The organism is Paracidovorax citrulli (genome assembly GCF_900100305.1).
GTDB classification, from domain to species: domain Bacteria; phylum Pseudomonadota; class Gammaproteobacteria; order Burkholderiales; family Burkholderiaceae_C; genus Paracidovorax; species Paracidovorax citrulli.
This window is the reverse complement of the sequence record NZ_FNEY01000004.1, coordinates 1-57119: the sequence shown is the minus strand read 5'-3', so window position 1 is coordinate 57119 and position 57119 is coordinate 1. Positions and strand designations below refer to the sequence as shown.

General features: G+C 69.8%; 48 protein-coding genes (1 of these 48 running past the window's edge). 26 read left to right on the top strand and 22 right to left on the bottom strand.

The features are described from left to right. A protein-coding gene (locus tag BLR99_RS03765) for a hypothetical protein (RefSeq protein ID WP_139160134.1) crosses the window boundary here: on the top strand, nucleotides 1-27 show its 3' end. Its footprint begins 507 nt before the window's first position; only the last 27 of its 534 coding nucleotides appear in the window; its start codon lies beyond the left edge, outside the window; its stop codon occupies nucleotides 25-27. Further along, nucleotides 24-890 carry an alpha/beta hydrolase family protein gene (locus tag BLR99_RS03760; protein WP_138919909.1) on the top strand — a complete coding sequence of 289 codons (867 nt, stop codon included), beginning with the start codon at nucleotides 24-26 and terminating at the stop codon, nucleotides 888-890. The genes BLR99_RS03765 and BLR99_RS03760 overlap by 4 nt, the downstream gene beginning before the upstream one ends. 7 nt (nucleotides 891-897) lie before the next feature. On the opposite strand, the gene BLR99_RS03755 is transcribed toward BLR99_RS03760, so the two are convergent. The 5 genes from BLR99_RS03755 to BLR99_RS03735 form a co-directional block, all read right to left on the bottom strand. Next, nucleotides 898-2310: a phospholipase D-like domain-containing protein gene (locus tag BLR99_RS03755; protein ID WP_011796992.1), complete on the bottom strand. Its 1413-nt coding sequence runs from the start codon at nucleotides 2308-2310 to the stop codon at nucleotides 898-900. Beyond that, nucleotides 2307-3836: an ATP-binding protein gene (locus BLR99_RS03750; RefSeq protein WP_377703594.1), complete on the bottom strand. Its 1530-nt coding sequence runs from the start codon at nucleotides 3834-3836 to the stop codon at nucleotides 2307-2309. Before BLR99_RS03750 ends, BLR99_RS03755 begins: the two co-directional genes overlap by 4 nt. Then, nucleotides 3833-4492, bottom strand: coding sequence for a response regulator transcription factor (locus BLR99_RS03745; protein ID WP_011796994.1), 660 nt, complete (start codon nucleotides 4490-4492; stop codon nucleotides 3833-3835). Before BLR99_RS03745 ends, BLR99_RS03750 begins: the two co-directional genes overlap by 4 nt. Nucleotides 4493-4688: 196 nt before the next feature. Next, nucleotides 4689-6233 carry a DegQ family serine endoprotease gene (locus BLR99_RS03740; protein WP_011796995.1) on the bottom strand — a complete coding sequence of 515 codons (1545 nt, stop codon included), beginning with the start codon at nucleotides 6231-6233 and terminating at the stop codon, nucleotides 4689-4691. Nucleotides 6234-6485: 252 nt separating this feature from the next. Further along, nucleotides 6486-6974, bottom strand: a complete 489-nt coding sequence (locus BLR99_RS03735; RefSeq protein WP_011796996.1) for a cupin domain-containing protein — start codon at nucleotides 6972-6974, stop codon at nucleotides 6486-6488. 308 nt (nucleotides 6975-7282) lie between these two features. On the opposite strand from BLR99_RS03735, the gene BLR99_RS03730 reads away from it, so the two are divergent. Next, entirely contained in the window at nucleotides 7283-7636 is a 354-nt protein-coding gene (locus tag BLR99_RS03730; RefSeq protein ID WP_011796997.1) for a nuclear transport factor 2-like protein, read from the top strand. 112 nt (nucleotides 7637-7748) lie between these two features. Further along, nucleotides 7749-8141: a VOC family protein gene (locus tag BLR99_RS03725; RefSeq protein ID WP_017438714.1), complete on the top strand. Its 393-nt coding sequence runs from the start codon at nucleotides 7749-7751 to the stop codon at nucleotides 8139-8141. On the opposite strand, the gene BLR99_RS03720 is transcribed toward BLR99_RS03725, so the two are convergent. Beyond that, nucleotides 8124-9116: a helix-turn-helix domain-containing protein gene (locus BLR99_RS03720; protein ID WP_074686895.1), complete on the bottom strand. Its 993-nt coding sequence runs from the start codon at nucleotides 9114-9116 to the stop codon at nucleotides 8124-8126. The genes BLR99_RS03725 and BLR99_RS03720 overlap by 18 nt on opposite strands. A gap of 235 nt (nucleotides 9117-9351) precedes the next feature. Here BLR99_RS03720 and BLR99_RS03715 point away from each other — a divergent pair, with 235 nt between their 5' ends. From BLR99_RS03715 to BLR99_RS03705, 3 genes are read left to right on the top strand one after another with little or no spacing between them, the layout of a single operon-like run. After that, nucleotides 9352-11853, top strand: coding sequence for a CRISPR-associated endonuclease Cas3'' (locus BLR99_RS03715; protein ID WP_041827571.1), 2502 nt, complete (start codon nucleotides 9352-9354; stop codon nucleotides 11851-11853). 48 nt (nucleotides 11854-11901) lie between these two features. Next, nucleotides 11902-12138: a CRISPR-associated protein Cas5 gene (gene cas5 / locus BLR99_RS23740; RefSeq protein WP_074686876.1), complete on the top strand. Its 237-nt coding sequence runs from the start codon at nucleotides 11902-11904 to the stop codon at nucleotides 12136-12138. Further along, nucleotides 12090-12551: a DUF4174 domain-containing protein gene (locus tag BLR99_RS03705; protein ID WP_011797001.1), complete on the top strand. Its 462-nt coding sequence runs from the start codon at nucleotides 12090-12092 to the stop codon at nucleotides 12549-12551. The genes cas5 and BLR99_RS03705 overlap by 49 nt, the downstream gene beginning before the upstream one ends. 57 nt (nucleotides 12552-12608) lie before the next feature. On the opposite strand, the gene BLR99_RS03700 is transcribed toward BLR99_RS03705, so the two are convergent. Continuing rightward, complete coding sequence (locus BLR99_RS03700; RefSeq protein ID WP_011797002.1) at nucleotides 12609-13106, bottom strand: CZB domain-containing protein; 498 nt, start codon at nucleotides 13104-13106, stop codon at nucleotides 12609-12611. A gap of 202 nt (nucleotides 13107-13308) precedes the next feature. Here BLR99_RS03700 and BLR99_RS03695 point away from each other — a divergent pair, with 202 nt between their 5' ends. The 4 genes from BLR99_RS03695 to BLR99_RS03680 all read left to right on the top strand — a co-directional run bounded on the left by BLR99_RS03695 (nucleotide 13309) and on the right by BLR99_RS03680 (nucleotide 17089). Next, nucleotides 13309-14352: an LLM class flavin-dependent oxidoreductase gene (locus BLR99_RS03695; RefSeq protein WP_046060804.1), complete on the top strand. Its 1044-nt coding sequence runs from the start codon at nucleotides 13309-13311 to the stop codon at nucleotides 14350-14352. A gap of 106 nt (nucleotides 14353-14458) precedes the next feature. Next, on the top strand, nucleotides 14459-15694 hold the full coding sequence (gene gspF / locus BLR99_RS03690) for a type II secretion system inner membrane protein GspF (protein ID WP_011797004.1): 1236 nt from the start codon (nucleotides 14459-14461) through the stop codon (nucleotides 15692-15694). Nucleotides 15695-15701: 7 nt separating this feature from the next. Further along, nucleotides 15702-16643, top strand: a complete 942-nt coding sequence (locus BLR99_RS03685; protein ID WP_074686874.1) for a 5'-nucleotidase — start codon at nucleotides 15702-15704, stop codon at nucleotides 16641-16643. Continuing rightward, the gene (locus BLR99_RS03680; protein ID WP_011797006.1) at nucleotides 16640-17089 is read left to right on the top strand and encodes an EF-hand domain-containing protein; all 450 of its coding nucleotides are present in this window, start codon (nucleotides 16640-16642) and stop codon (nucleotides 17087-17089) included. The genes BLR99_RS03685 and BLR99_RS03680 overlap by 4 nt, the downstream gene beginning before the upstream one ends. 27 nt (nucleotides 17090-17116) lie before the next feature. Here BLR99_RS03680 and BLR99_RS03675 read toward each other — a convergent pair whose 3' ends face one another. The 3 genes from BLR99_RS03675 to BLR99_RS03665 form a co-directional block, all read right to left on the bottom strand. After that, nucleotides 17117-17554 carry a hypothetical protein gene (locus BLR99_RS03675; protein WP_011797007.1) on the bottom strand — a complete coding sequence of 146 codons (438 nt, stop codon included), beginning with the start codon at nucleotides 17552-17554 and terminating at the stop codon, nucleotides 17117-17119. A 161-nt stretch (nucleotides 17555-17715) separates the two neighbouring features. Beyond that, nucleotides 17716-18201, bottom strand: coding sequence for a cyanophycin metabolism-associated DUF1854 family protein (locus tag BLR99_RS03670; RefSeq protein ID WP_041827573.1), 486 nt, complete (start codon nucleotides 18199-18201; stop codon nucleotides 17716-17718). 41 nt (nucleotides 18202-18242) lie between these two features. Continuing rightward, the gene (locus BLR99_RS03665) at nucleotides 18243-20564 is read right to left on the bottom strand and encodes a cyanophycin metabolism-associated ABC transporter (protein WP_011797009.1); all 2322 of its coding nucleotides are present in this window, start codon (nucleotides 20562-20564) and stop codon (nucleotides 18243-18245) included. A 225-nt stretch (nucleotides 20565-20789) separates the two neighbouring features. Here BLR99_RS03665 and BLR99_RS03660 point away from each other — a divergent pair, with 225 nt between their 5' ends. The 4 genes from BLR99_RS03660 to xopD all read left to right on the top strand — a co-directional run bounded on the left by BLR99_RS03660 (nucleotide 20790) and on the right by xopD (nucleotide 29013). Then, nucleotides 20790-22961, top strand: coding sequence for a cyanophycin synthetase (locus tag BLR99_RS03660; RefSeq protein WP_046060751.1), 2172 nt, complete (start codon nucleotides 20790-20792; stop codon nucleotides 22959-22961). A 76-nt stretch (nucleotides 22962-23037) separates the two neighbouring features. Then, a complete protein-coding gene (cphA, locus tag BLR99_RS03655) occupies nucleotides 23038-25623 on the top strand; it encodes a cyanophycin synthetase (RefSeq protein ID WP_048857637.1) in 2586 nt (861 codons plus the stop codon). After that, nucleotides 25620-26126: a CreA family protein gene (locus tag BLR99_RS03650; RefSeq protein ID WP_048857638.1), complete on the top strand. Its 507-nt coding sequence runs from the start codon at nucleotides 25620-25622 to the stop codon at nucleotides 26124-26126. Before cphA ends, BLR99_RS03650 begins: the two co-directional genes overlap by 4 nt. 538 nt (nucleotides 26127-26664) lie before the next feature. Beyond that, nucleotides 26665-29013 (top strand): Ulp1 family type III secretion system effector isopeptidase XopD, encoded by a 2349-nt coding sequence (xopD, locus tag BLR99_RS22210; RefSeq protein WP_083369968.1) that lies wholly within the window; start codon nucleotides 26665-26667, stop codon nucleotides 29011-29013. Between the two features lie 16 nt (nucleotides 29014-29029). On the opposite strand, the gene BLR99_RS03640 is transcribed toward xopD, so the two are convergent. Continuing rightward, nucleotides 29030-29713, bottom strand: a complete 684-nt coding sequence (locus tag BLR99_RS03640) for a DsbA family oxidoreductase (RefSeq protein ID WP_048857639.1) — start codon at nucleotides 29711-29713, stop codon at nucleotides 29030-29032. Between the two features lie 97 nt (nucleotides 29714-29810). On the opposite strand from BLR99_RS03640, the gene alkB reads away from it, so the two are divergent. Next, complete coding sequence (gene alkB / locus BLR99_RS03635; RefSeq protein ID WP_048857693.1) at nucleotides 29811-30500, top strand: DNA oxidative demethylase AlkB; 690 nt, start codon at nucleotides 29811-29813, stop codon at nucleotides 30498-30500. On the opposite strand, the gene BLR99_RS03630 is transcribed toward alkB, so the two are convergent. Both BLR99_RS03630 and BLR99_RS03625 read right to left on the bottom strand, forming a co-directional pair. Then, nucleotides 30497-31450 carry a hypothetical protein gene (locus BLR99_RS03630; RefSeq protein ID WP_048857640.1) on the bottom strand — a complete coding sequence of 318 codons (954 nt, stop codon included), beginning with the start codon at nucleotides 31448-31450 and terminating at the stop codon, nucleotides 30497-30499. The two genes, alkB and BLR99_RS03630, sit on opposite strands and share 4 nt — an antisense overlap. Before the next feature lie 206 nt (nucleotides 31451-31656). Then, nucleotides 31657-32622, bottom strand: a complete 966-nt coding sequence (locus BLR99_RS03625; protein ID WP_011797019.1) for a transglutaminase-like domain-containing protein — start codon at nucleotides 32620-32622, stop codon at nucleotides 31657-31659. 258 nt (nucleotides 32623-32880) lie between these two features. Here BLR99_RS03625 and BLR99_RS03620 point away from each other — a divergent pair, with 258 nt between their 5' ends. Both BLR99_RS03620 and BLR99_RS03615 read left to right on the top strand, forming a co-directional pair. Beyond that, entirely contained in the window at nucleotides 32881-35022 is a 2142-nt protein-coding gene (locus tag BLR99_RS03620; protein WP_048857694.1) for a catalase, read from the top strand. An 88-nt stretch (nucleotides 35023-35110) separates the two neighbouring features. Continuing rightward, entirely contained in the window at nucleotides 35111-35479 is a 369-nt protein-coding gene (locus tag BLR99_RS03615) for a response regulator (protein ID WP_041828186.1), read from the top strand. 43 nt (nucleotides 35480-35522) lie between these two features. Here the strand turns inward: BLR99_RS03615 and BLR99_RS03610 are convergent, their stop codons facing one another. The 5 genes from BLR99_RS03610 to BLR99_RS03590 form a co-directional block, all read right to left on the bottom strand. Then, the gene (locus BLR99_RS03610) at nucleotides 35523-36695 is read right to left on the bottom strand and encodes a hybrid sensor histidine kinase/response regulator (protein WP_048857641.1); all 1173 of its coding nucleotides are present in this window, start codon (nucleotides 36693-36695) and stop codon (nucleotides 35523-35525) included. Then, entirely contained in the window at nucleotides 36692-37303 is a 612-nt protein-coding gene (locus BLR99_RS03605; protein WP_011797023.1) for a chemotaxis protein CheB, read from the bottom strand. The genes BLR99_RS03610 and BLR99_RS03605 overlap by 4 nt, the downstream gene beginning before the upstream one ends. Continuing rightward, entirely contained in the window at nucleotides 37300-38157 is an 858-nt protein-coding gene (locus BLR99_RS03600; protein ID WP_048857642.1) for a CheR family methyltransferase, read from the bottom strand. Before BLR99_RS03600 ends, BLR99_RS03605 begins: the two co-directional genes overlap by 4 nt. Continuing rightward, entirely contained in the window at nucleotides 38154-41633 is a 3480-nt protein-coding gene (locus BLR99_RS03595) for a response regulator (RefSeq protein WP_170838018.1), read from the bottom strand. The genes BLR99_RS03600 and BLR99_RS03595 overlap by 4 nt, the downstream gene beginning before the upstream one ends. 101 nt (nucleotides 41634-41734) lie before the next feature. Then, a complete protein-coding gene (locus BLR99_RS03590; RefSeq protein ID WP_041827575.1) occupies nucleotides 41735-42619 on the bottom strand; it encodes a hypothetical protein in 885 nt (294 codons plus the stop codon). 110 nt (nucleotides 42620-42729) lie between these two features. Between BLR99_RS03590 and BLR99_RS03585 the strand changes: the two genes are divergently transcribed. From BLR99_RS03585 to BLR99_RS03550, 8 genes are all read left to right on the top strand, one after another. Further along, a complete protein-coding gene (locus BLR99_RS03585) occupies nucleotides 42730-44439 on the top strand; it encodes a sensor domain-containing diguanylate cyclase (protein ID WP_041827576.1) in 1710 nt (569 codons plus the stop codon). Nucleotides 44440-44612: 173 nt separating this feature from the next. Next, the gene (locus BLR99_RS03580; protein ID WP_041827577.1) at nucleotides 44613-45047 is read left to right on the top strand and encodes a hypothetical protein; all 435 of its coding nucleotides are present in this window, start codon (nucleotides 44613-44615) and stop codon (nucleotides 45045-45047) included. A gap of 163 nt (nucleotides 45048-45210) precedes the next feature. Next, nucleotides 45211-47379 (top strand): TonB-dependent siderophore receptor, encoded by a 2169-nt coding sequence (locus tag BLR99_RS03575; RefSeq protein ID WP_046060806.1) that lies wholly within the window; start codon nucleotides 45211-45213, stop codon nucleotides 47377-47379. 13 nt (nucleotides 47380-47392) lie between these two features. Beyond that, nucleotides 47393-48985 (top strand): ABC transporter substrate-binding protein, encoded by a 1593-nt coding sequence (locus BLR99_RS03570; RefSeq protein WP_228193962.1) that lies wholly within the window; start codon nucleotides 47393-47395, stop codon nucleotides 48983-48985. Then, nucleotides 48982-49992 (top strand): ABC transporter permease, encoded by a 1011-nt coding sequence (locus BLR99_RS03565; protein ID WP_082081995.1) that lies wholly within the window; start codon nucleotides 48982-48984, stop codon nucleotides 49990-49992. The genes BLR99_RS03570 and BLR99_RS03565 overlap by 4 nt, the downstream gene beginning before the upstream one ends. Beyond that, nucleotides 49989-50849, top strand: a complete 861-nt coding sequence (locus BLR99_RS03560) for an ABC transporter permease (protein ID WP_048857643.1) — start codon at nucleotides 49989-49991, stop codon at nucleotides 50847-50849. Before BLR99_RS03565 ends, BLR99_RS03560 begins: the two co-directional genes overlap by 4 nt. Further along, complete coding sequence (locus BLR99_RS03555; protein ID WP_061855815.1) at nucleotides 50846-52306, top strand: ABC transporter ATP-binding protein; 1461 nt, start codon at nucleotides 50846-50848, stop codon at nucleotides 52304-52306. Before BLR99_RS03560 ends, BLR99_RS03555 begins: the two co-directional genes overlap by 4 nt. Nucleotides 52307-52424: 118 nt before the next feature. Then, nucleotides 52425-54317: a RecQ family ATP-dependent DNA helicase gene (locus BLR99_RS03550; RefSeq protein ID WP_048857653.1), complete on the top strand. Its 1893-nt coding sequence runs from the start codon at nucleotides 52425-52427 to the stop codon at nucleotides 54315-54317. A 99-nt stretch (nucleotides 54318-54416) separates the two neighbouring features. On the opposite strand, the gene BLR99_RS03545 is transcribed toward BLR99_RS03550, so the two are convergent. The 4 genes from BLR99_RS03545 to BLR99_RS23235 form a co-directional block, all read right to left on the bottom strand. Beyond that, entirely contained in the window at nucleotides 54417-55049 is a 633-nt protein-coding gene (locus BLR99_RS03545; RefSeq protein WP_017438960.1) for an AP2/ERF family transcription factor, read from the bottom strand. Further along, nucleotides 55025-55786: a hypothetical protein gene (locus BLR99_RS03540; RefSeq protein ID WP_011797035.1), complete on the bottom strand. Its 762-nt coding sequence runs from the start codon at nucleotides 55784-55786 to the stop codon at nucleotides 55025-55027. Before BLR99_RS03540 ends, BLR99_RS03545 begins: the two co-directional genes overlap by 25 nt. A 325-nt stretch (nucleotides 55787-56111) precedes the next feature. Then, nucleotides 56112-56495, bottom strand: a complete 384-nt coding sequence (locus BLR99_RS22410; protein WP_133246125.1) for a hypothetical protein — start codon at nucleotides 56493-56495, stop codon at nucleotides 56112-56114. A gap of 220 nt (nucleotides 56496-56715) precedes the next feature. Continuing rightward, nucleotides 56716-57119: hypothetical protein (locus tag BLR99_RS23235; protein WP_211481574.1), on the bottom strand; the 404-nt coding region annotated here is incomplete at its 5' end.

Below are 57119 nucleotides of genomic sequence, written 5' to 3'. Positions count from 1 at the left end.
TCAGGGACTATTCCCATGCCAGCGTGAACTCCCTGCCAGAACCAGTGCTGCAAAGCCTGGGAACCGCCCTCGGCCTGCCGGGCAGCACCGGCTATCTACCGGCTCCAGCGCTTGCCGAAGGCATTCGCCAAAGCCTGGCAGCACTGGACATGGGCGTGTTCTCGGTCTATGACAATATGCACATCGTCAACATGGACCGCGACACGCCGTTGCGGTGCAACCTCGACTCCAGCGACCGCCACAGGCTCGCCAACGTAGCGACCAAGACCCACATGACGATCCGCCAGACACCCGTTACGCCGGCCGTACCGGGCGGTCCGTCCTGGCGCGTCAGCATCTATTTCGACGGCATGCCGGATGGAAGCACGCAGCAGAACGGCACCACCCTGAAGGGGGGCGTGGGACGGGTCTACCGCATGGCCTGCGAGGCGGCGCAACTTGTCGCCAAGGCACTGCAGGCCGATCCGACGGTTCAGGTGTCGCACATCTGCGGCTTGTCCATGGGTGGGGGCAGTGCGCAGATGTTCGCAGCGGTGCTGCAAGGCCACCTGCCGTGGGCCCCACCCCCGGCAGTGGTGCTGCTCGATCCGATGCTGCTCAACCCGAAGCAGAAGGCGCACGCTTTGGCGCAGAGCCCCCATGGCTACGATTTCACCCAGCCACGCGGCATCGCGCTGACCCTGGACTACGCGGCCAATCCCCGCAAATGCCTCATGGACCGCCAGCACGCCATCGGTCGATCGTCCGAGGGACTGGTCCGGTTGAGGTTGGGGCTGACCGACCGTGACGGGTTGGGCGGCACGCCTCCGAAGCCCTACGGGCCGCCGGGCACGGGCTACCACGGGAACCGCCACCACTACGAGGCCGCGCTGGCGCGCTTCACACGCTGAATCCAGGCTACAGCTGGAACCCGACCGCCCGGATCACGCCTTCGGCGATGTCCCGCGGCCACGACGGCGGGCGGGCATGCAGGCGCCGGGCCCGGTCGAACTGCTCTTCGCACCAGCCCGCCAGCCACCCTACTTCCTCCGGCCCGTAGAAGGCCGTCATCGCCTCGTAGTTGAGGAACAGGCTGCGCGCGTCGAGGTTGAGCGAGCCCGACAGCGCGAGGTCGTTGTCGATCACCACGGCCTTGGCATGCACCATGCCGGGCGCGAGCCAGACCTCCGCGCCGGCCTGGGCCAGCTCGCGCAGGGCGCGGGCGCGTGCCCAGTCGGCCAGCCGGTGGTTGGAGCGCTCGGGCACCAGCAGGCGCACCTGCACGCCGCGGCGGCAGGCCAGGCACCAGGCATCGAGCAGCGCATCGTCCGGCACGAAATACGGCGTCACCGCCACGATGCGTTCCCGCGCGTGGTAGGCGCCGGCCACCAGCAGCGCATGCACCGTGTCGTCCGCATGGTCGGGGCCGCTGGGCACCCACTGCGCGGGCACGCCCTCCGGCGGGCCGGGGGGCAGCGGCCGCGGCAGCACCGCGCGGGCCATGCGCCCGCTCGCCGCCTGCCAGTCGGCCGCGAACTGGGCGGCGGCCTGCAGCGCGATCGGCCCGTCGATCTCGTAGCTCAGGTCGATCCAGGCCGGCAGCCGAGGCCGGTCCAGGAAGTACTCGCAGGCCAGGTTGCGGCCACCGCTCCAGAGCCGCTCGCCATCGGCCACCACCATCTTGCGGTGGTTGCGCAGGTTGGTATGGCCGCGCATCGGGTTGTGCAGCAGCGGCATGAAGCGGCGCACCTGCACCCCGCCCTGCTTCAACGTGGCCGAGAGCTCCGGCGGCATGCCCAGGCTGCCCACCGCGTCCAGCAGCAGCCGCACCGCCACGCCCCGGCCAGCGGCCTCCTGCAGCGCCGCGGCCACGCGCCGGCCCACCTCGTCGTCGCCGAAGACGAAGGTGCAGACGTCCAGGCTGTGCCGCGCCGAATCCACCGTGGCCAGCAGCGCCTCCAGCGCCTGCGCGCCCTGCCCGTGGAACGCGATGCGCGCATTGCGCACCGGCGGCGCCAGTTCCAGCCCCGCCAGCAGTTGCGTGGCCCAGGCAGGCCCGGGCGCCGGCAGCGGACCGGCGACCAGCGATGCCGGCCCGGCCGCCAGCATGGGGGCGGCGCGCCGCTGCGGACGCACGAACTTGCGCGAGCCGAACATCAGGAAGAGCGGCACCGCCGCATACGGGAAGGCCACGATCGCCAGCACCCAGCCCATGGCCGCCGAGGGGTGGCGGCGCTGGCGGCCGATGCGCGTGGCCATCACGTAGATCAGCAGGCCCACGGCCACGAAAACCGCATGCCCCAGGCCCGAAAGCAGCGCGAAGCGCGTCAAGCGCCGCCCCCCGGGCCCCCCGTGCCCCCGCCCGGCAGCGCCGGAACGCCGGCCGCCACCGCGAAGCGCACCGCCACGCGCAGCCCGCCCAGGCGCGGCGAGGCGTCCAGCGCTACCGCAGCGCCATGCAGCCGCGCGATCGACTCCACGATCGCCAGGCCCAGCCCGCTGCCCCCCACCGGCGCGCTGCCGGCCGCCGCGGGCGCGCGGTAGAAGCGCCCCAGCACGCGCTCGCGGTCGTCCTCGGCGATCCCGGGGCCGCTGTCTTCCACCACCAGCTCCACGCCGGCAGGCCCCGGACCTGCGGTCACTTCGCGCACGTGTACGTCCACCACGCCGCCGTCGGGCGTGTACTTCACGGCGTTGTCCACCAGGTTGCGCAGCAGGATGCGCAGCGCATCCGCATACCCCAGCACCGCCACCGCGTCGCCGGTCACCAGGCCCAGGTCGATGTTCTTGTGCTGCGCGGCCGGCGTGGCATCGGCCACGGCCTGCCGGGCGAGGCCGGCCAGGGGCACGGGCTCGGGCGGCGTGCCGGCGGCGGCGCTGGCCTCCTGCCGCGCCAGGGCCAGCAACTGCTCCACGAGGCGCGTGGCACGGTCGATGCCGGCCGCGAGCCGCCCCGCCGCCACCGCGCGCGCCTCTTCGCTGCCCGCGCGCTGCAGGCCCTGCAGCTGCAGCTTGAGCGCCGCCAGCGGCGAGCGCAGCTCGTGCGCCGCATCCGCCACGAAATGCTGCTGCGCCTCGAAGGCCCGGCGCACGCGCTCGAACAGCAGGTTCAGCTCGTCCACCATCGGCCGCACCTCGTCCGGCAGCGCGCCCGCATGCACGGGCGACAGGTCGTCCGCCTGCCGCTTCGCCAGTTGCCGCCGCACCCGCTCCACCGGCGCGAGCGAGCCGCTCACCGCCCACCACACGGCCAGCGCCAGCAGGGGCGCCAGCAGCGCGATCGGCCCCGCCGTGCGCCAGGCCAGGTCGCGCGCCATCTCGCGGCGCGCGGCCATGTCCTGCGCCACCTGGATCACCTGCGAGCGCGTCTGCACAGAGAACACGCGGTAGGTGGTGCCGTGCGCGCGCACGTTCGAGAAACCCAGCACCGCGCGCTGCGGCAGCGCCGCGCCCACGGACGATTCGAACACCCGCAACCCGTCGGACGACCAGATCTGCACCACGAACTCGGTACTCTCCTCCTCCTCCTCCTCCTGCTCCAGCGGCTCCGGCGTGCCCTCCGCCATGGCCGGCACGCCGGGGCGCAGCGCCATCGCCGTCTGCTGCATGTGGTAGTCGAAAATCTGGTCCGCCTCGGCCAGCGCCGAGCGGTAGGCGAGCGCGAACTGCAGCAGCGCCGCGCAGACGATCGCCACGAACAGGAAGCACAGCAGCCGCGCCCGCAGCGAATGCGGCGCGCGCGCGGACAGGGCGTCCATCCAGCGGTCGCGGCGGCGCGCGCGGGCGGCCGGCGTGGAGGCACCGGCCGACGCCTCGCCGTGCCCCTCGCCCGGGCCGCTGTCCACCGCTCCGCTCATACCTTCGGCACCATGTAGCCCACGCCGCGCACGTTCAGCACCAGGTCCGCGCCGAGCTTCTTGCGCAGCCCGTGGATATAGACCTCGACCGCATTGCTGCTGATCTCGTCCTTCCAGCTGTAGAGCTTTTCCTCGAGCTGCGCGCGCGAGAGCACGCGCCCCGGGCGGGCGATGAGCGGCTCCAGCACCGCCCATTCGCGCCCGGACAACACCACCGGCTCGCCGTTCACGGTGACCTCGCGCGTGGCCGGATCGATGCTCACGCCCTTGTGCTCATAGACCGGCTCGGCCCGCCCTGCCGCGCGCCGCGCCAGTGCCCGGATGCGCGCCAGCAGTTCGTCCAGTTCATAGGGCTTGAGCACGTAGTCGTCGGCGCCCGCGTCCAGGCCCTGCACGCGCTGGGCCACCGCGTCGCGCGCCGTGGCCACCAGCACCGGCGTGCGGTCCTTGCGCGCGCGCAGATCGCGCAGCACCTGCAGGCCGTCGCGGCGCGGCAGGCCCAGGTCCAGCAGCACCACGTCGTAGGTCTGCGTGCGCAGCGCCGTATCGGCCATCTCGCCGTCGCGCACCCAGTCCACCGCGTGCTGCTCCGCGCGCAGCAGGTCATACACGGCTTCGCCGATCATCGTGTCGTCTTCCACCAGCAGAAGGCGCATGGCAGGTGTCCTCGAAAGGTAGGTTCGTTCTCGCGCCGGCCGGGAGCAGGCCGGGGCCCGGCGCCATCCGCCAAGGATAGCGGCAGGCCCCGCCGCGCCGCGTAGGAACCGGCCGGGCCGCAGGGACATGGGCCCGCCCAATGCGGGCCGAGCCCCTGGGCTCCGCCGGCGGCAACCGGCCTCCGCCCGGGAGGGGTCAGCCCAGGGGCACGGGCACGAAGATCTTGTCGCCGTCGCGCTGGATCAGCAGCGCCACCGACTTGCCCGCCTTGGCCATCGCGGCGCGCACCTGCTCGATGCTCTGCGCCGGCGTGCCGTTGATGGACAGCAGCACATCGCCGGGGGCCACGCCCGCCAGGGCGGCCGGGCCGCGCGCTTCTTCCACCACCAGCCCGCCGCTCACGCCGGCCTCGCGGCGCTCCTGCGGCTGCAGCGGCCGCAGCGACAGGCCCAGCTGGCCCTTGCCCACCGCCTTGTCGGCGCTGGCCAGCTTGGCCGGCTTGTCGCTCGCATCGCCCAGGGTGGCGGTGATCTCTTCCTGCTTGCCGTGGCGCCACACCTGCATGCGCGCGGTGGAGCCGGGCGCCGACTGGCCCACGAAGGCCGGCAGGTCGCCGGACGCCACGATGGGCTGGCCGTTGATGCGCAGGATCACGTCGCCCGACTTCAGGCCGGCCTTGTCCGCCGGGCCGCCGGGCTCCACGCCCGCCACCAGCGCGCCCTCGGGCTTGTCGAGCTGGAAGGAATCGGCGAACGCCTGGTTCACCTCCTGCACCGACACGCCCAGGCGCGCATGGCTGGCCTTGCCCGTGGCCAGGATCTGCTCCTTCACCCGCTCCGCCACTTCGATCGGGATCGCGAATGACACGCCCTGGTAGCCGCCCGAGCGGCTGTAGATCTGCGAGTTGATGCCCACCACCTCGCCGCGCGAGTTGAACAGCGGGCCGCCGGAGTTGCCGGGGTTCACCGCCACGTCCGTCTGGATGAAGGGCACGAAGCTGTCGTCCGGCAGCGCGCGGCCCTTGGCGCTCACCACGCCCGCCGTCACGCTGTTCTCGAAACCGAAGGGCGAGCCGATGGCCAGCACCCATTCGCCCACCGCGAGCTTTTTCGTATCGCCCAGGTGCACCACGGGCAGGTCTTTCGCGTCGATTTTCAGGACGGCGATGTCGGTCTTGGGATCGGAGCCCAGCACCTTGGCGCGGAATTCGCGCCGGTCGGTGAGCTTCACCGTGACCGTGCTGGCGCCCTTGACCACATGGGCATTGGTCAGTATGACGCCGTCCGGGCTCACGATGAAACCCGAGCCCTCGCCGCGCATCGGCACCTCGCGCTGCGGCATGCGGCCGCCGCCCATGCCGGGCATGCCGAAGCGGCGGAAGAATTCGAAGAACGGATCGTCCGGATCCATGCCCTGCCCGCCGCGGGGCTGCTGGTGCTGGGCAGAGGGCGTCTCATCGTCGTCGTCGTCATCCCCGCCGTTGTATGAGGTCTTGGTCGTGCCCGTCACGCTGATGTTCACCACCGCCGGGCCGTTGAGCGCCGTGATCTGCGCGAAATCCGGGGCGGACACGCCGGAATACGCGGCCGGCGCCGCAGCCACCGGACCCGTGGCCGCGGGAGGCACCGCGGCATGGCTGGAATGCAGGTTGGTGACGAGCCCCGCGCCCGTCGCCCCCATGGCCCCGGCGACCACCAGGGCGAGGGTCAGGCGGCGGGGGGTGGAGAGGATCGTGTTCATGGCAAACCTTTCAGGTGGGTTGTGGCATGAACGGGAGTGTGCGCAGCGAGGCTTAGAGCGGGCTTAGAGGAAGGTTAGGGGAGGCTTAGGGCGGTGTCGGGAAGGCGCCGGACCCGGGGCCGGACACCCTCCCCGACCGCCGGGGCCATGAGCGCAGCGACGTCACCGCGCCTGGCGGCATCGCATGGGCCTTCCTCGGCCATGCGCGTCGCAATGACCCGCCCGGAGCCCGTGCTCGCGCCGTGGAGACGATCACTCGTCCTTCAAGGTGGTTCTCTTCGCCTGCGCCTGGTGCGTGTCGGCGAACGCGTTCCACGCACCTTGCGCCTCCTCCCAGCCGATATTGGCGATCACCGACGCGTCGGGATGGATGAAGGCGAGCGGACCGGAAAACGTCATGTAGAAGGCACTCTCCACCGGGAAGTAGGTCTGGTCATGGCGTGCGCCCGACGACTCGAATCCGTACCCCGGAGCAACGGCAGTGTCGCCGCCGAACTCCTTGCCACCGCGCACGTCCATCCGGCCCTTGTAGAGGAAGTATTCGCCGGGTCCGGTATGGAAATGCGAGTTGAACGAGGAGCCGGCGGGGCATTCGAACGCGGCGGTCCAGGTGCCGGCCTCGGGCGACACGTGGAGCAGGCGCCAGGTGATGCCACCTTTTGAAAAAGCATCCGGGAACGGCGCCCAGGGCATGTCGTCCATCTGAACGTACTCTTCGCGGGATTTTTGCTTGGCAAGCATGTGATGTCTCCAGTATGGGTCGATTTCCGGTACGCATGGGAAGCGCCCGTCAATCCACTTTAGGCCGGGCTCGTCCGCGCCGATTGCCCGTGGGCGCAGAACGAATCCTCTTTCCGCGCACGCCGACTGGCGCGGCGTTCCAGCAATTGCCTTGAGTGCGCTGCGGATAAAAACACCGTGCACGTACAAGCAAGCTGGGCTTTGCGGCCATCGATATCGTGTGATCGCGCCGCGCCGATCGCGTGATGCGCTCCGACCGAGCTGCCCGATGGAGGTCGCTCCTGCAACACAGTTTGGAGACACACCCCATGTCTGAAATCAAACCCGGCACCCGTGCAACCCAGTCCGTTCTTGACCACCACCTGAACGCATTCCCCCAGGGAATAGAGGAACTACTGAAGGACTACGACGAGAGCTCGGCGCTTGTCACGCCGGACAAGACGTTCAAGGGACGCAAGGAGATAGAAGGATTCTTCCAGGCGTTCCTGGATGGGGCAGACCCGGCGTTCTGGCCGGCTTTCCGGATCACCAGCATGAGCACAGTCGGGGAAGTGGCCTATCTCGTCTGGGAGGCCAAGCCGTTCGTCCCGATGGCGACGGACACTCTCTACGTGCGGGACGGAAAGATCGCAGTCCAGACCTTCACCGCGTTCTCGGCGTAGCGGGACAGTCGCGGAAGACATCCTCCAGTTCACCGTCGACGGGTCCTCACCGCCGTTGACGATCTGCCAGCGTGACTCCCAGTCGAGCCGGCCCCCTTGTCGGATCCTAGAAATGGCCAAGATCATCCACACCATGGTGCGCGTGCACGACCTCGAAAAGTCGCTGCAGTTCTACATGGCGGCACTCCGCCTCACCACGAGCCATCGGCTCGATTTCGATGATTTTTCTCTGGTGTACCTGCGAAATCCGGAGAACGATGTCGAGATCGAGCTGACGTGGAACAAGGGGCGGGAGCCCTACACCCACGGCGACGGCTACGGGCATATCGCTGTCGCAGTCGAAAACCTGGAAGCCGAGCACGAGCGGATGACCGGCGCCGGCATGCACCCGACGCCGGTGAAGGAGTTCAAGCGAGGCCAGGACATACTGGCCCGCTTTTTCTTCATTCAGGACCCCGACGGGTACAAGATCGAAGTGCTCGAACGCTCAGGACACTACGTCTGAACTGCGACGCCGTGTATAGGCCCCCGCGGCCTCCCGTCGAACCTCGCCGGGGGAGCTGCCGTACTTCTCCTTGAAGGTACGGCAAAAATGGCTCATCGAGTTGAAGCCCCACCGGTAGGCGATCTCGGATATCTGCAACCGCGCAAACGCCGGATCGCTCAGGGCCTGCTTGCAGGCGCGCAGCCGGTTGTTGAGTATGAAGCTCGAAACGGTCATATCGTTTCGCTGGAACAGCATGTGCAGGTAGCGGAGCGAGATGCGGTTCGCCAGCGCAATCCGGCTCGGGTTCAGATCTTCTTCGTGGAGGTGCTGCAGGATGTAGCCCTGAACGCGATACCTCATTGCGCCGCTCGCATCAAAGCTGCCGGCAGGCTGCTGGTCCGAGAGGGCAATGCCGATCAACTCGAGCGTCGACCGGCTGACGGAGCCATGCACCCGCTCGTCAAGACCGCCGATTTCATGGGATAGCGCAAGCAGGTGAACGGCAAGCAGCGACCCGACACCCGTTCGGCTCTCGATCTTGCCACCGACGGGCGGTTGCCTGCGCTCCGGCAGACGCTCCCTCATCTGCGCCCAGGGGATCATCAGCGTGACCTTGTGCAGGCGTTCCATGACCTCGAACTCGACTGCCTGGCCAGTGGTCCACACCACCAGATCCCCTGAAGCCACGTCTACGACTGCGTCGCCGATCCTGAATCGCTCACGCCCGGCGGTTGTGAGCTGGATGCCTACGTAGAGTTCGTCGTCTTGCTTCACATGGCTCTGTGTGCGTCTTCCTGCACAGGGATCACACACGGTTTCGACAATTCCGGCTCCCGCAAAATCGTGCTTGCGCACGTGGGCGAAGAACGTCGCCGGCAATCGCCGGGGGACCTGCCACCGCCGATAGCTATCGCTCAGTACATCCTCCCAAGCATCGGTCCGCTCACCGAGGGGAATCTGTTCGCTGCTCCATCGGGTGGATGTGCTCTGCATCGTGGTCTCCTGCTCGGTCGCTGTCGCTCGACTCTGAAATTCCGCTCTGCTGCGGCCGCTTTCCGTGTACGCCGTCCGCCAAACCAACACATTTTGTTGACCGGACTCCCGGCGTGCGTTGAACCACAGTGCACTCCGAATTGCCTCGCCATGCAAGCGGGGCCCTCGAGACAGCGCCCAAGCGCTTGGCGCGCGCTGCAGCCACATCTTCCACCAGCGCGCCAGGCAGGCCGGCATGACCTGGGTCAGGGAATTCCCGCAGAAGCACAGGCTGCGGATGACAGGGGCTCATCCATTGCGCACAATGACCCCAGAAGCTCCGCACCCGGCTCCGGGCAGAACGGAGCCCCGACAAGCCATGGAGAGGGAATTCCTGTTGAAAAACGACACGCAGGGGAGCAGCCACGCCCCCGCTCCTGCCGACGCCGCCGCGCCCCACGCCCCGCCGGGCGCGCCATCCACCACCCCCGCGTTCCACGCCCATTCCGTCGAAGGCCAGCCGGAAAGCCGCTGGCAGACGCTGCCCGAGCACCTGCACGCCGTGGGCCGCATGGCCGGCGAATTCGCCGCCGTGTTCAATGCGCAGGAGCTCGCCCAGGTCATGGGCTGGCTGCACGACCTGGGCAAGTACACCCTGCCCTTCCAGGCCCGGCTGCGCGGCAGCCCCCTGCGCGTGGACCATTCCACCTGGGGCGCGCGCATCGCCCAGCAGCGCCTGGGCGTGATGGGGCAATTGATGGCGTATGGCATCGCGGGCCACCACGCGGGCCTGGCCAACGGCCAGGGCGAAGGGGAGCGCACGGCACTGGCGGACCGGCTCACGGCCGCCGACCTGCCCGCGCTGCACCCCGCCTGGGAAAAAGACATCCCCCTGCCCGCCCGGCTGGCGCTCCCCGCCGGCCTCAAGCTCTACGGCCAGGACCGGCAGCAGGCCCTGGCGCGGCAGCCCTTCCAGATGGCCTTCCTGGCGCGCATGCTGTTTTCCTGCCTGGTGGACGCGGACTTCATCGACACCGAGCGCTTCTACCTCCAGGCCAGGGGCGGACCGGACCACCGCTCCGCCGGCCCGGCCTGGCCGGCCCTGCCGGCATTGCGCGCCCAGCTCGACACCCACCTGCGCACGCTCACGGCGCAATGCGATCCGGCCCGCGAGGTCAACCGCCTGCGGGCGGACATCCTGCGCCAGGTCCGCGAGCGCGCCGAGTGCACCCCGGGTCTCTTCTCGCTCACGGTGCCCACGGGCGGCGGCAAGACCCTGGCCTCGCTGGCCTTCGCGCTGGACCACGCCGTCCGCCACGGGCTGCGGCGCGTGATCTTCGTCATTCCGTTCACCAGCATCGTCGAGCAGAACGCCGCCGTGTTCCGCAAGGCCCTCGGCCCGCTGGGCGATACGGCCGTGCTGGAACACCACAGCGCATTCACCGAGCGCCAGCCGCCCCATGACGACCCGGAGAAATACCAATCCGCCGAGAAGCTGCGCCTGGCCATGGAGAACTGGGACGCGCCCATCGTCGTCACCACGGCCGTGCAGTTCTTCGAAAGCCTCTTCGCCGCGCGGCCCTCGCAGTGCCGCAAGCTGCACCACATCGCCGGCAGCGTGGTGGTGCTGGACGAGGCGCAGACCATGCCGCTCAAGCTGCTCAAGCCCTGCGTCGCCGCCATCGACGAACTGGCGCGCAACTACCGCACCAGCATCGTGCTCTGCACCGCCACGCAGCCCGTGCTGGAGGCACCCGCGTTCGACGGCGGGCTGACGGGCGTGCGCGAGCTGGCGCCCGAGCCCACGCGGCTCTTCCAGCAACTGGAGCGGGTGCGCGTGCGCCACGTGGGCACGCTGGACGACGCGGCCCTGGCCGGCCACCTGCGGGCGCGCGAGCAGGTGCTGTGCATCGTCAACAACCGCCGCCACGCGCGGGCCGTGTACGAAGCCATGGCCGACCTGCCCGGCGCGCGGCACCTGACCACGCTGATGTGCGCCAGGCACCGCAGCGAGGTGCTGGACGAAGTGCGGCAGATGCTGGAGGCCGGCGAGCCCTGCCGCGTCGTCAGCACCAGCCTGATCGAGGCGGACGTGGATGTGGACTTCCCCACGGTGCTGCGCGCCGAGGCGGGCCTGGATTCCATCGCCCAGGCGGCCGGCCGCTGCAACCGCGAAGGCGGCAGGCCCATCGACGCCAGCGAGGTGCTGGTGTTCTCCCCCGCCAACGAGGACTGGGCGCCGCCCCCCGAATTGAAGCAATACGCCCAGGCGGCCCGCGAGGTGTTGCGCCAGTGCGCGGACGACCCGCTGTCGCCCGGGGCCATCGCCCGCTATTTCGCGCTGTTGTACTGGCAAAAGGGCGGCGACCAGCTCGACGTGCCCGACCTCATGGGCCTGCTCAAGACCCGCCGCCCGGACAGCCTGCCGATGGAAACCCTGGCGACCCGGTTCCGCATGATCGACAGCGTGCAGATGCCGGTCATCGTGCCGTATGACGACACGGCCCGGGAAACGCTGGAGCAGCTGCGGTTTGCCGAAGGCAGCGTGGGGCTGGCGCGCAAGCTGCAGCCTTATGTGGTGCAGTTGCCGAGGCAGGGATTCGATGCGCTGTACCAGGCGGGGGCGATCGCGCCGGTGCGGCCGGATAGATGGGGTGAGCAGTTCATGCAACTGGTGCATCCGGACATCTACAGCCAGCGCTCCGGACTGCATTGGGACGATCCCACCTTCATCCGCAGCGAACGCCTCCACTGGTGAGCCTGCCGTGGGGCCAAAGATGAACACAAGCCGATCAAGGGAGGGGCCATGGCTTATGGAGTGAGATTACGCATCTGGGGTGAGCGCGCCTGCTTCACGCGCCCGGAAATGAAAGTGAAGCGCGTCTCTCATTCACCGGACTACCCAGCCACCGCTTCCGCCGACCCATGTGCCCTGCCCTCCCTATCGCCCCCGTCCGACACCGGCCCCCGCCTGCCTCCCAGGACACTCTCCCCATGCGCCCGCACCGCCGCTCCCTCTACCGCGCCGCTGCCCTCGCCCTGAGCCTGGCCGTGCCGCTCCACGCTGCATTGGCCAGCGAAAGCGGTAACGCCAACCCCCTCACCGCCGAGCGCTGGCAAACCCGCCCCGTCGTGGTGGTCGTCCCGCGGGAGAACGATCCCCTGCTCGCCAAGGTGCGCGCCGCCCTGCGGGAACCGGCCATGCGGGAAGGATTCCGCGAGCGCGACATGGCGCTGTTCACGGTGGTGGACGGCCAGGGCAGCCGCAATGGGGAGCCGCTGGGCACCGCGCGTACCGCGGCACTGCTGAAGGCGCTGGATGTGGACGCGCGGGGGCCGGCCACGTTCATCCTCGTGGGCAAGGATGGCGGCGTGAAGATGAAGGAAGGCGCGGACGTCGATCTGCAGGCCGTGTTCGCCGAGATCGACCGCATGCCCATGCGCCAGCGGCGCTGAACCGCGGCCGCGGCACGCCGGGATTGGCCCGTCGGCCTTCCGACCGTCCGGCGGCTTCTAGCGCGCCGCCCGGGCCAGGCCCCGTTTCAGTTCCTGCAGCAGCATCACCACCTGCCGCGACGCATGGCGACAGCCCTTGAAGGCCTGTTGGGCCTGGCGCCCGTCGCCGGCCTCGGCATGCAGCACCACGTCGGCGGCCTGCTGGTGGAAGTAGCGGTGGCGGCGGGCCATCATGTGGAAGGCCGGGAAATGCCCCAGGGCGATGCGGCCGGGGCCGCGCAGCCACTGGCCGAGTTCGGAGCAGGTGTCGTCGCGGATGGCCTCGGGGCGCAGGCGTTCGTCGCTTGCGCCGCGCAGCAGTACCTGCTCCAGCCAGGGCACCCAGCGCTCCTGGGCGGCGATGGCGGCGTCGATGTCGATCTCGGCCAGCAGCTTGGCGGCCTCGTCGCCCATCAGCACCAGTTCGCTGGCCTGGCTGTCGGGCAGCGAGGTCCAGTCATCGGGCACGGGACGGCCGTCTGCCCGGGGCGGGAACAGTCGGCTGAAGAATCCCATGGTGTGTGAGCGCGATCGGAGCGGCGGAAGAAGGAAAAGAGCGAACGGGTATTTTATTTGAACAATTGAATTTCTCTAAACGATAAATTCAAGCAATCAACCTGCCATCGACGGCCCGGGTTGCCCGCGTGGCCACAGCGGTTTTGAGGGCCGCCGCACAATGGTCGGCATGACGACCACGATGCCCTCCACCTCTTCCGCCATGGCCCCGTCTTCCGCCACCCCAGGGGGCGGCCATCGCCCCGCGCTCTCGATGCTGGACCTCGTGTGGGTGCGCGAGGGCGGCAGCGTGGCCGATGCGCTGGCCCTGGCGCTGCGCACCGCGCAGCATGCGGAATCGCTGGGTTTCCGGCGCTACTGGCTGGCGGAGCACCACAACATGCCGGGCATCGCCAGCTCCGCCACGGCGGTGCTGGTGGGCCACATCGCGGGCGGCACGCGCTCGATCCGCGTGGGCTCGGGCGGCATCATGCTGCCCAACCATGCGCCGCTGGTGGTGGCCGAGGCCTTCGGCACGCTGGCCGAGCTGTACCCCGGCCGCATCGACCTGGGCCTGGGCCGCGCACCGGGCACCGACGGGCCGACGATGCGCGCGCTGCGCCGCGACCGTGTCGAGACCGAGGAAGACTTCCCGCGCGACGTGGCCGAGCTGCAGCGCCTGCTGGGCCCCGCCCAGCCGGGCCAGCGCATCATGGCCGTTCCCGGAGCGGGCACGCAGGTGCCCATCTGGCTGCTGGGCTCCAGCCTGTTCTCGGCGCAGCTCGCGGCCGAGCGGGGGCTGCCATACGCCTTCGCCTCGCATTTCGCGCCGCGGCTGCTGCACCAGGCACTGGACCTGTACCGCCGGCTGTTCCGCCCCTCCGCCACGCTGGACAAGCCCTACGTGGCGATCGGCGTGCCGGTGATCGCTGCCGATTCCGACGAAGAGGCCGATTACCTCGCCAGCAGCACCTACCAGCGGGTGCTGGGCATCCTGACCAGGCGGCGCGGCCTGCTGCAGCCGCCGGTGCGGGATTACGCGGCACTGCTGTCGCCGCAGGAGCGCGCGGCGATCGGCGACTTCCTGGCGGCGGGCGTGATCGGCGGGCCGGAGACGGTGCAGGCCGGCCTGCGGGCACTGGCCGAGGAGACGCGCGCCGACGAGTTCATGCTGGTGAGCGATGTGTACGACCCGGCACTGCGGCTGCGCTCGCTGGAGATCGCCGCGCAGGCGAACGCCGCGGTGGAGGCCCCGCACACGGTCTGACACGCCGGGGCGCGGTCCCGTCGCCGGCAGCGGCTACCATCTCCGTCCGTCGCGCCGCTGGCGCCCCGTTTCCGGTCCGACCGCCCTCCCCGAATTTCCTGTCCGCATGCCCGCGTTTTCTTTCGAAGCCCTCGATGCCCAGGGGCAGACCCGCAAAGGCACCCTCGAAGCCGACAACGCCAAGGCGGCGCGCAGCCTGCTGCGCGCCCAGGCGCTGGTGCCGCTGGCCGTGGAGGCGCTCGGCACCGGCCAGGGCGCGGGCGGAGACGGCAGCGTCTCGCTCGGTCAGCGGCTGTTCACGCGGCCGGTGTTCGGCGCCACGGGCCTGGCGGTGTGGACGCGCCAGCTCGCGGGGCTCGTGTCGTCCGGGCTGCCGCTGGAGCGGGCGCTCACGGCGCTGGCCGACGAGTCGGACGACGACCGGCAGCGCCACCTGGTGGCCACATTGCGGGCCGAGGTGAATGCCGGCTCCACCTTCGCGCGGGCGCTCACGGCGCACCCGCGGGAGTTCTCGTCCATCTATTGCGCGGTGATCGGCGCCGGCGAATCCAGCGGCCACCTGGGGCTGGTGCTGGAGCGCCTGGCGGACGACCTCGAAGAGCGGCAGGCGCTCAAGGCCAAGCTCATCGGCGCGTCCCTCTATCCGGCGATCGTGACGGTGATCGCGATCGTGATCGTGCTGTTCCTCGTGGGCTACGTGGTGCCGCAGGTGGCCGCGGTGTTCGCGGGCAGCAAGCGCGCCCTGCCTTTCCTCACCGTGGCGATGATGGCCCTCTCCGACGCGGTGCGCAGCTACGGCTGGGCGGCCCTGGTGGTGCTGGTGGTGCTGGCGCTGGCCGCCCGCTCCGCGCTGGCCCAGCCCCGCGTGCGCGAACGCTTCGATGCCGCCTGGCTGGGCCTGCCCGTGGTGGGCCGGCTCTCGCGCGGCTACAACGCGGCCCGTTTCACGGGCACGCTGTCGATGCTGGCCGGCGCGGGCGTGCCCATCCTGAAGGCCCTGCAGGCCGCCGCCGAGACGCTAGGCAACACCGCCATGCGCGCGGACGCGCTCGATGCGCTGGTGCTGGTGCGCGAGGGCGCGCCCCTGGCCTCCGCGCTGGCGCAAAAAAAACGGTTCCCCGGCCCGGTGTCGATGTTCGCGCGCCTGGGCGAGCAGACGGGGCAGTTGCCGCTGATGCTGCAGCGCGCGGCCGCGCAGCTGTCGGCCGAGGTGCAGCGCCGCGCGATGCAGCTGGCCACCATCCTGGAGCCCCTGCTCATCGTGGCGATGGGCGTGATCGTGATGCTCATCGTGCTGGCGGTGCTCATGCCCATCATCCAGCTCAACCAGTTCGTGAAGTAGCCCCGCCATGGCCCTGACCCTGGACGACAAGCTCGTCGTCGCCATCTCCTCCCGGGCGCTCTTCGATTTCGAGGAAGAGAACCGCCTGTTCGAGGCCGGCGACGAGGCCGCCTACATGCGCCGCCAGCTGGAGCTGGTACAGCAGCCCGCGCGCGCGGGCATCGCCTTCCCGCTGGTGCGCAAGCTGCTCGGCTTCAACACCGCCCAGGCGCAGCGCGTGGAGGTGGTGGTGCTGTCGCGCAACGACCCGGCCAGCGGCATGCGCGTGTTCGCCTCGGCGCACGCGGCGGGCATGCGCATCGAGCGTGGGGTGTTCACGCGCGGGCGCGATCCGTTCGCCTACCTGCGGCCGCTGGGCGCGCACCTGTTCCTCTCGGCCAACGAGAAGGACGTGCAGCAGGCGCTGAACATGGGGTTCCCCGCGGCGCGCGTGATGACCGACTCCACCCCGGCGGGCGACCGCTACCCGCACGAGGTGCGCATCGCCTTCGACGGCGACGCGGTGCTGTTCTCCGACGAGGCCGAGCGCATCTACCAGCAGGGCGGCCTGCCCGCCTTCCACGAGCACGAGGTGAGCAAGGCGGCGCTGCCGCTGGCCGGCGGCCCCTTCAAGCCGCTGCTGGCCGCGCTGCACCAGTTGCAGCAGCAGGCCGATGCGTCCGAGACCATGCGCATCCGCGCCGCGCTGGTGACGGCGCGCAGCGCCCCGGCCCACGAGCGCGCCGTGCGCACGCTGCTGGACTGGGGCATCACCGTGGACGAGGCGATGTTCCTCGGCGGGCTGGAGAAAGGCCCGTTCCTGCGGGAATTCGAGCCGGACTTCTTCTTCGACGACCAGCGCAGCCACGTGGCCTCCGCGGCGCGGCACGTGCCGGCCGGGCACGTGAGCGCCGGCATCACCAACCTCGTGCGCGAGGAACCTCGGGCGGATGCCGTGCTCCCACCATGATGCGACTCCGAACCCGACTGCACCATCCCCTGGCCGCCCTGGCGCTGGGCGTCGCGGCGACCCTCGCCGCCGCGCCGTCCTCCGCCGCGGACGCGCCATCGAAAGCCACGGCCCGGGCCCCGCACGCCTCCGCAGCGGCCGAACCGGCCCGGCCCGGGGCCAGCCAGCCGCTCAGCAAGGGCGAGATCAAGGCGATCCGCGAGTTCCACATGCTGGATTTCAACGGCGACGGCAAGCTCAGCCGCAAGGAGGTGGCGATCATTCCCCGCCTGTCGGCGGCCTTCGACGATGCCGACACCAACCACGACGGCTACGTGACGCTGGACGAAGTGCGCACCTTTGCGGTGAAGTACCGCGCGGAGCGCGACCGGGCCAAAGCCGCGGCGGCTGCCGCATCCGCCGCCCCCGCGGCTCCGGCGGCGTCCGCGCCCGCGGCCCGGAAGTAGGCCCCGGGCGGCACGGCGGCCCCGGTATCAGGAGCTGCCCGTGCGCTTGACCTTGGGATCGGCGTAGGTCAGCGGCTGGTCCTTGGCTTCCCGGGACATGCGCTCCTGCAGGGTGTGCTTGTTGATCTCCTGCGCCATGTCCACGGCGGAGCCGCTCGCGCGCCACATCGACTGGATGAACTCCAGCAGTTGCTTGTAGATGGGCTCGGGCGGCGGCTCCTTGGCCTTCTCGGCCTCTTCCTTTTCCTTCTTCCTGAGCTCGGTCCAGTCGCGGTTGGCCACGTCCTTGTCCGAAGGCTTGTCGGGCTCGCGGATGGAGGAGCCCTCGCCCAGGCGGTCGGTGGATTCCACCGGGGTCACGCCATTGACGGGCCTGACCGGCACCGCGCCCGAAGCGCCGGTGGAATACAAATCGGCGCCCTGAGGACGCCAGTTCGGCGATCGATCGACAGGTGGCATTTGCATGGCAGGCTTCCGTTGGTTGGCGAGAAATGTCCGGGGGGAGCTATCCCCGTCTCGTACATTCATAACGGCAAAAAAAAGGGGGAATTAAGGCCTTTTTTTGCTCTTCAGGACAATTTAAGGGTTTTCCCCTAGTTTTTACCCCCTGCCAGTGGCCTCCCCAGCTACAGGAAGCGTTCCAGCAGGCGCCGGGAGGCCTTGTCCAGCGCCGCCACGTCGGGCACGCGGAACTGCAGGCCGTCGGCCGAGGCGATCAGCAGCGCGCTGCGGCTGCCCAGGCGCCGGATGTCCTCCTCGCCCTTGAGCACGAGTCGGGCCGCTCCGCGGTCGGTGTCCACTGTCCAGGTGCTCGGGGTCGAGAAGCTCGACACCGCCAGGATGCGCGTGATAGTGGGCACGAACTCACGGGCGGCGAGCTCCTCCTCGATGAGCGCACGGGCGACCGCGTCCACGCGGTCCAGCCGGTCGATCCAGAGGGCTTCGTGGCCGTCCTGGCCGACGAGCGACAGGCCGTCGCCCGGCGCGGCGATGGGAAAGGCCCGTACCGGGGTGACGGCTTCGTGCACCGTGCCGTCGGCCAGCGTGAGCACCAGCCGGCCGTGCGCGTTGCGCTGCAGGCCGAAGGCGGGAAAAGCGTGGGAAGGGTTCATCGCGGCGGAGGAAGGAGGAAGGGGCGGCACGGCTATCGCCATCAGACCGTGCCCGCGGGATGGGAGGAATGGAGCAGCGCGCTGTCCACCACCACGAGGCCCGACGCCTGGGCGTCTTCCTCGGCGCGGCGCGCCTGGGCTTCGTAGAGGCGCCAGTAAGCGCCCTGCTTCTCCATGAGTTCGTCGTGCGGACCGACCTCGACGATCTCGCCGCGGTCCATCACCACGAGGCGGTCGGCCTTGCGCAGCGTGGAGAGCCGGTGGGCGATGGCGATGGTGGTGCGCCCCTGCACGAGATTGTCCAGCGCCTTCTGGATTTCCTTCTCGGTTTCGGTATCGACGGCCGAGGTGGCCTCGTCGAGGATGAGGATGCGCGGATCGATGAGCAGGGCGCGCGCGATGCTGATGCGCTGGCGCTCGCCGCCCGACAGGCCCTGGCCGCGCTCGCCCACCAGCGAGTCGTAGCCATGGGGCAGGCGCAGGATGAATTCGTGGGCATGGGCCGCACGGGCCGCCGCGACGATCTCTTCGCGCGAAGCATGAGGCTTGCCGTAGGCGATATTCTCGGCGATGGTGCCGAAGAACAGGAACGGCTCCTGCAGCACCAGACCGATGTGGCGGCGGTAGTCGGCCACGCGCAGGCGGCGCACGTCCACCCCGTCCACCTGGATGGAGCCTTCGGTGACGTCGTAGAAGCGGCTGATGAGGTTCACCAGCGTGCTCTTGCCCGAGCCGCTGTGGCCCACGAGGCCGATCATCTCGCCCGGGCGTATCTGCAAATCGAGGTTCCGGATGACGGAGCGGCTGCCGTAGCGGAAGTTGACGTTGGCCAGCGTGAGGCGGCCTTCCACGCGCGGCAGCTCGACGGGCTGGACCGGATCGGGCACGCTGCTGACGTGGTCCAGGATGTCGAAGATGCGCTTGGCGCCCGCGGCCGCCTTCTGCGTGACCGACACGATGCGGCTCATCGAGTCGAGCCGGCTGTAGAAGCGGCCGATGTAGGCGATGAAGGCCGTCAGGATACCGACGGTGATCTGCCCTCCGGCCACCAGCCAGATGCCGAAGCCCCACACGATCAGCAGGCCGACCTCGGTGAGCAGCGTCACCGTGGGCGTGAACAGCGACCAGGTCTTGTTCACCCGGTCGTTGGCCTGCAGGTTGACGAGGTTGGCCTGGGCGAAGCGGTCGGACTCGCGCTTTTCCTGGGCGAAGGCCTTGACCACGCGGATGCCCGGGATGGTGTCGGCGAGCACGTTGGTCACCTCGGACCAGACGCGGTCGATTTTCTCGAAGCCCGTGCGCAGGCGGTCGCGCACCAGGTGGATCATCCACGCGATGAAGGGCAGCGGCACCAGTGTGACCAGCGCCAGCCAGGGATTGATGGAGAACAGGATGACCGAGGTCATCGCGATCATCAGCACGTCGGTGGCGAAGTCGAGCGCATTGAGCGACAGGAAGAGGTTGATGCGGTCCGTCTCCGCGCCGATGCGCGCCATCAGGTCGCCCGTGCGCTTGCTGCCGTAGTAGTCGAGCGAGAGCGTCAGCAGGTGCTTGTAGGTGGTGGTGCGCAGGTCCGAGCCGATGCGCTCGGACACCCTGGCCAGCACGAAGGTGCGCGCCCAGCCCAGTCCCCAGGCCACCAGGGCCGAGAGCAGGAGGGCGCCCAGGTAGAAGCCCACCAGGCCCGCGTCGATCCGCTGGCCGTTCTGGAACGGGATCAGGATCCTGTCCACGATGGGAATCGTCAGGTAGGGCGCGACCAGGGTGGCCCCGGTGGAAGCCAGCGTGAGCAGGAAGCCCAGCAGAAGCTGGTGCCTGTAGGGATGCGCGAAGCGCCACAGCCGCAGCAGCACCCAGGTGGATGTCTGGGGCGCCTGCTGGCGTGCGCAGGCGGGGCACTCGTCCGCATCGGGCGGCAGCACGGCGCCGCAGGCCTCGCAGCGCGCCTCGTCGTCCGGCCCGGCCTGCCGCGGCGAGTCCCCCGAGGCACAGAGGTACCCCACCAGTTGCTCGAATTTCTGCTGCAGCAGCAGCGCCTGGGGGTGGTGGCCCAGCGTGAAGCGCCACAGCGCGAGGCGCTGCGTGGCGTCGTGCAGTTCCAGCGTGCCGACGCCGCCGTGCTCGATCAGCCGCAGCGACAGGCCCGGCGACAGCGCCCAGTCGCGGACACCGCCTTCCGGATCGCGCGCCAGCAGGCGCTGCGCGGTCAGCATCAGCAGGCCCGGCGCGAAGCGCAGGGCGGCGCTCAGGTCAACCTCCAGCGCGGCCAGCACGTTTTCCGGGGGCGCGAGCCTGGCTCGCAGTTCGGCCCCGATGGGGCCCGTCAAGACACCCGAGGCGTCCGCAGGATGGTGATGTTGCATGTTGGTGGGTACTTACGCTCGGCCGGCTCAAGCCCCGGCCCCGCGTTTCGGGATGCATTTTCTCTCCGATGCCCTCAGGGCGGCAGCGGCATCCCCATGTAACGCGCTCCCGCCCCGCCACGCTGACAGGGTGTTCCCGCCCCTGCACTTCAGCGCACAATCGCACCAGGTTCCTTACGCATTCCCGGCTCCCCGCGGGCCGCAGATTCCTTTACGCTGCACTCCATGGCGACTTTCAATGACATCCAACTGCTGCGCATCACCTACCTGCGCGGCCCCAGCGTCTGGACCTATCGTCCCATCCTCGAGGTCTGGCTGGACCTGGGCGAGCTGGAGGACTGGCCGTCGAACAAGATCCCCGGCCTCAACGAACGCCTGACCGCCTGGCTGCCGGCCCTGATCGAGCACCACTGCGGCGTGGGCGAGCGCGGCGGGTTCATCCAGCGCCTGGAAGGCGGTACCTGGATGGGCCACGTGCTGGAGCACATCGTGATCGAGCTGCTGAACCTGGCGGGCATGCCGGCCGAATTCGGCCAGACGCGCGAGATCTCCCGGCGCGGCGTGTACCGCATGGTCTTCCGCAGCCCCGAGGAGGATGTGGCGCGCACAGCGCTCGCCTGGGGCCACAAGCTGCTGATGGCGGCCATCAACGACCAGCCCTTCGACGTCAAGCCGGCCATCCAGGCCATCAAGACCAGCATCAACGACAGCTACCTGGGCCCCAGCACCGGCAGCATCGTGGACGCGGCGGGCGAGCGCCGCATCCCGCACATCCGCCTCAACGACGGCAACCTGGTGCAACTGGGCTACGGCGCGGCGCAGCGCCGCATCTGGACGGCCGAGAGCGACCAGACCAGCGCCATCGCCGAAGGCATCGCCCAGGACAAGGACTTCACCAAGCGCCTGCTGGCCGCCTGCGGCGTGCCGGTGCCCGAAGGCCGCGTGGTCGCCGACGCCCAGGAGGCCTGGGAGGTCGCGCAGGACATCGGTTTTCCCGTCACCGTCAAGCCGTCGGACGGCAACCACGCACGCGGCGTGACGCTGGAGCTGTACGGCGAGGCCGAGATCAAGGCCGCCTTCGCCCTGGCCGAGCCCGAGGGGTCGGCGGTGATCGTCGAGCGCTTCATCGAGGGCACCGAACACCGCCTGCTGGTGGTGGGCGGCAAGGTGGTGGCGGCCTGCCGCGGCGAGACGGTCAGCGTCTCGGGCAATGGCCGCTCCACGCTGCGCGAGCTGGTGGACGTGGTCAACCAGGATCCCCGGCGCGGCCCCGAGCAGGAGTACCCCCTCGACTGGATCAAGCTGGACGCGCCCGCCGTGCAGCTGGAGCTGCAGCGCCAGGGCGTCACGCCCGACACCGTGCCCGCACAGGGCCAAAGCATCCTGCTGCAGCGCAACGGCAACATGGCCATCGACTGCACGGACGAGGTGCATCCCGACGTCGCCTACTACGCCCAGCTGGCGGCCAAGATCGTGGGCCTGGACATCGCCGGCATGGACATGATCCTGCAGGACGTCTCCCGGCCCATGAAGGAGCAGCGCGGCGCCATCCTCGAGGTGAACGCCGGCCCCGGCCTGCTGATGCACCTCAAGCCCACCAGCGGCACGCCCCGCCCCGTGGGCATGGCCATCGTGGACCACCTCTTCCCGCGCACCGACGAGGGCACGGGCGCGGGGCGCATCCCGCTGGTGGGCATCGCCGGCACGCAGGGCAACGCCTTCATCGCGCGGCTGGTGGGCTGGCTGCTGCAACTCTCGGGCAAGCTCACCGGCGTGGCCTGCAGCGAGGGCATGTTCCTGTCCAACCGCCAGACCCAGAAGACCGACACCGCCCACTGGGCCGGCGCCCACCGCCTGCTGACCAACCGCCTGGCCGAGGCCGCGGTGGTGCAGACCACGGCCCGCTCCATCCTGGAGGAGGGCCTGGCCTACGACCGCTGCCTGGTCGGCGTGGTCACCGACATGCAGGGCTGGGAACAGCTGGCCGACCACGACGTGCTCGAGCCCGCGCAGATGACCCGCGTGATGCGCACGCAGATCGACCTGGTGCTCGACGAGGGCGCGGGCGTGCTCAACGCCGACGACGCCCAGGTGGCGGACCTGGGGCGCCTGTGCGACGGCGAGGTGCTGTTCTACGCGCTGCAGGCCGACAATCCGGTGGTGGCCGGGCATCGCGCCGGGAAGGACGGCCGCGCCGTCTTCGTGCAGGACGGCAACGTGGTGCTGGCCTCCGGGGCCAAGGAGCGGGTCCTGGGCACGCTGGCGAGCCTGACGCTGGCCGGCGGCAGGCGGCCCGATACGGCGGCCCTGCTGGCCGCCATCGCCACGGCCTGGGCCATGGACATCACGCCCGACCTGATTGCCGCCGGCATCAAGACCTTCGAGTATCCGAATTGATCCGCGACCCGATCGACAGCGGCCTGCGCACGGCAGGCCAGCGCTAAGGCCCCATTTCGCCCCCGAGAGCAATTCCATGCAGATCTCCCGAATCCGCGCCCTGCGCGGCCCCAACATCTGGACCCGCAGCACCGCCATGGAGGCCGTCGTCCACTGCGACGCCTCCGAGCGCGACATCACCCGGCTGCCCGGCCTGGAAGAACGCCTGCGGGCGCGCTTTCCCCGCATCGGCACCCTGCGCCCCGAAGGCGCCGACGTGCCCGTGTCGCTGGCCGAGGTGGTCGAAGCCGCCGCGCACTCGCTGCAGGCCCTGGCCGGCTGCCCCGTCACCTTCAGCCGCACGCACGCCACGGTGGAGGAAGGCACCTACCAGGTGGTCGTCGAATACACCGAGGAAGCCGTGGGCCGCCTGGCCATGGAGCAGGCGGAACGACTGGTGCAGGCGGCGCTGGCCGACACCCCCTTCGACGCGGATGCCGTGGTCCAACAGCTGCGCGAGCTGGACGAGGACGAGCGCATCGGCCCCTCCACCGGCTCCATCGTGGAAGCCGCCGTGGCCCGGGGCATCCCCTTCCGCCGGCTGACGAGCGGCTCGCTGGTGCAGCTGGGCTGGGGCTCCAGGGCACGGCGCATCCAGGCCGCCGAACTGGACATGACCAGCGCCGTGGCCGAATCCATCGCGCAGGACAAGGACCTCACCAAGCGCCTGCTGCACGCCGCAGGCGTCCCCGTGCCGCTGGGCCGGCCCGTGGCCGACCTCGAGGACGCCTGGAAGGTGGCCGAGGAAGTCGGACTGCCCGTGGTCGTCAAGCCCCAGGACGGCAACCAGGGCAAGGGCGTGACGGTGAACATCACCACGCGCGCCCAGCTGGAGGCCGCCTACGCCACCGCGCGGGCCTTCAGCGACGAGGTGATGGTCGAGCGCTTCCTGCCCGGCCACGACTTCCGCCTGCTGGTGGTGGGCAACCAGTTGGTGGCCGCCGCCCGGCGCGAGCCGCCGCAGGTGCTGGGCGACGGCCAGCACACCATCCGCGAGCTGGTGGAGATCGTCAACCGGGACCCGCGCCGCGGCAGCGGCCACGGCACGGCGCTGACCAAGGTGCGCCTGGACGACATCGCCATCGCCCGCATCGCCTCCGAAGGCCTCACGCCCGACTCCGTGCCGGCCCAGGGCCAGCGCGTGGTGCTGCGCAACAACGCCAACCTGTCCACGGGCGGCAGCGCCACCGACGTGACCGACGACGTGCATCCCGAAGTGGCCGCGCGGGCCGTGGAGGCCGCGCAGACCATCGGACTGCACATCTGCGGCGTGGACGTGGTGTGCGAGACCATGCTGCGTCCGCTGGAAGAGCAGAACGGAGGCATCGTCGAAGTCAACGCCGCGCCGGGCCTGCGCATGCACCTGGCGCCCTCCTTCGGCCGCCCGCGCAACGTGAGCGTGCCCATGGTCGATGCCCTCTTCCCGCCCGGCGAGAACGGCCGCGTGCCCCTGGTGGCCGTCACCGGCACCAACGGCAAGACCACCACCACGCGGCTGATCGCGCACCTGTTCACGGCCCATGGCTGGCGCACCGCGATGACCAACACGGACGGCGTGTACGTGAACGGCCGGCAGATCGACAGCGGCGATTGCTCGGGCCCCAGGAGCGCGCGCAATGCGCTCGCCCACCCCGAAACCGACGCCGCGGTGCTCGAATGCGCGCGCGGCGGCCTGCTGCGCGAGGGCCTGGGCTTCGACCGCTGCCAGGTGGCCGTGGTCACCAACGTGGGGGAAGGCGACCACCTGGGCATGAATTTCATCCATACCGTGCAGGATGTGGCCATCCTCAAGCGCGTGGTCGTGCAGAACGTGGCCGCGGACGGCTATGCCGTGCTCAACGCCGCCGATCCGCACGTGGCCGCCATGGCCCCGAGCAGCCCGGGCAAGGTCATCTTCTTCGCGCTGGACCGCCACCATCCGGTCATGGCCACGCACCGCGCCCGGGGGCAGCGCGTGGTGTACGTGGACGGCGACCACATCGTGGCGGCCGAGGACTCCTGGAGGGAGCAGATCGCACTGCGCGACATCCCGCTCACGCGCAACGGCGCGATCGGCTTCCAGGTCGAGAACGCGATGGCCTCCATCGCCGCGGCCTGGGGCATCGGCCTGCCGTGGGACACCATCCGCCGCGGCCTGGCCGGCTTCGTCAACGACAGCGACAACGCCCCCGGCCGCTTCAACGTCATGGACTTCCGCGGCGCGACCGTGATCGCCGACTACGGCCACAACCCCGACGCCATGCGCGCCCTGGTGTCGGCCGTGGACGCCCTGCCCGGCAACCGCCGCAGCGTGGTGATCAGTGGCGCGGGCGACCGGCGCGACGAGGACATCCGCGGGCAGACCGAGATCCTGGGCGCTGCCTTCGACGATGTCATCCTCTACCAGGACGCCGCCCAGCGGGGCCGGGCCGACGGCGAGGTGATGGCGCTGCTGCGCGAGGGCCTGGCCAACGCCTCCCGCACGAAGTACATCGACGAGATCCGCGGCGAGTTCGCGGCCATCGATGCCGCGCTCGCGCGGCTGCAGCCGGGCGACCTGTGCCTGGTGCTGGTGGACCAGGTGGAAGAAGCGCTCGCCCACCTCGCCCGGCGCTGCGCCGAGGGCGGCGGAGCCGGAGCATGAGCGCTGCGCACGCTGTCCTGCGCCGGCTCGCCCGGCCCGCGCTGGCCTGCGCCCTCGCCGGCACGGCGCTGGCCGCGGCCGCGGACGGCCAGAAGATCGGCTCCGTCGATACGGCCTTCCAGTGGATCGGCCGCGACCACGACATCCTCGTGGAAGCCTACGACGACCCCGCCGTGCAGGGCGTGACCTGCTACGTCTCGCGGGCCCGCAAGGGCGGCATCAAGGGCACGCTGGGCCTGGCGGAAGACAGGGCGGAGGCCTCCATCGCCTGCCGCCAGGTCGGCCCCATCGCCTTCCCGCAGCCGCTCAAGGCCCAGGAAGAGGTCTTCAGCGAGCGCATGTCCATCCTCTTCAAGCGGCTGCGCATCGTGCGCATGGTGGATGCCCAGCGCAACACGCTGGTCTATCTCACCTACTCCGACAAGCTCATCGATGGCTCGCCGCAGAACGCGGTCACGGCCGTTCCGGTGGACCGGGCCACGCCGATACCGCTGCGCAAGTAAGACGAAGGCGCAGCGCCGCCGTTCCCGCAGCCCAGCCCCGGCACCCGCCGGGGCTTTTTCATGGCCGCGCGGGCAAAAAAATACCCGCCGAAGCGGGTAAACAGCAGCCTGAGTAAGGAGGGAGGGAGAAGAGACAGCGGCTGCCGAACCTCTAATGTGCACTGCTTGACTTAGGCCAGACTTAAGAAAGGCGCCCATCTCCACCGCCCAGGACGGGCAGTGGCGCACCGGCACGCCCTTGCGACAACGCCGCCGCCGGAAGACGGCATGGGCAGCCACTCCAGCGGACAAATCTTCGCCCCCTGGATTCCCTTCCGGTGCCGTCGTGCCTGCCCACGGGCATCTCCCCAACCACTTTCGCTTGTGCTGCGATTATTTCGCTTCCGCAATAGCAGATATATTCCGCCAGCATATATTTTCGCCCCTTTATAGCTTGCCGGAGATCACACAATATTTCATCAAACCCGCGTCATGAATACCTGCATTCAATAGGAAATTTCAGCGCGTTGACGAAATATAGTGATCCATACACATAAAAATGGAAAATTTTTTCAATTTCGACATCAACAGCTATCGCCGCATGACGGCGGCCATGGATGAGCCGCATGCTTCGCCGCCATCCCCAAGGAATGATGGAAATCGCACACAGAGCTTTCACATGTACCCGTTGCGCGACACTCTTCCTCCCCTGGAAATCGCGCACGGTCCTGTTCAAAGCTCGGTGCATCGGATGCGTGCACCAGCACCAAAATCTAAAGCACTACAGGATATTGCCAAATTGCTCGAAATTATCCCGAGATTTGCCGCAGGAGAGAGTTGGGATTCATTGGCGGGTGACTTCCCAAATCTTGGTCATTACATGACGGATTATGGAATCAGCGATCAGCCTTATGTCGAAAATACATTCCGGAATCTGGACAATGAGAACCTGGAATACATTGCCAAACAAACAGAAAATCGAATCAACATCCTTTACTCCGGAGAATACAGGGAGATGGCATTACAAAATCTGGCATCGAAATTGAAAAAAATCCGATCCCAGCCAAACGACGAAGGAAAAATCGTAGATAGCCATACCATTGAAAATGAATATACCAAATACTACAGAGATTTGATCAAGACTTTGATGGATAACCTGGGCAGGTTCGAAGCAGGAGAAAGTTTCTCCTCGCTCAAAAAAGACATTCCCAATATAAAAAGCTACTTGACCGACAGCGGCTTCACAAAGCACGCCAACAGGCTTCTGGAACATGTCACCGCGGAAGAAAAGAAACGGTTTGATCGAGCATTCAAGCGCAGATCTCGAGCCAGTCATGAACAGCGCCCCGCGCTCACAGGTTCCCTTGGCATTTTGCAGAGCCATCCAGAAATGCTGCTGGCCATTTCAAAAAAATTCAGCAATCGATCCAACTCCATCGAGGAGGGGGTATGTGACGACTTCATCACTCCTTTCACTCTGAGAAAAATAGTCAAAAAAGACACTGGCGAGCTGACCTACAAGGGAGAAGAGGTCATTTCGCGCGCCAATCCATCCATGCAGGCGGCCATTCGTGCCAACTTCAGGCTTCGCTACCAGGCTCCTCCGGAGCCAGCAACCGAAACTGCTCCCCCCCATCAGTTCCCCTCTCACGGACAGCACCATGCGCAGCCAGGCGATTCATTCTTTTCCGGGTTTTCGGGAGAAGTGCGGCGCTACCAGGATCCTCCAACGCCCCAGTATCCGCCCGCATCCCCTGCCTTCAGTGGCGCCGCACCCTACTACAGCCCCTATTACGGGCAGCCCTATGCCCCGCCCAGCGATTCATTCTTCTCAGGATTCTCGGGAGAAGTGCGGCGCTACCAGGATCCCACAACGCCCCAATATCCGCCCGCATCCCCTGCCTTCAGTGGCGCCGCACCCTACTACAGCCCCTATTACGGGCAGCCCTATGCTCCTCCAGGCGATTCGTTCTTTTCTGGATTCTCGGATGAAATGCGGCGCAAGGGCTACGCGGAACCCGAGACGCCCCAGTACCCGCAGAGCCCCGCTTCCACATTCGGCGATCTTTCATCCCTGAATGAAGGGACGTATTCGGCCCGCGACTTCGATCTCAATACTCCGGCAGAGGTCACACAGCCATGGCCCGGCGATGACCATTACAGCGCCACGCCTGTGGCCAGCAGCCACGAACGTATCGACGTGGATGCCCTGCCGTCTCCGCAGGATTCGTCCACCTCGATCTCGGCAGCCCGGGAATTGGGCCCTTCCGAGGAGGAGTGGCTGGGGGATGAGCACATGGTCGCCTACATCGGCACCATTGCGGATCGACTGGAAGGCCAGCCCCGCGCGGAACTGCTCAATTTCGCCGACTCGCTGCTGGTGACCCAGTTGATCCAGGGAGACCGCGAGCAGCGGCAGAACGCCATGCACCAGATCATGGGCAGGGGCGGCCCCATCATTTTCATGCCGATAAATGCCCCGAACTCCCACTGGTCGCTGCTCGTCATCGACCAGCGCAATGGCGATGCCTTTCACTACGACTCCCTGGTCCGCCCCCAGGACGCTGCGCAAGCGGTCGATACCAAGCAGTACGAACTGGCCAGAGACGCGGCACGGGCAATGGATGTCTACACGCCTGTCCGTGGCATGCCCATCGCGCACCAGCGGGACGGGCACTCCTGTGGCGACCATGTGCTCCAGGCCATGGACGTGCTGGCCCACAGCGTGATCGACGGCACGTTCGGCCAACAGCACACCATGGACCTGAGCGATCTCGAGACGGACCGCGGCCTCATCGCCGACACGATCGCCAGCGCCCGCGCACACCGGAACGCGGAGCCGGCCCCCGCGGCATCCCGAACGCACGAAAGGCCGGCGAAGAAGAGCAAGAAATGGTGGAAGTTCTAGCCTAGGGCCATCGGGCTCACCCCTGCGCGGCGATCTGCCGCAGGGCCTGCTCGAACACCTCCGGCGGCTGGCCGCCCTGGATCAGGTGCCGCCCGTTCACGATGACGGCCGGCACGGAATGGATGCCGTGCTGGTGGTAGAAGGCTTCGCGCTCGCGCACCGCGTCAGCGTACTCGCCGGACTCCAGCACCTGCTGCGCGCGCGCCGCGTCCAGGCCCGCGCCGGCGGCCAGCTGCACGAGCAGTGCCCGGTCGCCGGGGTCGCGCCCTTCCGTGAAGTAGGCATGGAACAGTGCCCGCTTGAGCGCTTCCTGGGCCTGCGGGCCGGCCGTCTCGTGCGCCCAGTGCAGCAGCTGGTGCGCATCGAAGGTGTTGTAGATGCGGCTGCGGCGGTCCATGCGGAACTCGAAGCCGAGCGCCGCGCCCCGCTCCGCGATGGCGCGCTGCGTCTGCGCGGTCTGCTCGGGGGAAGCGCCGTATTTCTCGGCAAGGTGTTCGCCGATGTCCTGCCCGCCGGGCGGCATCTGCGGATTGAGCTCGAACGGCTGGAAGTGCAGCTCTGCCTGCACGGAGCCCTGGAGCGTGTCCAGCGCCCGGCCGAGCGACTGCAGGCCGATGGCGCACCAAGGGCAGGAGATGTCGGAGACGAAATCGATGCGCAGCGGGGTGGCGGAGGTCGATGGCGGGGGCACGGCGGACATGGAGGGATCTCCTTGGGAAAACGTGGGATGCACAGGAGCATGGCAGGACGCGAGAGCCCTTGCAGGACTGCGGCAAAGGCGCCATGTGGCCTATGCCATGACCGGATCATCCTCCACGACACCCGACCTCTTCGACGGCGCACCCGCCGGGGACCGCGCCGCCCCGCTCCCGCTGGGCCCGGGCGCGGCGCTGCTGCGCGGGTTCGCGCTGCCGGTGGCGGCGACGCTGCGCGAGGAGGTGCTGGCCGTGGCCCGCGCCGCGCCCTGGCGGCACATGGAAACCCCGGGCGGGCGGTCGATGTCGGTCGCCACCACGTCCTGCGGCCGCCTGGGCTGGGTGAGCGACCGACGCGGCTACCGCTACGCCCCGCTCGACCCTGAATCCGGCAGGGCCTGGCCCGCCATGCCGGACACCTTCCGGCGCCTGGCCCGGGAGGCAGCCGAGTACGCCGGGTTCCCGGATTTCGAGCCCGACAGCTGCCTGGTCAACCGCTACGCCCCCGGCGCGCGGCTGTCGCTGCACCAGGACCGGGACGAGCACGACCTGCAGGCGCCCATCGTGTCGGTGTCGCTCGGGCTCCCTGCGGTGTTCCTGTGGGGCGGCTTCGCGCGCACCGGCCCGGTGGCGCGCGTGCCGCTGCAACATGGCGACGTGGTGGTGTGGGGCGGACCGGACCGGCTGCGCTTCCACGGCGTGCAACCGGTGAAGGACGGCCTGCATCCGCAATGGGGCGCAGAACGGGTGAACCTCACCTTCCGCAAAGCGGGGTGGCCGGCACAGGACTAGCTGAAACTCCGGCTGCGGCCGAACCAGCGGCTGGCCGCCCGGCGGGCCTCGTCGGCCATCCACTGGGCCACGCCCGCCGCATATTCGCCGTCCATCACGCCCTGGGCGGCCTGCGTCAACGCGCCTGCCACGCTGTTCGACAGCGCGGCGCGGTTCCCGCTCAGCGATCGCCGGAGGGCGCCCGCGGCAGGACCCGCGGGCGTGCAGGCCGGTGCAGGTGCCAAGCCCGGCGCAGGCTCCGCGGCCAGGGCATCGCGCTGGCGGGCCATCCTCTGCCAGTAGGCCAGCAGCATGCCGAGACCGGCGAGCAGCTGCAGGCCCGCCAGCTGGCGGTCCGGCAGATGCCGGAGCGTGCCGTACACCGCCTCGCCGATCAGGTCCTCGGCCAGTTGCGGGCCATCGAGCTGCACCAGTGCCTGCGCGATGCGCCAGGCCGTCTCCTGGTCGCCTCGCTCCGCCAGCTGCCGTGGCAGCGCGGTCACGCCGGCAGAGAACCACTGCGCGGCGGTGGCCAGCTGCGCGGCCATGGCCCCGACGAGTTCCGGTTGCCGCAGGGTGTCCAGGACGACGGCGGTCCACGCGGGATGGGCACGCATCTCCTCGGTCAGCCGCGCCGCCTGGCGGACCAGGCTGCGCCACAGGGGCTGCAGGGCGGGGCACAGGCCCCCGGAACCCTGCAGGCCGCCAGGCGCCGCTGCCGTCTCCTGCGAAGAGGCCGCACGGGGCGCAGCACGGGAGGAGGACGTACCCGCGGCGCGTGGCGGGCGGTCGGCGTTTCCGGGCAGTCCCGCGTGCCCGGGCAGGCAATGGGCGCGCGGCAGCAGCGGGGCCGCATGGGCGAGCTGCCGCGGCCCGGCCTCCTGCGCCCGCGCAGCGGCAGGCTCGGGGTGGGAAGGCGCGGCCTGGCGGCGGGACGATCGCAGTGATGTGGCAGGTGGCGTGGAAGGCATCGGAGCAGGCGTCGGCCAGCGGACAGGCAGCGCAATGCGGTGGGTCGAAAGCGGGCACGGAGCGCGACGCCCGGCCCTGCGGACGGGATGCGGAGATCCCATGGGGAGCATTGAAGCGGCCCGACCGGCCACGAGGCGCCCGGCACGCGAACCGGCAGGCGCGTGCACGAACCTGTCACCCCGGCGGCACTGCCCGGGAAAACGCCTCAGGCGCCGGCCGCCTCCAGCGCGGAGGTGCGCCCCGAGCCCACGTGCCCCCTGCGGCCCTGGCGTGCCGGAGCGCGCGGTGCGCCGTGGCCGTCCGGGAAGTCGGTGGACAGCGCCAGCGAGGAATGGTGGGGCAGCTCGAAGCCGCGGCCGGGGTCCTGCACGGCCCAGGCCCGGATCTTCGGGGGACGCGACTGCACGCTGCCGAAGATCGTGGCGAAGGCAACGTCGGCGGCGTCGCGGCCGGTCGCCAGCCGCACCATGCCCATCGGGATGGCCGTGCCGGACGGATCGAACACGTACCAGCGATCGCCGAGGAAGACCTCGACATATGCATGGAAGTCGGGCGGCCCCAGCGCGGGGTCGGCGCCGTAGTCGGTGCCGGTCGCGATGCGGGCGGGAATGTTCAGGGCGCGGCACAGCGCGATCATCAGGTGCGCGAAATCGCGGCACACCCCCACCCGCTCCACGAAGGTGTCGATGGCCGAGGTGGTGGAGTTGGATGTGTTGGAACGGAAGGCGACGTGGCCCCGCACCCAGTCGCAGATGGCCTGCACACGGCTGTAGCCCTGCCACAAGTGACCGAACTCGCGCATGGCCAGCGTGACGAGGCGGTCGGACTGGCAGTAGCGGCTGGGCAGGATGTAGCCGACGGCCTCGGGCGGCAGGTCGCGCACGGGCACTTCGGGAATGCGTGCCGGATCGGCGGCATGGTGGTGCATGTCCACCGTGGCGGCGTAGGCGACGGTCAGCGGGCCGGGGGCGGCGTGCAGCCGCATGCACCGCGTGCCGGTGGCGGGGTCGGTATGCAGCAGCGGGACGGCATCCGGCTGGCTGATTTCCAGGTTTTCGTCCAGGACCTTCTGTCCCCCGGTCTGCGCGGCATGGATGTTGAAGACGAAGTCCGCGCCGGGACCGTCGGCAACGCTGTACTCCAATTCCACCTGGAGCTTGATTCGGATCATGTGTTTTCCCGGGGCAAAAGGGGTCGTCGGAGCGCGCAGGCACGGAAGCGTGCCGCGTGGCATGCGACGCGGCCGCGAGCGTTTCGGCGCCTGCCACCAGTATCCGGAGCCGGCAGCCCGCGGCGTGTCGGAGGAAGGCGCGTCACTGCGCCAGCGCCTCCCCAGCCAAAGCGCGCTTGTCCTACAGCCCCGTTCCCCATGGCGGAAAAAGATGCCGTTTTCCGCGACCAGCGGCCCACTTCCCACAAGGAACGCCCCATGCCCAAGAACACCCTCTCCCCCAGCGACTCCGCCGGAAAGAAGGCACCGCACCAGGTGCAGGCCGCCTCCGCCGCGGCCACCGGCGACACCGCGCGCGGCCAGGGCGGAGAACTGCAGCAGCAGGCCGGCGGAGGCCATCCGGTGCTCACCACGCAGCAGGGCATCCCCGTTGCGGACAACCAGAACTCGCTGCGCCCCACGCCGCGCGGGCCCACGCTGCTCGAGGATTTCATCCTGCGCGAGAAGATCACGCATTTCGACCACGAGCGCATTCCCGAGCGCATCGTGCATGCGCGCGGCAGCGCGGCGCACGGCGTGTTCGAACTCACGGAAAGCCTGGAAAAGTACACCACCGCGCGCATCCTCACCGAGGTCGGCAGGCAGACGCCCGTGTTCTGCCGCTTCTCCACGGTGGCGGGCGGCGCGGGCTCGGTGGACACGCCGCGCGACGTGCGCGGCTTCGCCGTGAAGTTCTACACCGGCGAAGGCAACTGGGACCTGGTGGGCAACAACATCCCCGTGTTCTTCATCCAGGACGCGATGAAGTTCCCCGACCTCGTCCACGCCGTGAAGATGGAACCGGACCGCGCGTTCCCCCAGGCCGCGAGCGCGCACGACACGTTCTGGGATTTCATCTCGCTCATGCCCGAGAGCCTGCACATGATCATGTGGGCGATGAGCGACCGCACCATCCCGCGCAGCCTGCGCACGATGGAAGGCTTCGGCGTGCATTCCTTCCGCCTGCTCGACGCGCAGGGCGGGAGCACGTTCGTGAAGTTCCACTGGCGCCCGCGCCTGGGCATCCAATCGACCGTGTGGGACGAGGCGGTGAAGCTGCAGAGCGCCGACAATGACTTCCACCGGCGCGACCTGTTCGAGGCGATCCAGGCGGGCGACTTTCCCGAATGGGACCTGGCCGTGCAGCTCTTCACCGAGGAAGAGGCCGCGCGCTTCCCGTTCGACCACCTCGACCCGACCAAGCTGGTGCCGGAAGAACTCGTGCCCCTGAAGACCATCGGCCGCATGACCCTGAACCGCTGGCCCGACAACTTCTTCGCCGAAACCGAGCAGGTGGCCTTCTGCCCCGCCAACGTGCCGCCGGGCATCGATTTCTCGAACGACCCGCTGCTGCAGGGACGCCTCTTCTCGTACCTGGACACGCAGCTCTCGCGCCTGGGCAGCCCGAACTTCGTGCAGATCCCGATCAACGCGCCCAAGTGCCCGTTCCACAACATGCAGCGCGACGGCCACATGCAGATGCAGGTGCCCAAGGGCCGCGTGGCCTATGAGCCGAGCAGCCTGCAGCAGGACACGCCGCGCGCCTCCGTGGCCCAGGGATTCCGTCATTTCGCCGAGCGCCTGGCCGGCGACGACGGCGCCAAGGGCCGCCTGCGGCCGGAGAGCTTCGCCGACCACTACAGCCAGGCCCGCCTGTTCTACCGCAGCCAGAGCGCCATCGAGCAGGCGCACATGGCCTCCGCGCTGGTGTTCGAGCTGTCCAAGGTGGAGACCGAGCGCGTGCGCGTCGCCGTCGTCGCCCAGTTGCTGAACGTGGACGAGGGCCTGGCCCAGCGGGTCGCGGACGGCCTCGGCCTGCCGGAACTGCCTGCGCCCTTCCCGGCCGCGGCGCCCGCGCAGGACCTGCCGCTGTCGCCCGCGCTGCGCATCATCGACCGCATGAAGCCCACGCTGCAGGGCCGCTGCATCGGCATCCTGGTGGCCGACGGATCCGCGCCGGAGGCGATCGCCGCGCTGCGCAAGGCGGCCGAGAAGGCCGGCGCGAAGGTGAAGATCGTGGCGCCCAAGGTCGGCGGCGCCGTGCTGTCCGACGGATCGCGGCTGCCGGCCGATGGCCAGCTCGCGGGCACGCCGTCGGTGGTGTTCGACGCGGTGGCCTCCGTGCTCGCTCCCCAGGCCGGCGCACGGCTCGCCCGCGAAGCCGCGGCGGTGGACTGGTTCCGCGACGCCTACGGCCACCTCAAGGCGATCGCCGCCTGCAAGGGTTCCCAGCCCATTCTGGCGGCCGCCGGCATCGAGCCGGACGCCGGCGTGCTGGCCCCGGACGACGTCTCCGCCTTCATCAATGCGGCCGCGACCCGCCAGTGGGAACGCGAACCCAAGGTACGGATGCTGGCATGATCCAGTCCCCCGCGCCGGCCCATGCCACCGATTTCCTCCGACCTTCCACCCCGAACCCCTCCAAGGGACAGACCACTCCATGACCCCGCTGCGTATCCTGTACGTGGAAGACAACGCCGAACTCCGCGAAACCATCGGCATGCTGCTCGAAGGCGACGACCGCGAAGTCACGTCCTGCGCCACGGCGGAAGAAGCCCTGAAGCTGGACGGGCCGCAGCCCTTCGACATCGTGGTGACGGACGTGAGCCTGCCGGGCATGTCCGGCACGGACCTCTGCCGCAAGCTGCTGCAGGTCGATCCCCAGCGCTGGATCGTGCTGTGCTCCGGCTACCAGTTCGGCCACGGACTGGACACGCTGGGCCCGAACGTGCGGGCTCTGCTCAAGCCCTTCGAGCTGGAAGACCTGGAAACGCTGATGGAATCGATCCGCAGCGCGCTGAGGCCCGGCACGGCCTGAGCGCGCATCCGGCCGCGCTGCGCCAGCGCGGCCCGGGCCACCGTCAGTCCCGCCCGGACAGTGCGCAGGGCGGCGCTTCGCGCGGCAGTTCGACGCGAAAGGTGGTGCTCCCCTCGCCCGAACGCACGCTGATCGTGCCGCCGTGCCCCTGCACGATCTGGTGCACGATGTAGAGGCCCAGTCCCAGCCCCTGGTGGCGGCCGGGCTCGCGCTCGCGTCCGCGGAAAGGGTCGAAGAGCTGCGGGATCAGCGCCTGGGGGATCTCCCCGCCGTTGCGGACCGTCATCACGACACTGTGCGGTGCGGTGCCGTCCAGCGCGGCCTGGACGGGCTGCCGGGGGTCGCCGTGGTGGATGGCATTGCCCAGCAGGTTGGACACGACCTGGCACAGCCGCTCGGCATCCCACTGGCCGCCGAGGTCGCCCTCCTGCCATACCTCGATGATGCGATCGGGATGGCTGGTGCGCCATTCGGCGGCCGTGCGCTGCACGAGTTCGCCCAGGTCGGCAGGCGCCGCCCGCACCGGCAGCCCGCCGAACTGGCGCACCCGCGTCACGTCCAGCAGGTCTTCGATCATGCGGCCCATGCGCTGTGCGCTGGTCTGCACCTTGTCGGCCATGGCCAGGACCTTGTCGGGCTCCTGCGTCTTGCGCAGCACGGCGGCACTGGCGAGGATGGCGCTGAGCGGGCCGCGCAGGTCGTGGCTGAGCACGGCCATGAACATCTCGCTGAGCTTGAGCGCATGGGTGCGGGCCTGGAGCTCGCAGGCCAGCGCCACCTTCTGCCGGTGCATCTCGAAGAACACATTGGCCTTGTTGACCAGCATGTGCGGATCGATGGGCTTGTAGAGGAAATCGACGGCGCCGTTCTCGTAGCCCTTGAATTGCCAGTTCTGGTCCCGCGATCCCGCGGTCATGAAGATGAGCGGGATGTGGCGGGTGCGCTCGCTGCCCCGGATGAGCTCGGCCAGCTCGAAGCCGTTCATCTCGGGCATCTGCACGTCGAGCATCGCCAGCGCCACGTCGGCGTGGGCCAGCAGCAGTTCCAGCGCCTCGGGGCCGGAAGCGGCCTTGAGGATGTGCACGTCGTCGCTGCGCAGCAGCGCCTCGAGCGCGATCAGGTTTTCCGGCACGTCGTCCACCAGCAGGCACTTCACCGGTGCGGCGTGGCGCTGCGGCGCGGACGCGGCGCGAGGCATGCGCGGCGGCGCGATCATGCGCGGCTCCCGGGCGGCAGCGCAGCCAGCCAGTCGGCGATGCGCTGCGGCGAAAGGACGTGGGCCGGCGTACACAGCTGCAGCGCCGCTTCGGGCATGGAACTCATGGGAGCGCTTTCGGGATCTTGCACGATGGTCGTGCCCCCCGCGGCCTGCACGGCCGCGATGCCCTGGGCCCCGTCGTGGTTGGCGCCGGAGAGCAGGATGGCCAGCAGCCGCCCGGCGTAGGCGTCCGCGGCGGACTCGAAAAGAACGTCGATGGACGGACGCGAGAAATGCACGGGATCATCGACCGACAGGGCCAGCGACGGCCCGGCGTCGATGAGCAGGTGGTAGTCGGGCGGCGCGAAATAGACGGTGCCCGCCTGCACAGGCTCCTTGTCCTGCGCCTCGCGCATCGGCAGCGCGCAGCGCGGCTGGAAGATCTCGCACAGCAGGCTGCGCCGGTCGCGGGGCAGGTGCAGCACCACGAACACCGCGGCGCGCTGCGCGGGCCCGAGCGCGGGCAGCAGCACGGACAGCGCCTCGATGCTGCCGGCGGAACCGCCGATGACGATCGCCTCGAACGGCCGGGCGGGCACCTGCGGGGCGGCGGTGGGACGGATCATGCGCCCCCCCGCTTCTGGTAGATGCGCTCGGGCGCGACCAACTCGTCGAACGATTGCACGTGCGACGAAAAGCGCAGCGACTCCTTCGAGCCCAGCCCCAGGAAGCCCTTGCGGCAGAGCGCCTCGCTGAAGAGACCCAGCGCCCCGTCCTGCAGTTCGCGGTCGAAGTAGATGAGCACGTTGCGGCAGGAGACGAGGTGCACCTCGGCGAACACGCTGTCGGTCGCCAGGCTGTGGTCGGAGAACACGATGTGCCGGCGCAGGCTCTTGTCGAACACCACGCGGCCATAGGCGGCCGTGTAGTGTTCCGACAGCGACCCCTTGCCGCCGGAGCGGGCGTGGTTCTCGGTGAAGGACGGTATGCGATCGATCGCGTACACGCCGGCCTCGGCCGTCTGCAGGGCATTGGCGTTGATGTCGGTGGCGTAGATCAGCGTGCGCTCCAGCAGGCCCTCCTCGCGCAACAGGATGGCGAGCGAATACACCTCTTCCCCGGTGCTGCAGCCCGCCACCCACACCTTGAGCGAGGGATAGGTGCGCAGCAGCGGCACCACGGTTTCCCGCAGGGCGCGGAAGTAGGTGGGATCGCGGAACATCTCGCTCACCTGCACGGTGAGGTATTCGAGCATGGCCGGGAACACTTCCGGTTCGTGCAGCACCAGGTGCTGCAGCTGCGAGAGCGTGCGGCAGGAAAAGCGGGTGAGCGCCGCCTGCAGGCGGCGCTTGAGCGACGCCTGCGCGTAGCCGCGGAAATCGTAGTGGTAGCGGCGGTAGATGGCCTCCACGAGCAGGTACTGCTCAATGTCGAAGGTCTTGCGGCGCAGCGCCGCCCGGGCTTCGTCTTCGGAGTTCACTTGGGCATCCACACGCGCACCAGGGACAGCAGCTTCTCGACGTCCAGCGGCTTGGCGATGTAGTCGTTGGCGCCGGCCGCGAGGCATTTCTCCTGGTCGTCCTTCATGGCCTTGGCCGTGAGGGCGATGATCGGCAGGCGCCGCCATTCCTGCCGCTTGCGGATCTCGCGCATGGCGGTGAAACCGTCCATCTCCGGCATCATGATGTCCATCAGCACCAGGTCCACCTGCGGCGCGTCGCCGGCCTGCGAGCGCTCCAGCGCCTCGAGCGCCTCGCGTCCGTTGCGCGCGATCTGCACCTTCGCGCCCGTGGGCTCGAGCACACTGGAGAGCGCGAAGATGTTGCGCACGTCGTCCTCCACCACGAGGATGCTGCGCCCCTCGAAGGTCGATTCCCGGTCGCGCGCCAGGCGCAGCATCTGCTGCCGCTCCGCGGGCAGGCTGGACTCCACCTGGTGCAGGAACAGGGTGACCTCGTCGAGCAGGCGCTCGGGCGAACGGGCATCCTTGATGATGATCGACTTGGAAAAGCGCCGCAGCCGCTGTTCCTCGTCGCGGGACAGGGAGCGGCCCGTATAGACGATCACCGGCGGGAAGGCGACCTCCTCCTGCCCGGCCATCTGCTCGAGCAGTTCGTAGCCGCTCAGGTCCGGCAGGTTCAGGTCCATGACCATGCAGTCGAAGGTGCTCTCGCGCAGCAGTTGCAGCGCGCGCTGGGCGGTTTCCGCGCCGACGATCTCCACGTCGCCGTTGGCCAGCAGGTGGCGCATGCTCTCGCGCTGGCGGTCGTCGTCTTCCACCACCAGCACGCGGCGCAGCGCCTGGGTGAACTTGGATTCCATGCGCTGCAGCGCCTGCACGAGCTCGTCGCGCTTGACGGGCTTGAGCGCGTAGCCCATGGCACCCAGGCCCAGGGCCTCCTGCGAATAGTCGGCCACCGACACCACGTGCACGGGAATGTGGCGCGTGGCGGGATTGCGCTTGAGCTGGTCGAGCACGCCCAGCCCCGAGAAATCGGGCAGATTCATGTCCAGCACCACCGCGCTGGGCATGTAGTCGGTGGCGGCCGCCAGGCCTTCGCCGCCGCTGTGCGTGACGATGCACTGGAAGCCCATTTCGTGGGCCAGGTCGTAGAGGATGCGGGCGAAGCGCGTGTCGTCTTCCACCACCAGGATGGTGCGCCTGCCGGCCTGCAGCGCGTCGCGATCATCCGCCACCGCCGATGCCGGACGCCGCGGCGGTGCCGGCATGGGGGCCAGGGCCGGCTGCTCGGGCACCTCCGCTGGCAGGGCGGAGGCGGGCGTGGCGCTGGCCGTGGCCACCGCGAGCTGCGGAGCGGGGGCCGGTGCCTGCGCGGCGGGCTGGCTGCTCTCCGGGGCATGGACCGGCAGCACCAGCGTGAACACGCTGCCCTGGCCGGAGGTGCTCTGCACCGAGACGCTGCCGCCCAGCAGTTGCGCGAGGTCGCGCGAGATCGACAGGCCCAGCCCCGTCCCGCCGTACTTGCGGTGGGTGCTGCCATCGGCCTGGCGGAACGCCTCGAAGATCAGCTTCTGCTGGTGCTCTGGAATGCCGATGCCCGTGTCGCGCACCGAGAACGCCACCCGGCCATCGGGCTGGGCCGCCACGCGCAGCGCCACCTCGCCGCGCTCGGTGAACTTGATCGCGTTGGACAGCAGGTTTTTCAGGATCTGGCCCAGCCGCTGGGCGTCGGTGCGCAGCACGTCCGGAACGCCCGGCTCGACCACGGCGCTGAACGCCAGGTTCTTCTCTCGGGCGAGTGGCCGCAGGGGCTCCACGATGGACTGCACCGCGCGCGCCACGTTCACGGGCTCGATCTCCACCGTGGCCTGGCCGGCCTCGATCTTCGCGAGGTCGAGGATGTCGTTGATGAGGTTCAGCAGGTCGTTGCCGGCGCCGTGGATGGTTTCGGCATAGCGCACCTGCTCCTCCGTGAGGTTGCCGCCCTTGTTGTCCGCCAGCAGCTTGGCCAGGATCAGGCTGGAGTTCAGCGGCGTGCGCAGCTCGTGGCTCATGTTGGCGAGGAACTCGCTCTTGTACTGGCTCGCCTGCTCCAGGTCGCGGGCCTTGTCGGACAGCGCATCCTGCGCGCGCAGCAGCTGCTGCTTCTGGTATTCGAGCTGCTGGGTCTGCTCTTCCAGCTGGGCGTTGCTCTGCTCCAGCTCGGTCTGCTGCGCCTCCATCTGCGCCTGCGACTCCTGCAGGACACGGCTCTGCTGTTCCAGTTCCTCGTTGCTCACGCGCAGTTCTTCCTGCTGGGCCTGCAGCTCTTCCGCCTGGCGCTGCGTCTCGTCCAGCAGCGCCTCGAGCTGGGAGCGGTCGATGGCCGAGCGCACGGCGACGGCGAGCTGCTCGGACGCGCGCGACAGCATGTCCATGTCGATGGGCTGCACGGGCCGGAAGAAGCCCAGCTCGATGACGGCATGCACCACGCCGTTGTGCACGGCCGGCAGCACCACGAGTTCCGCGGGCGTGCTGTGGCCCACGCCGGACTGCACCTCCAGGTGCGACGCGGGCACGTGCCGCGCATGCACCGGCTGCAGTGTCTGGGCCACCTGCCCCACCAGCCCCTCGCCCACGGCGATGCGCTCGGGGCCGGTGCCGGAGAGCGCGTACGCGCCGAAGCGGCGGAACGTGCCGTGCCCGTCGGAGACATAGGCCGCCCCCACGCGCGCGCCCAGCCGGCGCGCCAGGTAGGCCAGCACGCGCGGGCCGAGCTCGTCCAGCCGCAGGTCGCCCCGGACCTCGTCGGACAGGCCCATCAGGCCGCTGCGCACCCAGGCCTCGCGGGCCTTGGCGCGGTGGTCCGCGGCCGTCATGGCGGCCACGCCCAGGATGAACACCAGCAGCAGCAGCGAGCTGCCCCAGGTGAAGTACGCCGCGAAGCGCGCCGAGTCCTCCCACATCGCGCGGCGCTCTTCCAGCTCTTCGCGCTCGGCGGCGATCATCTCGCGCACCAGCGAGCGGATGGCGTCCATGGTGGCCCGGCCGCGGTCCGTACGCACCACGGACAGCGCCGCGTCCGCCTGGCCGGAAAGGCGCAGCTGGATGGTTTCGTGCAGCTCGGACATCTTCTGGCGCGCGAGGGGCGCGAGCTGCTCGTAGCGGCGCAGCTGCCGCGGCGAATCGCCCACCAGTCCCCGCAGCCGCTCCAGCTCGGTCGTGAGCGAGGCCTCGGCGGTCTCGTAGGGGCCGAGGTAGCGGGGTTCGCCGGCCAGCAGGTAGCCGCGCTGGCCGGTTTCGGCGTCCTTGATGATCGACAGCACATACTGGATCTGCACGATCGACTCGACGGCCGAATTGATGCGCCGTACCGCCTCGCCGCGGTCCTGCTGCGACTGGTAGGTGAACACGGCGATGACGGTGGTCGCCAGCGCCGCCAGCACGAAGCCCAGCAGCATCCGCAGCGGCATGCTGTGGCGGATCTTGTCGTTCGGGAGGGGGTGGGAAGGCATGGGGGGTGCGGGACGGGAAGCACCGGATCATAGGGTGCGGACACCGCCGCGCACGTAGGCCATATCCTGCAAAAGAAGGAGCAGCCGTCCCGCGCAGGGCCTTACGCTCCCGCCAGTGCCTGCAGTCGAGCCACTTCCGCGCGCAGGGCTTCGTTCTCGGCGGAAAGCTCTGCCACGCGGCGGCGCAGCGCCTCGACGTCGTCCCGGGGCGCGGACGGCCCGCCCGGTTCGGTGGCGCGCTCCGGCGCGGATCCATCCTGCGGAATCTCCGCACGTGGCCTGCGGCGTGCGTCGCGCGCGCGCTTCGCGGCCTGGCGCAGCTCATCCTTGCCGGCCACCGCCGCGGCGCGCTGCTCTTCTTCGGGCAAGGTGGCCACGGCGGCCGCGGTGTTGATGGAGATGGAGCCCGAGCGCACGGCAGCCACCAGTTCGGGCGCGGCCTGCTTCTGGATCTTCTCGATCATCACCACCTGGCTGCTGCTCAGGCGTGCCGCCCGGGCGATGGCTTCGCGGCTCTTCAGCGGCTCGGCCTCCGGCACCCCCGCGGCGGCGTCCTGCGGCGCGGCGGAGCCGGTATCGGCCGGCCCCTCCCACGGCGCGGCACCGTCCGCGGGCTCCGCCGCTCCGGAGCCCTGGGCAGCGGCGGGCGCAGTGGCGGCCACGCGCTGCGCCAGGATTTCCCGCTTGCGCAGCGCCAGCACGCCGCGCTGGAAGTCCGAGACGCTGCGGCGGCCGAGGTGCTGGTCGATCATCCAGAGATGCACGTCTTCCATGGAGCGGAAATGCGGATGCTGGACGGTGTTGAACGGCAGCCCGTGCTTCTGGCAGATGCCATAGCGGTTGTGACCGTCCACGAGCACGTCGCCCCAGAGCACGAGTGCATCGCGGCAGCCTTCGGCGAGCAGGCTGCGCTCCAGGGCGGCATGCTCCTCGGGCGTGAGCGGATCGATGTAGGCCTTGAGTTCTTCGTTGACGATGATGGGCATGGGTGGGTTCGCGCGGGCCGCCAAAAGGGGCGGCATTGTAGTGAATGCGCGCGCGCCGGAATTCCGCAGCGCGACGGCACGCCCCCCTCCGGCGGACCGACAATGCGGCCATGCATCCGATTGCCCGGCCGTCCCTCCGCCCCTCCAGCCTGCGGGGACAACTCACCCTCTGGTTCGGTGCGCTCACGCTCGCCAGCGTGCTGGGCGTGGGCTTCTACCTGGGACGCATCGCCACGCAGGACCTCGCGCGCTTCGCGGGGGACCTGCTGCACACCACGGCCCGCTCGGCCACCGACCTGCTCGCCACCAACCTGCGCGAGCGCGCGCTCGAGATCGACCTGCTGCGCCAGCTGCCGCTGTTCACCCAGGGCGACCTGGGCGGCGAGGCCATGCGCCGGGCGCTCGACCAGCGCAAGGACGCGCACAGCGAGTACGCATGGATCGGCATCGCCTCCCCGGAAGGCCGGGTGCTGCAGGCCACGGGCGGCCTCCTCGTCGGAGAGAAGGTGGACCAGCGCCCCTGGTTCCGCGACGCCACCACCCGTCTTTTCGTGGGCGACGTGCACGACGCCGTGCTGCTGGCCAAGCGCCTGCCGGAACGTCGCCTCGACCAGCCGCTGCGCTTCATCGACTTCGCCGCGCCCATCGTGGACGCCAACGGAACGCTGCGCGGCGTGATCGGCGCCCATGCCCACTGGTACTGGGTGACCGAAACCGTGGAGGCGGTGGCCGTGGACCGTGCGGCGGGGCCCGGCATCGAGGTGCTCATCGCCGACCGGTCGGGCAATGTGCTCTATCCCTTCCGGCTCGCGGGCCAGAGCCGCCTGCCGGACCGGGCCGCTGCGTCCGCGCGCTACGAGCGCCTCACGTGGGCCGACGGCACGGAATACCTGAGCAGCACGGTCCCGCTGCCATCCGTGGCGGGCGCGGACCTCGGCTGGCGCATCGTCGTGCGCCAGCCCGCGGACGAGGCGCTGGCGCCGGCCCGTGCCCTGCGCCGCCAGCTCGCGCTGCTGGGGCTGGCCGCCGCCCTGCTCTGCGGCCTGGTGGCCTACCGGCTCGCGGCGCGGTTCAGCCGGCCGCTGGAACTGCTGGCGCGCGCGGCGCACGCCATCGAGCGCCGGGAGGGCGTGCCCCGCTATCCCGACGGCACGGACACCCTCGAAGTCGCCCAGCTGAACCGTTCCTTCCAGTCCATGACGGCCTCGCTGCTGGAGCGCGAGCAGGAGCTGTCGCGCCTCAATACCTCCCTGGAGAACCAGGTCCGCGAACGCACTCTGGCCCTGCACCAGGCCAACCAGGAACTCGAGAACCTGGCGGTGCGCGATCCGCTCACCGGGCTCTACAACCGCCGCCGCTTCGACGAAGCGCTGCAGGCGTACACGGCGCGGTGCCGCGAGCTCGGCCACCGGTTCGCGCTGATGATCGTGGATGCGGACCACTTCAAGCGCGTCAACGACACGCACGGCCACCAGACGGGCGACGCGGTGCTGCGGCACCTGGCGGGCGTCATCACCGGCTGCGTGCGCTCCACGGACTTCATCGCCCGGTTCGGCGGCGAGGAGTTCGTCGTGCTGATGCCCGAACCCCGCGACCGCGAGGAAGGCCGGTTCGTGGCAGAGAAGATCCGCCTGGCCGTGGGCCATACGCCCTTCCCCGGCGTGGGCCACCTGACGGTCAGTATCGGCCTGGCCTTCTGCCATGGAGGGGGCGAACCGCTGGCGACCATCCTCGAGCGGGCCGACAAGGCCCTCTACCAGGCCAAGGAGGAGGGCCGCGACCGGGTCTGCGTCGCGCCCGCGTCACATACCAGCACGTAGTTCCGGCGGGCGACCAGCTCACGCGTGCCGGCCACGCGCGCGGGCCGGCCGAGATGGGGACGATCCGCCAGCAGCGCGGCCTTCTTTTGAAAACAGCCCATGCAGGCAAGCCGGCAGGTACAGAGGCTGCACGGTCCGGCGCGCGGCTATCATCCCGCGCTCCGGAAACTCCCATGCGACCGCACCGCTTCACGCCCTTCCTGCTGCTGGCCCTGTGGCTGAATGCCTGCCTGGGCTGGTCGTGGCATGAGGCGACGCACCTGCGACAGGCCCTGCAGCCCGCCGTGCCTGCGGCGGTGGCGGCGGCGGGGGTGACAGCGGCGGCAGGGGACAAAGGCAGCCCGTCTGCCTCCGCTGCGTCCGAAGCGCCCTCCGAAGACACGGCGCCGCAGCACGGGACATGCGCTGCCTGCCTGGCCTTCGCCCACCTGCAGGCCGCCGCGCCGCAACCGGCGCCGCAGCCCTGTCCGGAAGGGCCGGGCGCCACCCCCGGCCCCCCAGACCATGCCGCACGGGCGCGCGGACGCTGCACCGCGCAACCCTTCCTGGCGCGCGGCCCTCCGGCCGGCACTGCCAACGCGCCCGCGCCCTCCGCAGAGGCGGCCTGAGCGCGCGGCGGCATATCCCGGCCGCCTTCTTCCTTTCCTCTTCGCTTCCTGCCCAGGACCGCGGTTCCGCGGACACGCGGGGGCCCATGCCGTGCGCGCACTGCCGCACGGCGCCCCCGGCGTGCCGGAATGGCTGCAGTCCACTTGTTGCACCATCGATTCCATGCCCCTTTTCCGTCACCCTTCTTTCAAGGCCCTGCCCCTCGCGATGGCCGCTGCGGCCCTCGTGGCAGGCGGCGCGCGCGCGCAATCCGGCCCCGCCCCGTCCCCTTCCGGCGACGCCCAGCTGTCCACCGTCGATGTCGTCGGCCGCACCGATTCCGGCACCTACCAGGCCCAGGAAGCCGCGGACGCCAAGACCGACCTGCCGCTGCGCGAGCTGCCGCAGTCCGTGCGCGTCATCACCCGGCAGGCCATCGACGACCTCGGTGCCACGCGACTGGACGACGTGCTCGACTACGTGGGCGGGGTCTCGCGCCAGAACAACTTCGGGGGCCTGTGGGACAACGTCGCCATCCGAGGCCTGCCCGGCAACGAGAACACCGGCTCGGCCACTCTGCTCAACGGCTTCTCCGGCAACCGGGGCTTCAACGCGCCGCGCGACATGGCCGGCGTGGAGCGCATCGAATTCCTGAAGGGCCCGGCCGCCGCGCTCTACGGCAGCAGCGAACCCGGCGGCACGCTCAACATCGTCACCAAGCGGCCGAAATGGAAGCCCGCCAACGCGGTGGAAGCCTATGCAGGCAGCCACGGCTATCGCCGCGGGGCACTCGACAGCACCGGTCCGCTGGGCGAGAACCTGGCCTACCGGCTCAACGTGGCGGTGGAAGACCGGGACAGCTTCCGCGACTTCGTCAGCGCGCAGCGCCAGGTGGTCGCGCCGGCCTTCACCTGGAAGCTCGGCGGCAGCACCGTGCTGGACTACAGCGGCGAATACCTGCGGCACCGCGCGCCGCTGGACCGGGGCGTGGTGGCGGTCGGCAACCGGCTCGGCGACGTGCCGCGCAGCCGCTTCCTGGGCGAGCCGGGCGACGGCGACGTGACCGTGCGCAACACCACCCACCAGCTGTCGCTGCTGCACGAGTGGAACGCGCAGTGGCGCAGCCGTTTCGCGCTCTCCTACCGCACCACGGGCCTGGACGGGTTCTCCTCCGAGGCCTCGTCCCTGCTGGCCGACGGCACGCTGCGCCGCCAGCGCCGCTTGCGCGATTTCTCGTCCGACGACACGGCGCTGCAGGGCGAGCTGATCGGCAACCTGCAATGGGGCGACACGCCGCACGAACTGCTGCTGGGCGTGGAGACCTACCGCTACACGCTGGATGCGCGCATGCTGCGCATCAATCCCACGGCCGCCGCGCCCTACGCGATCGACATCCACCAGCCGGTGTACGGGCAACCCCGGCCGGCCCCCGGCCCCAATACGGACTTCACCGAACGCCAGCGCAACACGGCCCTCTACGTGCAGGACGCGATCCAGCTGGCGCCGCAGTGGCGCGTGCTGGCCGGCGCGCGCTTCGACCGCTACCGGCAGACCTACGACAACCACCGCACCGGCACCACCGACGGCCAGGACCCGACCGCCGTCTCCCCGCGCGTGGGCGTGAGCTGGCTGCCCCATGCGCAGTGGACGGTGTACGCCAACGCGGGCACGTCGTTCCGCCCGAACAGCGGCTTCACCTCCGCCGTGGGCCGGAGCGGCCTGGCGCTGGATCCGGAGAAGGGCCACGCGCTGGAAGTCGGCGTGAAATGGGAGAGCGCGGACCAGCGCCTGGGCGCCACGGCCGCCCTCTTCGACATCACCAAGCGCAACATGCTGACCACCGATCCGGTGGACAGCAGCTTCCAGGTCACGGCGGGCAAGGTGCGCAGCCGCGGCCTGGAGTTCGACCTGGCGGGACAGCTCAGCACGCACTGGCGCCTGAACGCCAGCCTGGTGCTGAACGACGTGGACGTGCTGCGCGACAACACGCTCGAGATCGGCAGCCGCCTCATCAACGTGCCGCGCGTGAACGGCAGCCTGCTCGCGGTGTACGAGGATGCGCTCGCCAGCGGCCAGCGCTATGGCGTGGGAGGCGGCGTCACGCACGTGGGCCGGCGGCTGGGCGCGGCCCGCACGCAGGCCGAAGCGCAGGCCGGCACGCCCGCCTTCGAGCTGCCCGCCTACACCACGGCGAAAATCGTCGCGTACTGGCGCCTCACGCCCGCGGTGCGGCTCACGCTGGACGTGGACAACGTGTTCGACAAGACCTACTACGCCACGTCCGTGAGCCGGCTGTGGGTGACGCCCGGCAGCGGGCGCACCGTGGCCGTGGGCCTGCAGGCCCGGTTCTGAGACGCCGCACTCCATGCGCCATTCCATGAAGAATCCGTCGCCCCTTGGCGCCACGCGGCGCGGCACCCTGCGGATGCTGGTCGCCGGCGCCGCGGGCGCGCTGGCGCCGGCCCTGCAGGCCCGGGCCGCGGGCGAGCAGGCACGCCTGCAGATCGTCGGGCCCTGGGAAATCGCCGGCCTGGCCCCGGCGGTCAGCGGCTACGTGTTCACGCGCCTGCAGATCGCCGAGACACTGGTGGATACCGACGACGACGGCACGCTGCTGCCCGGCCTGGCGGAAGGTATCAAAGCCTCGGCCGACGGCCTCGTCTGGCGCTTCGTGCTGCGCCGGGGTGCGCGCTTCCACGACGGCACCCCCGTGCGGGCCGCGGCGGTGGTCCGGTGCCTGGAAGCCGCGCGCAGGCCGCCCTCGCTGCTGAGCGGCGCCCCGATCCAGTCCATCGAGGCCGAGGGCGAGTCCACCGTGCGCGTGTGCCTGTCCACACCGCATGCCGCCCTGCCCGCGCTGCTGGCGCACAGCAGCACGCTGGTGCTCGCGCCCGCCAGCTACGGCGCGGACGGCGCGGTGCAGTCCATCGTCGGCAGCGGGCCCTACCGCGTCACCGTGCTCGCCGCGCCCCAGCGCGTGGAGGCCGCGGTGTTCGACGGCCATGGCGGCCCGCGCCCCGCCATCGAACGCGTGGCCTATCTCTGCGCCGGGCGCGCCGAAACGCGGGCCCTCATGGCCGAGTCCGGCCAGGCGGACCTCGCCTACGGGCTCGATCCGGCCAGCACCGTGCGCCTGCGGCGCCAGGCCGCGGCCGGCGGAACGGTGCGGGTGGAATCGGTGACGCTGCCGCGCTCGGTGGCGATCAAGGTCAACGCGGGGCTGCCGGCACTGCGCGATGCGCGCGTGCGCCGCGCGATCAGCCTGTGCATCGACCGCGCCGGCATCGCCCGCGCGCTGCTGCGCGACCCGGGGCTCGCGGCCACGCAGCTCTTTCCGCCCACGCTGCGGGCCTGGCATGCCGAGGACCTGGATCCACTCGCCTGCGATCCCGAAGCGGCAGCCCGGCTGCTGGCCGCGGCGGGCTGGCGGCGCGGCGCGGACGGGCTGCGGGATGCGCAGGGCCAGCCGCTGCGGCTCGCGCTGCGCACCTTCCCCGACCGGCCCGAACTGCCACTCATCGCCACCGCGCTGCAGGCCCAGTGGCGCGAGGCCGGCATCGCCGTACGCGTGGACGTGGGCAACTCCGGCGACATCCCGCTGGGCCACCGCGACGGTAGCCTGCAGCTCGCGCTGATCGCCCGCAACTACGCCACCACGCCCGATCCCACCAGCACGCTGGCACAGGATTTCGGCCGCCGCGGCGGCGACTGGGGCGCGATGGGCTGGTCCGACGCGGGCGTGGCCGACGCCCTGGCCGCCCTGCAGGCCGGGGGCATCCCGGCGGAGCGCGCCGCGGCGCTGCGCCGGCAGGTGGTGCGGACGCTGCAGGACGAACTGCCGGTGATCCCGGTCGCGTGGTACCGGCAGACCGTGGCCGTGAGCACGCGCGTCGGCCAGGTGCGGCTGGACCCGCTGGAGCGCTCCTACCGGCTCACCGCGATGGAGTGGCGCGCATGACCACCCGTACATCCCCCATGCCTTCTTCCTCCAGTTCCTCCTCCACCGCCGCCGAACGCATCTGGGCCCGCATGCTGCTGCGCCGGGCGCTGCAGGCCGTGGCGCTCGCGCTCATCGTCGGCACGCTGTGCTTCGCGATGGCCCGCACGCTGCCGGGCGACATGGCCACGCGCATCGCCGCCGGACGCTACGGCTACGACCTCGTGTCGAATGCCGCGGCCGCGGCGGTGCGCGGCGAACTGGGCCTGGACCGCCCAGTCTGGCAGGCGCTGCTGGCCTGGTGGGGCGACATCGTCCGGCTGGACCTGGGCACCTCCTACGTCAGCGGCGATCCGGTGTGGCGGGAGATCGCGCACCCGCTGGCCGCCACGGTCGAACTGTCGCTCGCGGCGCTGCTGATCGGCATGGCGCTGGGGCTGCCGGCCGGCATCTGGACGGGCCTGCATCCGGGCGGCCGCACCGACCGCGCCGTGGCCGCGCTGTCCGTGCTGCTGCGGGCCATGCCGCCCTTCCTGCTCGCCGTGCTGCTGATGCTGGCGATGGCCGTGCACCTGGGCATGCTGCCGGTGGCCGGCGATGACCATGCGGCCAGCCTGCTGCTGCCCGCGCTGACGCTGGGCCTGGGGCTCGCCGCGGGCCTGGCGCGGGTGTCCGGCGCCGCCATGCGACAGGCCGCCGCGTCGCCTTCGCTGGCGTTCGCCCGCTCCAAGGGGCTCACCGACGGGCAGGCGCTGTGGCGCCACGGACTGCCGCAGGCCGCGCTGCCGGTCGTGGCCTACCTCGGCATGCAGGGCGTGTTCCTGGTCGAGGGGGCCGTGGTCGTGGAAACGCTCTTCGCGTGGCCCGGCATCGGGCATGCGCTGGTGCATGCCGTCTTCGGTCGCGACGTGCCGATGATCCAGGGCGCCGCCCTGTGCATGGGCCTGCTGTTCGTCTTCTTCAACCTGCTGGTGGATGCGGCCTGCGTGGCGATCGATCCCCGGCGTTCCACCGAGGTCCGCGCATGACCGCCGTGCCGTCGCCCCCCTCCGCACCGCCCGGCGCCTTCGACGCCGCCGCCCAGGCGCCGGTGCGCCCCGCCGCCCGCGCAGGCCGCCGCTGGGGCCTCGTGGTCCTCGGCCTGCTCGCGGCCTTCGCGGCGCTGGGCCCCGCGCTGGTGGGCACCGATCCCGCACGCCAGTCGCTCGCCGACAGCCTGCTGCCGCCCGGCCGCGCGCACTGGCTGGGCACGGACCTGTTCGGCCGCAGCACGCTGGCCCGTCTCGCCCATGCGGCGCAGCTCTCCCTGGGGCTGGCGCTGGCCGCATCGGCGAGCGCGGCGCTTCCCGGCGTGCTGCTGGGCGTGGCGGCCAGCTGGCGCGGCGGCGCGCTCGACCGCTGGCTGGTGCTGCTCGCCGACGCCGTGCTGGCGGTGCCGGGCCTGCTGCTGGTGCTGCTCTTCGCCACGCTCGCGCCGGGGCGGCACTGGGCGCTCTACCTGGGCCTGTCGCTTTCGCTGTGGGTGGAGTATTTCCGCGTCAGCCGCGCGGCGAGCCGGCCGGTGCTGGCCGGCGACGCGGTGCAGGCCTCGCGGCTGCTCGGCTTCGGGCCGGCCTACCTGCTGCGCCGCCATGTGCTGCCGGCGCTCGCGCCCGTGCTCGGCACGCTGCTGCCGTTCACCGCCGCCCAGGCCGTGCTGGCGCTCGCGGCGCTGGGCTTCATCGGCGTGGGAATCCAGCCGCCGACCGCCGAGCTGGGCCTGATGATGACCGAGGCGCTGCCGCATTACGAAGAAGCCCCCTGGCTGATCGCGGCCCCCGTGGGCCTGCTGGCCTGGCTGGTGCTGGGCATGGCGCTCGTCGCGCGCCCCGGAGAGCCGGCATGAGCGCGGCTGCCCCACTCCTGCAGGTGGACGACGTCGGCGTGCATGCGGGGCCGCTCGCGCTGCTGCAGGGCATCTCGTTCACGCTGCACCCCGGCGAGGCGCTGTGCCTCGTCGGCGAAAGCGGCGCGGGCAAATCGCTGCTGGCCCAGGCCGTGATGGGCCAGTTGCCGCCGGCCCTGCGCGCCAGCGGCAGCGTCGCCATCGCGGGCCGCGCCAGCCGGGCGGAGGACGGGCCCGCGCGCCGGCCGCTCTGGGGGCGCACGCTCGCGCTGCTGCCGCAGGAGCCCGCGCAGGCACTCAGCCCGCTCATGCCCATCGCGCCGCAGTTGGCGGAAGTGCACGCGCTGGTGCGCGGCGAAGCCCCCGACCGTGCGCGGGCGGCGGCCCGGGCGCAGCTGCAGGCCGCCGGCCTGGGCGCCGCGGCCCGGCAGCATGCCTGGCAGCTTTCGGGCGGCATGGCACAGCGGGCCGCCGCTGCGATCGCGCTCGCGGGCGGCGCGCGCATTCTGCTGGCGGACGAACCCACCAAGGGCCTCGACGCCGCATGGCGCCGGCACGCCATCGACGGTCTGCAGGCCCTGCTGCGCGAGGGGGGCTGCGCCGTGGTCATCACGCACGACCTGGACCTCGCGCGCCAGCTGGGGGGCGCCATCATGGTCCTGCAGGGCGGCCGGGCCGTGGAGATGGGCCGCGCCCGGGAGGTGCTGGCCGCGCCGCGGCATGCATTCACCCGCCGGTTGATCGATGCGGATCCGTCCGCATGGCCACGCCGCGGACCGCCCCCCTTGGGCGAGACGGTGCTGCAGGCCACGGGGCTCGGCAAGGCGTTCGCGGGCCGGCAGCTCTTCCAGGGCGTGAACCTGGAACTGCGCCAGGGCGAGCGCGCGGTGATCCGGGGCGACAGCGGATCGGGCAAGAGCACGCTGGGCAACGTGCTGTTGGGCCTGGTACGCGCGGATGCGGGCTGCGTACGGCGCGCGCCGTCGCTCGCGCCCACCACCCTGCAAAAGCTCTATCAGGACCCGGCGGGCGCCTTCGCGCCGCAGGTGGACCTGGGCACCACGCTGCGCGACGTGGCCCGCCTCCATGCGCAACCGTGGGCGGCGCTGGAGCAGCGTCTGCAGCGCCTGGGACTCGACCCCGCGCTGCTGCGGCGGCGCCCCGGCGAGGTATCGGGTGGCGAGCTGCAGCGCATTGCGCTCGCCCGCGCGCTGCTGGCAAGGCCCGCGCTGCTCTTCGCCGACGAGCCCACGTCGCGCCTGGATCCGCTCACCCAGCGCCACACCCTGGCGCTGCTCACCGAGACGATGGAGAACGCCGGGGCCTGCCTGCTGCTCGTCACGCACGACGACGCGCTCGCGCGCGCCGCCGGTACCCGGACCCTGAGGCTGCAGGGCGGCGTTCTGGCCCTGGACGAGGAAAAGGAAACGGAGAAGGCAGCGCACGCTCCCGGATGACACCGGGGGTAAGCGGCGTCCCACGCGCCGCGCCGGGAGCGCGCGCGAGCATAGGCACGTACCGGCACGCCATCGCGGCGCCGGTGCACGGCCCTGCAACGACCGGATCGCCGCCACCATGTCCTCCACCCCCTCCCAGGCTGCCGCCAGGCGGCCTCCCAGCCAGGCCCGCATCCAGGCGGCCCTGAAGCAATCCTTCGGCCTGCGCGCCCTGCGCGCGGGCCAGCGCGACGTGATCGACCGCGTGCTGCGCGGCGAGAACACGCTGGCCATCATGCCCACGGGCGCCGGCAAGTCGCTGTGCTACCAGTTGCCTGCGCTGCTGCTCGCGGGCCGTACGGTGGTGGTGTCGCCGCTCATCGCGCTCATGCGCGACCAGTGCGACGCGCTGCGCGAGCGCGGCGTGCCGGCCGTGCAATTGCACAGCGCGCTGGACGCCGAGGAAACGCGCGCCGCCGAGGCAGCCGTGGCCGACGGCAGCGCGCGCATCGTGCTCACCACGCCCGAGCGGCTGGCCGACGCCGGCTTCCAGGCGCTGCTCGAAGCCGGCGGGCCCGTGGACCTGGTGGCCGTGGACGAGGCACACTGCATCTCGCAATGGGGCCACGACTTCCGACCGGCCTTCCTCGACATCGCCCAGGCCCTGCCGCGCCTGGGCCGCCCCACGGTGCTGGCGCTCACCGCGACCGCCGCCGGCCCGGTGGCGCAGGACATCCGCCGGCAGCTGGGCATTCCGGCCGCGGGCGTGGTCGATACCGGCACCTACCGGCCCAACCTGCACTACCGCGCCGAGCAGCTCGCCGACGAGAAGGAAAAGCGCGACCGCCTGCTGCGCACCGTGAAGGAATCCACAGGCTCCGGCATCGTCTACACCGCCACGGTGAAGGCCGCGGAGGAGGTGCATGCGCTGCTGGCCGGTGCCGGCGAATCCGCGGGCATCTACCACGGCCGCATGCCCGCCGCCGAGCGTGGCCGGGCGCAGGACCGCTTCATGGCCGGCGACCTGCGGGTGATGGTCGCCACCAACGCCTTCGGCCTGGGCATCGACAAGCAGGACGTGCGCTTCGTGATCCATTACCAGATGCCCGGCGGGCTGGACGCGTACTACCAGGAGTCCGGCCGGGCCGGGCGGGACGGGCAGCCGGCCGAATGCACGCTGCTCTTCCTGCGCAAGGACAAGGCCGTGCAGCAGTTCTTCCTGGCGGGCCGCTACCCGACGCCCGACGACCTCGACGCGCTTTACGCCGCGCTGCAGTCGCCCCCGCCGGGCGCGCACGAAGGCTGGACGCTGGACCTGCTGCAGCAATCGCTGGACCGGCCCCGCCCCAAGCTGCAGGTGGCGCTGGGCCTGCTGCGCCGCCGCCGCATCGTCACGCAGAAGGCCGACGGCCGCCTCTCGCTGCGCCGCGCGGGCATGGACAGCGATGCGCTGGTCGCGCTGCTCGAAGACTACGCGCAAAAGCGCACGCAGGACCAGGACGGCCTCGAGCGCATGGTGTTCTACGCGCAGACCGGGGGCTGCCGGTGGGAGGTGTTGCTGGATTACTTCGGCCATGCGCGACCGGCGCAGCGTTGCGGCACCTGCGACAACTGCCGGCGGATCGCTGCGCTCGACGCGCAGCAGGCCATCGCGAACGCGGCCGCGTCGTCCGCGGCCGTACCGCCCACGCTCGCGCCGGCCGCACTGGCCACGGCCCGCAAAAAGCCGTCGGACGTGCCGGCCATCGCCCTGGTATCGCCAGGCCCTGCCGCGGCCGAGGCGAAGCCCGCCACGCCCGCGCGCCCCGTGTTCGAACTCGGCATGCCGGTGCGTGTGAAGCGCTACGGCGAAGGCACCGTGCGCGCGATCGCATCGGAATCGATCACCGTGGCATTCTCGGACGGCAGCGAGCGCTGCTTCCAACCCGAGTACGTGCGCAAGGCGCGCAGACGCCGGGCGGCGGCCAACGATGCCGCGGCGGAGGGTGAAGCGGCCATGGTAGGGCCTGCATTGGCGCTGCGCACCGCTTGAGCACTCCCTACCAAACCCTTTTCTTTGCCTGCAGGGATGGGGCTGCGGAGCCGGCGAACGGGCGACAGGAAAAAACACAGCCGCGTCGCACCGCGCAACTCACGCTTTTCCGTCTACATGCACGCATGCACCTTGCGTTTCCAAGGAGTGATCGACGTTCCCTCTTTCCTGGAAAAACCGCATCGCATCCACATTGCGGACCTTCACGTTGTCCACGTGCTGCAACTGGCGCTCGCGCTCCCGAATGGCCAGTTCCTTGGCCGCGTTCTCGCCATGCTTCTTGACGGAAAAGCGCTTGAGGAGCACGACGCCGTCGGGCAGCTTCGTGGACGCGATCCAGTAGCCCGTCCTGCCGCGATCACGGCTGACCCCCGCCACGCCGCTGGTATTGAGCTGGCTGAGGCGCCGACGATGCTCGCGGCTGTCCAAGGGCGGGTACATCTCCAGCAGTGCGTTGCGGTAGGCCCGGGCGGCGGCCAGCGCGGCTTCCGGGCTGTCGTAGTGGTGGTGGTAGAAGTAGCGCGCTCCCACGCGGCGGCCGTCGCGCCGCAGGCGCACGAGCCAGCTGGTGGTACCCTTGCGCTTGTCTTGGCTGCAGATGATGCCGTAGTTGCCCTGCAGCAACGCTTGCGCATGGGCAGGCGCATCCGGCGCCAGGGCCGATCCCGTCGAATGGCCCGGTACGGCGCTCTCGCCCTCGTCCTCTCTCACCGCCCGCGCAGCCACGTCCACACCACCTGTGCGTCGTCCTGCGCCGGCAGCCCCAGCGCGCCCATCGGTTCCCCCGCCTGCTTGAACACGAAGCGGTGCGGTGCCTGAACGAACATGCAGGCCGGGGGATGCAGGGCCGGCAGGCGACCTTCCCAGACGCCCGTCTTCGGCGTGCGCATGCCCGACCGGCAGGCCGGCGTCGGGCCGTCGCGCGGGTCCAAATCCTGGGGCGCCGCATGTGCGTGGGAAAGCGGTGCTTCCGGCAGCGGCGCGGCGGCCCGCCAGTCGCCTACCCGCGTCAGGGTGAAGGTCTGCAGGCAGCGGGTGCCGTAATCGAACGTGGCCACCACGCTCCAGGTCTGGCCGCCCTGGCCGCGTACCGCGAAGCAGAGCATGGGGTGCTGGTGCATCACCTCGTCGGGGGAGTCCGCCAACTGTTCGATCAGCGTCTCGGCCTGCGCCTGGCGCGGCCCCTCCTTGTCGAACCACGGCCCCTTCCAGGCGGAGGCGTCCAGCGTGAAACCCTGGAATCCCCATTGGCGCTCGCCCTCGGGTGCCGCAGGGTCCAGGCTCTGCAGGACCAGCGTCAGCCCATGGTCTTCCGCGTGCAGCAGGTAGGGCTCCGCATCGCGCGCGCGAAAGAGCATGTCACGGGCCATGCCCTGCACTTCCGGCAGCCGTTGCAGCCATTCCAGGCGGCTGCGCGTGCCGAGTTGTTCGGTGAGTGGCGATGGCAGGGCTTCTAGACCGGGATGCATGGCGGGCTCCGCGTTGTTGTGTTGAGGCCCATGGTTCCGTCCGGGCCAGCGGCACGGCGGTCGAAGCTTGGAGATGGATTCAAATCCGCAACATCTTTATATTCAAGCACGGCCGCAGAGCGGGGCAAAACAAACCAAGAAATCAATGCCAAACAAACGATTGCGAAAACTGCCACACAAAGTAGCAATACACAGAATTTCTTGAAAATACAAAATCCTTTCCAGGGACCCTCTGCAAAACCTCGTTTTTCAAAAACCAAGCCTAATGAAATCAATGACTTACGAGGCCCTTTCTGGGAGTTTCAAGGGGTTTGCAGACCCTCCCCTAGGCACCGCCATTTTTCAAAAAATTATCGACAACCATATACGAAAAAACAGCAAAAAAACCTCCCAAACCTCCAAAAACACTATAATAAAAAGATATAGCATCCAGCCCAGGATATCTTTTCAATATCACAAAAAACAATAAATTCACAACAAACAAGCCCAAGAAAAATGCGTAAACAAAAGCAAAAAAAACACCAAATCTTTCGCCTATCTTTAGTGCAGACGCAAGCAACATCAAATGCAAAATCAGAGATGTGAAAAAAGTCACCCCCCATATAAACCAATATACACCGCGATAGCCCCTATCGGAAAAAAAAACAAAAATGCTCGCCAATAATAAAGAGGAGAGGAAGCTACTAAAAATATAACTCTTTACTTGCATGATTCCGCATATTTAAAAACATCTTTATCCACTTTACCCCAGAGCCAGTCCGCAAGCGCATTATTCATCTTACCCATCGGCCCCACGCCCTCGCCATATGTGTGTACAGTAACTTCATTGGCACTTTCCGAAACCCAGCGTCGTACAATACCGGGATATAGTAGGTGGCTTTTCTCGGTGATATTAGTGACCATTGACCTATCGGGTGACACCACGTGAGTTACAGGCCCCACGGGAAAAGCAAAACCACTTTGTTTATTTGCAATAGGCTCTCCACTCGCCCCCCCGCGTCAGAATAGTTGTCGCCTCGATAGGACTCCGGTGTTCGGAGTTCATGAAGGTAGTAGGAGGCTGTGTAGTTGTGGTCGAAGGTCTGCGTGGTGGGCAACGCGAAGCGTTGTCCACGGCAAGCGGGCCGGTGCGCGCAGCGCATCGTCCACAAATGCACAGCCTTGCAGGTGCCTTCAGGCGCCGGCCCGCTGCCGTGTGTTTCACCCCGGGGGCGAAGAGCGAGAAGCCAGTTGGCACGATACGGACAAGCATTCAAAGACAGAGCGGTGGGCAGGTTGCTGCCACCGCACAGCGCCACGCCCGACGAGCTGGCGCGTGAGATCGGCGTGAGTG

Bases quoted from the DNA above. Each gene is read 5' to 3' on its own strand.
- BLR99_RS03750 (WP_377703594.1), bottom strand. From the start codon at position 3,836: ATGAGCGGAGCGGTGGACAGCGGCCCGGGCGAGGGGCACGGCGAGGCG.
- BLR99_RS03745 (WP_011796994.1), bottom strand. From the start codon at position 4,492: ATGCGCCTTCTGCTGGTGGAAGACGACACGATGATCGGCGAAGCCGTG.
- BLR99_RS03740 (WP_011796995.1), bottom strand. From the start codon at position 6,233: ATGAACACGATCCTCTCCACCCCCCGCCGCCTGACCCTCGCCCTGGTG.
- BLR99_RS03735 (WP_011796996.1), bottom strand. From the start codon at position 6,974: ATGCTTGCCAAGCAAAAATCCCGCGAAGAGTACGTTCAGATGGACGAC.
- BLR99_RS03730 (WP_011796997.1), top strand. From the start codon at position 7,283: ATGTCTGAAATCAAACCCGGCACCCGTGCAACCCAGTCCGTTCTTGAC.
- BLR99_RS03725 (WP_017438714.1), top strand. From the start codon at position 7,749: ATGGCCAAGATCATCCACACCATGGTGCGCGTGCACGACCTCGAAAAG.
- BLR99_RS03720 (WP_074686895.1), bottom strand. From the start codon at position 9,116: ATGCAGAGCACATCCACCCGATGGAGCAGCGAACAGATTCCCCTCGGT.
- BLR99_RS03715 (WP_041827571.1), top strand. From the start codon at position 9,352: ATGACCTGGGTCAGGGAATTCCCGCAGAAGCACAGGCTGCGGATGACA.
- cas5 (WP_074686876.1), top strand. From the start codon at position 11,902: ATGGCTTATGGAGTGAGATTACGCATCTGGGGTGAGCGCGCCTGCTTC.
- BLR99_RS03705 (WP_011797001.1), top strand. From the start codon at position 12,090: ATGCGCCCGCACCGCCGCTCCCTCTACCGCGCCGCTGCCCTCGCCCTG.
- BLR99_RS03700 (WP_011797002.1), bottom strand. From the start codon at position 13,106: ATGGGATTCTTCAGCCGACTGTTCCCGCCCCGGGCAGACGGCCGTCCC.
- BLR99_RS03695 (WP_046060804.1), top strand. From the start codon at position 13,309: ATGGCCCCGTCTTCCGCCACCCCAGGGGGCGGCCATCGCCCCGCGCTC.
- gspF (WP_011797004.1), top strand. From the start codon at position 14,459: ATGCCCGCGTTTTCTTTCGAAGCCCTCGATGCCCAGGGGCAGACCCGC.
- BLR99_RS03685 (WP_074686874.1), top strand. From the start codon at position 15,702: ATGGCCCTGACCCTGGACGACAAGCTCGTCGTCGCCATCTCCTCCCGG.
- BLR99_RS03680 (WP_011797006.1), top strand. From the start codon at position 16,640: ATGATGCGACTCCGAACCCGACTGCACCATCCCCTGGCCGCCCTGGCG.
- BLR99_RS03675 (WP_011797007.1), bottom strand. From the start codon at position 17,554: ATGCAAATGCCACCTGTCGATCGATCGCCGAACTGGCGTCCTCAGGGC.
- BLR99_RS03670 (WP_041827573.1), bottom strand. From the start codon at position 18,201: ATGAACCCTTCCCACGCTTTTCCCGCCTTCGGCCTGCAGCGCAACGCG.
- BLR99_RS03665 (WP_011797009.1), bottom strand. From the start codon at position 20,564: ATGCAACATCACCATCCTGCGGACGCCTCGGGTGTCTTGACGGGCCCC.
- BLR99_RS03660 (WP_046060751.1), top strand. From the start codon at position 20,790: ATGGCGACTTTCAATGACATCCAACTGCTGCGCATCACCTACCTGCGC.
- cphA (WP_048857637.1), top strand. From the start codon at position 23,038: ATGCAGATCTCCCGAATCCGCGCCCTGCGCGGCCCCAACATCTGGACC.
- BLR99_RS03650 (WP_048857638.1), top strand. From the start codon at position 25,620: ATGAGCGCTGCGCACGCTGTCCTGCGCCGGCTCGCCCGGCCCGCGCTG.
- xopD (WP_083369968.1), top strand. From the start codon at position 26,665: ATGGAAAATTTTTTCAATTTCGACATCAACAGCTATCGCCGCATGACG.
- BLR99_RS03640 (WP_048857639.1), bottom strand. From the start codon at position 29,713: ATGTCCGCCGTGCCCCCGCCATCGACCTCCGCCACCCCGCTGCGCATC.
- alkB (WP_048857693.1), top strand. From the start codon at position 29,811: ATGACCGGATCATCCTCCACGACACCCGACCTCTTCGACGGCGCACCC.
- BLR99_RS03630 (WP_048857640.1), bottom strand. From the start codon at position 31,450: ATGCCTTCCACGCCACCTGCCACATCACTGCGATCGTCCCGCCGCCAG.
- BLR99_RS03625 (WP_011797019.1), bottom strand. From the start codon at position 32,622: ATGATCCGAATCAAGCTCCAGGTGGAATTGGAGTACAGCGTTGCCGAC.
- BLR99_RS03620 (WP_048857694.1), top strand. From the start codon at position 32,881: ATGCCCAAGAACACCCTCTCCCCCAGCGACTCCGCCGGAAAGAAGGCA.
- BLR99_RS03610 (WP_048857641.1), bottom strand. From the start codon at position 36,695: ATGATCGCGCCGCCGCGCATGCCTCGCGCCGCGTCCGCGCCGCAGCGC.
- BLR99_RS03605 (WP_011797023.1), bottom strand. From the start codon at position 37,303: ATGATCCGTCCCACCGCCGCCCCGCAGGTGCCCGCCCGGCCGTTCGAG.
- BLR99_RS03595 (WP_170838018.1), bottom strand. From the start codon at position 41,633: ATGCCTTCCCACCCCCTCCCGAACGACAAGATCCGCCACAGCATGCCG.
- BLR99_RS03590 (WP_041827575.1), bottom strand. From the start codon at position 42,619: ATGCCCATCATCGTCAACGAAGAACTCAAGGCCTACATCGATCCGCTC.
- BLR99_RS03585 (WP_041827576.1), top strand. From the start codon at position 42,730: ATGCATCCGATTGCCCGGCCGTCCCTCCGCCCCTCCAGCCTGCGGGGA.
- BLR99_RS03580 (WP_041827577.1), top strand. From the start codon at position 44,613: ATGCGACCGCACCGCTTCACGCCCTTCCTGCTGCTGGCCCTGTGGCTG.
- BLR99_RS03575 (WP_046060806.1), top strand. From the start codon at position 45,211: ATGCCCCTTTTCCGTCACCCTTCTTTCAAGGCCCTGCCCCTCGCGATG.
- BLR99_RS03570 (WP_228193962.1), top strand. From the start codon at position 47,393: ATGCGCCATTCCATGAAGAATCCGTCGCCCCTTGGCGCCACGCGGCGC.
- BLR99_RS03565 (WP_082081995.1), top strand. From the start codon at position 48,982: ATGACCACCCGTACATCCCCCATGCCTTCTTCCTCCAGTTCCTCCTCC.
- BLR99_RS03560 (WP_048857643.1), top strand. From the start codon at position 49,989: ATGACCGCCGTGCCGTCGCCCCCCTCCGCACCGCCCGGCGCCTTCGAC.
- BLR99_RS03555 (WP_061855815.1), top strand. From the start codon at position 50,846: ATGAGCGCGGCTGCCCCACTCCTGCAGGTGGACGACGTCGGCGTGCAT.
- BLR99_RS03550 (WP_048857653.1), top strand. From the start codon at position 52,425: ATGTCCTCCACCCCCTCCCAGGCTGCCGCCAGGCGGCCTCCCAGCCAG.
- BLR99_RS03540 (WP_011797035.1), bottom strand. From the start codon at position 55,786: ATGCATCCCGGTCTAGAAGCCCTGCCATCGCCACTCACCGAACAACTC.
- BLR99_RS22410 (WP_133246125.1), bottom strand. From the start codon at position 56,495: ATGCAAGTAAAGAGTTATATTTTTAGTAGCTTCCTCTCCTCTTTATTA.